Annotated in this window: 47 protein-coding genes, 1 tRNA gene and 2 pseudogenes; 5 read left to right on the forward strand and 45 right to left on the reverse strand. The window is 44.3% G+C overall.

All coding sequences use genetic code 11. The features are described 5' to 3' along the window. Positions 1–1028 precede the first annotated feature (1028 nt). The 6 genes from LKD36_RS14085 to LKD36_RS14110 form a co-directional block, all read right to left on the reverse strand. Entirely contained in the window at positions 1029–2081 is a 1053-nt protein-coding gene (locus LKD36_RS14085; protein ID WP_308459979.1) for a C40 family peptidase, read from the reverse strand. An 82-nt stretch (positions 2082–2163) separates the two neighbouring features. Further along, complete coding sequence (locus LKD36_RS14090; RefSeq protein WP_118771299.1) at positions 2164–2427, reverse strand: metal-sensing transcriptional repressor; 264 nt, start codon at positions 2425–2427, stop codon at positions 2164–2166. Positions 2428–2431: 4 nt separating this feature from the next. After that, the gene (locus LKD36_RS14095) at positions 2432–4990 is read right to left on the reverse strand and encodes a heavy metal translocating P-type ATPase (protein ID WP_308459980.1); all 2559 of its coding nucleotides are present in this window, start codon (positions 4988–4990) and stop codon (positions 2432–2434) included. A gap of 219 nt (positions 4991–5209) precedes the next feature. Continuing rightward, positions 5210–6490: a diaminopimelate decarboxylase gene (locus tag LKD36_RS14100; RefSeq protein WP_308459981.1), complete on the reverse strand. Its 1281-nt coding sequence runs from the start codon at positions 6488–6490 to the stop codon at positions 5210–5212. Positions 6491–6635: 145 nt separating this feature from the next. Further along, positions 6636–6710, reverse strand: a tRNA-Pro gene (locus LKD36_RS14105). A gap of 542 nt (positions 6711–7252) precedes the next feature. Next, on the reverse strand, positions 7253–7825 hold the full coding sequence (locus LKD36_RS14110) for a manganese catalase family protein (RefSeq protein ID WP_308460015.1): 573 nt from the start codon (positions 7823–7825) through the stop codon (positions 7253–7255). 37 nt (positions 7826–7862) lie between these two features. Here LKD36_RS14110 and LKD36_RS14115 point away from each other — a divergent pair, with 37 nt between their 5' ends. Further along, entirely contained in the window at positions 7863–8696 is an 834-nt protein-coding gene (locus LKD36_RS14115) for a recombinase family protein (RefSeq protein ID WP_308459982.1), read from the forward strand. On the opposite strand, the pseudogene LKD36_RS17710 reads toward LKD36_RS14115, so the two are convergent. From LKD36_RS17710 to LKD36_RS14145, 7 genes and pseudogenes are all read right to left on the reverse strand, one after another. Beyond that, positions 8638–8829 (reverse strand): annotated as a pseudogene (locus LKD36_RS17710) (hypothetical protein); the annotation flags it as partial. The gene LKD36_RS14115 and the pseudogene LKD36_RS17710 sit on opposite strands and share 59 nt — an antisense overlap. 2 nt (positions 8830–8831) lie before the next feature. After that, on the reverse strand, positions 8832–10280 hold the full coding sequence (locus LKD36_RS14120) for a TrkH family potassium uptake protein (RefSeq protein WP_308459983.1): 1449 nt from the start codon (positions 10278–10280) through the stop codon (positions 8832–8834). A 10-nt stretch (positions 10281–10290) separates the two neighbouring features. Continuing rightward, positions 10291–11685 carry a Trk system potassium transporter TrkA gene (gene trkA, locus LKD36_RS14125; RefSeq protein ID WP_308459984.1) on the reverse strand — a complete coding sequence of 465 codons (1395 nt, stop codon included), beginning with the start codon at positions 11683–11685 and terminating at the stop codon, positions 10291–10293. Positions 11686–11763: 78 nt separating this feature from the next. Beyond that, positions 11764–11865 (reverse strand): annotated as a pseudogene (locus tag LKD36_RS14130) (manganese catalase family protein); the annotation flags it as partial. Continuing rightward, positions 11866–12135, reverse strand: a complete 270-nt coding sequence (locus tag LKD36_RS14135; RefSeq protein WP_118771366.1) for a spore coat protein CotJB — start codon at positions 12133–12135, stop codon at positions 11866–11868. Further along, positions 12135–12353, reverse strand: a complete 219-nt coding sequence (locus tag LKD36_RS14140; RefSeq protein ID WP_118771367.1) for a spore coat associated protein CotJA — start codon at positions 12351–12353, stop codon at positions 12135–12137. The genes LKD36_RS14135 and LKD36_RS14140 overlap by 1 nt, the downstream gene beginning before the upstream one ends. 79 nt (positions 12354–12432) lie before the next feature. Next, positions 12433–13302, reverse strand: a complete 870-nt coding sequence (locus LKD36_RS14145) for a rhomboid family intramembrane serine protease (RefSeq protein WP_308459985.1) — start codon at positions 13300–13302, stop codon at positions 12433–12435. Positions 13303–13531: 229 nt separating this feature from the next. Between LKD36_RS14145 and LKD36_RS14150 the strand changes: the two genes are divergently transcribed. Continuing rightward, positions 13532–17776 carry an acyl-CoA dehydratase activase-related protein gene (locus LKD36_RS14150; RefSeq protein ID WP_308459986.1) on the forward strand — a complete coding sequence of 1415 codons (4245 nt, stop codon included), beginning with the start codon at positions 13532–13534 and terminating at the stop codon, positions 17774–17776. A 128-nt stretch (positions 17777–17904) separates the two neighbouring features. Here LKD36_RS14150 and LKD36_RS14155 read toward each other — a convergent pair whose 3' ends face one another. The 6 genes from LKD36_RS14155 to cas9 all read right to left on the reverse strand — a co-directional run bounded on the left by LKD36_RS14155 (position 17905) and on the right by cas9 (position 22687). Then, positions 17905–18828: a MetQ/NlpA family ABC transporter substrate-binding protein gene (locus LKD36_RS14155; protein WP_308459987.1), complete on the reverse strand. Its 924-nt coding sequence runs from the start codon at positions 18826–18828 to the stop codon at positions 17905–17907. 52 nt (positions 18829–18880) lie between these two features. Further along, positions 18881–19540, reverse strand: a complete 660-nt coding sequence (locus tag LKD36_RS14160) for a methionine ABC transporter permease (RefSeq protein WP_118771374.1) — start codon at positions 19538–19540, stop codon at positions 18881–18883. After that, positions 19530–20573 carry a methionine ABC transporter ATP-binding protein gene (locus LKD36_RS14165; protein WP_308459988.1) on the reverse strand — a complete coding sequence of 348 codons (1044 nt, stop codon included), beginning with the start codon at positions 20571–20573 and terminating at the stop codon, positions 19530–19532. The genes LKD36_RS14160 and LKD36_RS14165 overlap by 11 nt, the downstream gene beginning before the upstream one ends. A gap of 294 nt (positions 20574–20867) precedes the next feature. After that, complete coding sequence (locus LKD36_RS14170; protein WP_308459989.1) at positions 20868–21779, reverse strand: LysR family transcriptional regulator; 912 nt, start codon at positions 21777–21779, stop codon at positions 20868–20870. A gap of 9 nt (positions 21780–21788) precedes the next feature. Beyond that, a complete protein-coding gene (locus LKD36_RS14175; protein WP_118771377.1) occupies positions 21789–21959 on the reverse strand; it encodes a chorismate--pyruvate lyase in 171 nt (56 codons plus the stop codon). 452 nt (positions 21960–22411) lie between these two features. Beyond that, positions 22412–22687 (reverse strand): type II CRISPR RNA-guided endonuclease Cas9, encoded by a 276-nt coding sequence (gene cas9, locus LKD36_RS14180; protein WP_308459990.1) that lies wholly within the window; start codon positions 22685–22687, stop codon positions 22412–22414. A gap of 318 nt (positions 22688–23005) precedes the next feature. Here cas9 and LKD36_RS14185 point away from each other — a divergent pair, with 318 nt between their 5' ends. Beyond that, positions 23006–24325, forward strand: coding sequence for an MATE family efflux transporter (locus LKD36_RS14185; RefSeq protein WP_308460016.1), 1320 nt, complete (start codon positions 23006–23008; stop codon positions 24323–24325). A 112-nt stretch (positions 24326–24437) separates the two neighbouring features. Here the strand turns inward: LKD36_RS14185 and buk are convergent, their stop codons facing one another. Genes buk through LKD36_RS14230 form a run of 9 tightly spaced genes read right to left on the reverse strand, consistent with a single transcriptional unit; the run spans position 24438 to position 32689 of the window. Continuing rightward, a complete protein-coding gene (buk, locus tag LKD36_RS14190) occupies positions 24438–25532 on the reverse strand; it encodes a butyrate kinase (protein ID WP_308459991.1) in 1095 nt (364 codons plus the stop codon). A 4-nt stretch (positions 25533–25536) separates the two neighbouring features. After that, positions 25537–26664, reverse strand: coding sequence for a YkvI family membrane protein (locus tag LKD36_RS14195; protein ID WP_308459992.1), 1128 nt, complete (start codon positions 26662–26664; stop codon positions 25537–25539). Between the two features lie 20 nt (positions 26665–26684). Continuing rightward, entirely contained in the window at positions 26685–27587 is a 903-nt protein-coding gene (locus LKD36_RS14200) for a carbon-nitrogen hydrolase family protein (RefSeq protein ID WP_308459993.1), read from the reverse strand. Positions 27588–27614: 27 nt separating this feature from the next. After that, positions 27615–28553 (reverse strand): ketopantoate reductase family protein, encoded by a 939-nt coding sequence (locus tag LKD36_RS14205; protein WP_308459994.1) that lies wholly within the window; start codon positions 28551–28553, stop codon positions 27615–27617. 14 nt (positions 28554–28567) lie between these two features. Beyond that, the gene (locus LKD36_RS14210; RefSeq protein WP_308459995.1) at positions 28568–29758 is read right to left on the reverse strand and encodes an MFS transporter; all 1191 of its coding nucleotides are present in this window, start codon (positions 29756–29758) and stop codon (positions 28568–28570) included. 21 nt (positions 29759–29779) lie between these two features. Further along, a complete protein-coding gene (locus LKD36_RS14215; protein ID WP_308459996.1) occupies positions 29780–30679 on the reverse strand; it encodes a thiamine pyrophosphate-dependent enzyme in 900 nt (299 codons plus the stop codon). Between the two features lie 11 nt (positions 30680–30690). Further along, a complete protein-coding gene (locus LKD36_RS14220; protein ID WP_308459997.1) occupies positions 30691–31869 on the reverse strand; it encodes a transketolase C-terminal domain-containing protein in 1179 nt (392 codons plus the stop codon). Further along, positions 31869–32138 carry a 4Fe-4S binding protein gene (locus LKD36_RS14225; RefSeq protein ID WP_308459998.1) on the reverse strand — a complete coding sequence of 90 codons (270 nt, stop codon included), beginning with the start codon at positions 32136–32138 and terminating at the stop codon, positions 31869–31871. The genes LKD36_RS14220 and LKD36_RS14225 overlap by 1 nt, the downstream gene beginning before the upstream one ends. 11 nt (positions 32139–32149) lie before the next feature. Continuing rightward, positions 32150–32689, reverse strand: coding sequence for a 2-oxoacid:acceptor oxidoreductase family protein (locus LKD36_RS14230; RefSeq protein ID WP_308459999.1), 540 nt, complete (start codon positions 32687–32689; stop codon positions 32150–32152). 362 nt (positions 32690–33051) lie between these two features. Between LKD36_RS14230 and LKD36_RS14235 the strand changes: the two genes are divergently transcribed. Next, entirely contained in the window at positions 33052–33816 is a 765-nt protein-coding gene (locus LKD36_RS14235) for an IclR family transcriptional regulator (RefSeq protein WP_308460000.1), read from the forward strand. Positions 33817–33933: 117 nt separating this feature from the next. Further along, positions 33934–34830 carry a bifunctional enoyl-CoA hydratase/phosphate acetyltransferase gene (locus tag LKD36_RS14240; RefSeq protein ID WP_308460001.1) on the forward strand — a complete coding sequence of 299 codons (897 nt, stop codon included), beginning with the start codon at positions 33934–33936 and terminating at the stop codon, positions 34828–34830. 122 nt (positions 34831–34952) lie between these two features. On the opposite strand, the gene LKD36_RS14245 is transcribed toward LKD36_RS14240, so the two are convergent. From LKD36_RS14245 to LKD36_RS14325, 17 genes are all read right to left on the reverse strand, one after another. Beyond that, positions 34953–35516 carry a Fe-S-containing hydro-lyase gene (locus tag LKD36_RS14245; RefSeq protein WP_308460002.1) on the reverse strand — a complete coding sequence of 188 codons (564 nt, stop codon included), beginning with the start codon at positions 35514–35516 and terminating at the stop codon, positions 34953–34955. Then, complete coding sequence (locus LKD36_RS14250; protein ID WP_331465245.1) at positions 35517–36362, reverse strand: fumarate hydratase; 846 nt, start codon at positions 36360–36362, stop codon at positions 35517–35519. Positions 36363–36454: 92 nt separating this feature from the next. Further along, complete coding sequence (locus tag LKD36_RS14255) at positions 36455–38065, reverse strand: FAD-dependent oxidoreductase (RefSeq protein WP_308460003.1); 1611 nt, start codon at positions 38063–38065, stop codon at positions 36455–36457. A gap of 14 nt (positions 38066–38079) precedes the next feature. Then, positions 38080–38754, reverse strand: coding sequence for a 2Fe-2S iron-sulfur cluster-binding protein (locus LKD36_RS14260; protein WP_308460004.1), 675 nt, complete (start codon positions 38752–38754; stop codon positions 38080–38082). Positions 38755–38770: 16 nt separating this feature from the next. Then, positions 38771–39625 carry an FAD/NAD(P)-binding protein gene (locus tag LKD36_RS14265; RefSeq protein ID WP_308460005.1) on the reverse strand — a complete coding sequence of 285 codons (855 nt, stop codon included), beginning with the start codon at positions 39623–39625 and terminating at the stop codon, positions 38771–38773. Then, the gene (locus tag LKD36_RS14270) at positions 39622–40665 is read right to left on the reverse strand and encodes a 4Fe-4S dicluster domain-containing protein (RefSeq protein ID WP_308460006.1); all 1044 of its coding nucleotides are present in this window, start codon (positions 40663–40665) and stop codon (positions 39622–39624) included. Before LKD36_RS14270 ends, LKD36_RS14265 begins: the two co-directional genes overlap by 4 nt. Positions 40666–40668: 3 nt before the next feature. Continuing rightward, on the reverse strand, positions 40669–41643 hold the full coding sequence (locus LKD36_RS14275) for a 4Fe-4S dicluster domain-containing protein (protein ID WP_308460007.1): 975 nt from the start codon (positions 41641–41643) through the stop codon (positions 40669–40671). Further along, positions 41631–42077 carry a hydrogenase iron-sulfur subunit gene (locus LKD36_RS14280; RefSeq protein ID WP_117498309.1) on the reverse strand — a complete coding sequence of 149 codons (447 nt, stop codon included), beginning with the start codon at positions 42075–42077 and terminating at the stop codon, positions 41631–41633. Before LKD36_RS14280 ends, LKD36_RS14275 begins: the two co-directional genes overlap by 13 nt. Beyond that, entirely contained in the window at positions 42068–44056 is a 1989-nt protein-coding gene (locus LKD36_RS14285) for a CoB--CoM heterodisulfide reductase iron-sulfur subunit A family protein (RefSeq protein WP_308460008.1), read from the reverse strand. The genes LKD36_RS14280 and LKD36_RS14285 overlap by 10 nt, the downstream gene beginning before the upstream one ends. A gap of 4 nt (positions 44057–44060) precedes the next feature. Continuing rightward, positions 44061–44450: a 4Fe-4S dicluster domain-containing protein gene (locus LKD36_RS14290; protein ID WP_308460009.1), complete on the reverse strand. Its 390-nt coding sequence runs from the start codon at positions 44448–44450 to the stop codon at positions 44061–44063. Beyond that, positions 44447–45244 carry a CoB--CoM heterodisulfide reductase iron-sulfur subunit B family protein gene (locus tag LKD36_RS14295; protein ID WP_308460010.1) on the reverse strand — a complete coding sequence of 266 codons (798 nt, stop codon included), beginning with the start codon at positions 45242–45244 and terminating at the stop codon, positions 44447–44449. The genes LKD36_RS14290 and LKD36_RS14295 overlap by 4 nt, the downstream gene beginning before the upstream one ends. Before the next feature lie 34 nt (positions 45245–45278). Then, entirely contained in the window at positions 45279–46226 is a 948-nt protein-coding gene (locus tag LKD36_RS14300; protein ID WP_308460011.1) for an L-lactate dehydrogenase, read from the reverse strand. A gap of 213 nt (positions 46227–46439) precedes the next feature. Further along, complete coding sequence (ung, locus tag LKD36_RS14305; protein WP_308460012.1) at positions 46440–47114, reverse strand: uracil-DNA glycosylase; 675 nt, start codon at positions 47112–47114, stop codon at positions 46440–46442. A 28-nt stretch (positions 47115–47142) separates the two neighbouring features. Beyond that, positions 47143–47904: an imidazole glycerol phosphate synthase subunit HisF gene (hisF, locus tag LKD36_RS14310; protein WP_308460013.1), complete on the reverse strand. Its 762-nt coding sequence runs from the start codon at positions 47902–47904 to the stop codon at positions 47143–47145. Between the two features lie 12 nt (positions 47905–47916). Continuing rightward, positions 47917–48525: an imidazole glycerol phosphate synthase subunit HisH gene (gene hisH, locus LKD36_RS14315; RefSeq protein ID WP_308460014.1), complete on the reverse strand. Its 609-nt coding sequence runs from the start codon at positions 48523–48525 to the stop codon at positions 47917–47919. A 24-nt stretch (positions 48526–48549) separates the two neighbouring features. Beyond that, a complete protein-coding gene (locus LKD36_RS14320) occupies positions 48550–49017 on the reverse strand; it encodes a hypothetical protein (RefSeq protein WP_118771391.1) in 468 nt (155 codons plus the stop codon). A 130-nt stretch (positions 49018–49147) separates the two neighbouring features. Then, positions 49148–50509 (reverse strand): SH3 domain-containing protein, encoded by a 1362-nt coding sequence (locus LKD36_RS14325; protein WP_118771392.1) that lies wholly within the window; start codon positions 50507–50509, stop codon positions 49148–49150. Between the last annotated feature and the right edge of the window lie 255 nt (positions 50510–50764).

A 50764-nucleotide genomic window follows, 5' to 3' on the forward strand; every position in this document is an offset into this window, starting at 1 on the left:
GAGCCAGGATCAAACTCTCGATTAAAGTTTGTTCCGTTCAGAACAACACTTGGCTGTTCTATCCGTTACTGTTTTTTTAGGTTGCTTTTGACTTATATAAGTTAAAGCTGTTCGTTTAAATCTTTTTCAAAGCCTGCAAACTTCGTTCGCAGGTGCATAATCATAAAAATGCTAGCAAGCTGCATTTTTATCTCATATGCAAATTTTCGAAGATCTTTAAAGCACTATTTAATTATCAAGGTTCATTGTTTATCTCGTTGCCTCAGCGGCAACTCTGACATATTATCACATTCGCATTTGTTTGTCAACAACTTTTTTAACTTTTTCAAGTTCAGTTTGTTGTTTTCAAACTCACAGTTCATGTGTGCCAGCCGTTCTCACATCCAGCTCAGATATAATACCAAACCATATGACAATTGTCAACAGCTTTTTTACATTTTTTGCAAATTTTATGAGCCTAATTTTTTACATTTTTTGCAGTTCCGGAATCACACTGAAAAGCCATAACAAAACGCAATTCATACTCTGGAACTAACGTATCTAATTGAGCTGTGAAACATTTCCAGAATTGTTCTCTCATATTTTCATGAATGTTTGGACATATAAGAATCTTCTCTCCCGGCACATCCAAACTTCGTATCCGGCAGAATTATTTCTATAATATATTCTCAGGGATTGGATATATAGCCGCAAGCCTTCCCATAACACCCAACAATTCTTCCATTCATGGGTGTCAACAAGCCTCTGACTTTTCTTCTGCCCCTTCACTGCTTTTTCTCCGGAAAATTTATGATTATATCATATTTTTTCGGAGTATTTCGGGTATTTTCACCTGTGAATTTTCTATATGCCCAACCTATCGTATTTTTGCGCAGCTATGCACCAAATGCTCCCGGCAAATTGCCATACAGCACAGGAATCACCGGCTTTTTGTACGGGAAACGTCCGCAGTTCCGGTGTCATTTTTGCCGGACAGAAAAAGCCCGGAAAACAGATCTCTCCATTTTCCGGGTCTCTAACATTTCTTATTAATCTTTGATCACTCTCACTGCTTTTACAGGGCTTCTGTAATAGACATTAGATACGGTAATGCCAACTCTCGGGTTGCTGGCATGTACCACCTGTCCGCCACCTGCGTAGATCGCTACATGGTTGATACCGGAACGGTTGCCGTAGAAGATCAAATCTCCCGGTTTCAGATCAGAGAGGCTAATCTTGGTTCCGCAGTTGGCCTGTGCACGAGAAGAGTGCGGCAGGCTGATTCCATAATTACGGAATACAGAAAGAACAAATCCGGAACAGTCAGCGCCTTTGGTCAGGCTGGTTCCACCCCATACATAGGGATTTCCAATGTACTGCTTTGCAAAGTTGCTCAGTGCCACTCTCACATCTGATACACCGGAACCATACATCAGCTCGGAAATGCTCAGTGCTTCCTCCAGCTTTGCACCTACATTGACATAATCTTTGTAAAGATATCCTTCGTCACCATCCAGATCAATCTTCACCCACTCGTCCAACTCTTCAAGAACATCAAAGCTCTGATCACTTCCTACAATATCCAGAACTTCGCTCTCGGTACTCGGTTCGGTTCTTACTTTCAGACCTTCCGTATTTACATCTGCCACTTTCTTCAGAAGGGAAGATGCCTGATTCAGGGCATCACTTCCAGTTAATACATAGTCAGACTTGATATAACCTTCCACTTTTCCAGATTTCACATGGATCCATTCTCCATCCTCATCCAGAACATCGCATCCTGCGTTGTTTCCGATCTTTCCTACGATCTTTCCCTCAGTAGAAGCACTCTCACGGATATTTACTTTACCCTCTGCAACATTCACAATTCCCAGATTGGAATATCCATCCAGATGAAATGCATTGAGTACCGCATGATTAACTGCGCTTTCCACTGCCTCAGTGCTCTCTGCCTGTGCCAGTTCTCCGGAAATGCCGACCTGTGTACTGATTCCCAGAGCACCGGATGCTTCCACCTGCATCGGTACTGCAGATACTGCCATCATTCCTGCCAGAAGAACTCCAGCTCCATTGATTACTTTCTTATTTAAAAAATTCCACATAGAAACCCCCGTAAATATTACAAAATTGTTACATTTCGAATACAATCTTATAATATTTACAGTAGTTTGTCAATGCCCCGTTTTATTTGGTAATTTTGTCCACGACATTCATGAGTTCATCAATCTTTTCATCTCCGGCCCCTTCCAGAATCGCCGACTTAACGCAGCCTTTCATGTGGGCCCTGATGATCTCGTTATTGACTTTCCGCAAGATAGCATCTGTTGCCATTACCTGCGCGGAAATATCCATGCAATAACGATCCTCTTCCACCATACGGAGAATGCCGTCGATCTGGCCTCTGGCAGTTTTTAACAGCCGTTCTATCTTCTTGTGATCTGCCTGCATATGCTTACTCCTGTGTAATTCCGGTTACTTCATAACCTGCATCCTCTACGGTCTTTCTCAGGAGTTCATCAGATACCTCCCCGGTCAGTGTCACATAAGCTGCTTTGTCTTCCAGGCTTACCTGCGCTTCCACGCCACTAAGACCGTTCAGCGCTTTCTCTACTCTTCCTGTGCAATGTCCACACATCATACCCTCAATACTGATTTTCTTTTTCATTTCTTTCTTCTCCTTTTTTTCTGCTACCGGTTCTGCTGCAATGTGCAGCTCTTCCGGCTCTATTTCCTGCTTTCCTTTTTTGAAGGAAGGCTTGAAACCTTTTAAACGAAGTGCGTTGGTAACTACAAATACAGAACTGAAACTCATGGCTGCACTTCCGAACATAGGACTTAACTGCCAGCCAAGCAACGGGTAAAATACTCCTGCCGCCAGCGGAATACCGATGGCATTATAGCAGAAGGCCCAGAACAGGTTCTCCTTAATATTTTTAATCACTGCACGGCTTAACTGAATGGCAGATACCGCATCCAGCAGATCACTCTTCATCAGCACAATATCTGCGGACTCAATGGCTACGTCGGTTCCTGCACCGATGGCAATCCCCACATCGGCTCTTGCCAGCGCCGGTGCGTCGTTGATACCGTCGCCTACCATGGCAACTTTATGTCCCTCTGCCTGCAGTCTTCTGACTTCTTTTTCCTTATCCTGCGGAAGCACTTCTGCTACCACACGCTCAATGCCAAGTTCTCTCTGAATAGCTTTTGCTGTCTTCTCATGGTCACCGGTCAGCATCACAACGGAAAGTCCCATCTTCTGCATTTCACGGATGGCCTGGGTGCTGGTCTTCTTCACCGTATCAGCCACTGCCAGCAGTCCTAATATCTGCTGATCTGCTGCAATATAGAGAACGGTGCGTCCCCGGTCGGCCAGTTCTTCTGCCTTTGTCTCCAGTCCCGCTGTGGCTATGTTCTGTGCCTGCATCATCCGTAAGTTGCCTGCCAGCACCGTCTTGCCTGCAACGATTCCCAGAACGCCCTGTCCTTCCACTGCTTTGAAATCTACAGCTTTTTCCAGAGAAATTCTTTCTTTTTCCGCCTTTTCCACAATGGCCTCAGCCAGCGGATGCTCGGATGCCTGCTCCAGCGAAGCGGCCAGTTTCAGGAGTTCTTTTATATTTCTGCCATCTGCCAGTACCACATCCGTTACTTCCGGATGACCTGCCGTGATGGTTCCGGTCTTATCAAGTACCACCGTATCCACCAGATGAGCGGTCTCCAGGCTTTCACCGGATTTGATCAGGATTCCCTGCTCGGCTCCTCTTCCAGTTCCTACCATAATGGCCGTCGGTGTTGCCAATCCCAGTGCACAGGGACAGGAAATAACAAGTACAGCGATACCGGATGCCAGTGCAAAGCTGAAGGTCTGTCCCAGAAGCAGCCATACCACAATCGTAATCAGAGCAATGGTAATGACCACCGGTACAAAAACACCGCTGACTTTATCGGCCAGTTTGGCAATAGGCGCTTTGGAGCCACCTGCCTCCTCTACCAGACGGATAATCTGGGAAAGAGTAGTATCCTCGCCGATGCGGTCTGCTTTCATCTGGAAATAACCTGCACGGTTGACAGTCGCCCCGGTCACCCGGTCGCCTTTCTTCTTCTCCACCGGAATACTCTCACCGGTGATGGCGGATTCATCCACGGTTCCGGTTCCTTCGGTCAGAACACCATCCACCGGAATGCTCTGTCCCGGTTTTACAATGACGGTCTCACCGACCTGGACCTGCTCTACCGGAATCTCTACTTCCTGTCCATCCCGTAAGACCAGTGCCGTCTTCGGTGCCAGACCGATGAGCTTGGTAATGGCATCAGAGGTGTGGCTTTTGGAACGGCTTTCCATGTATTTTCCAATGGTAACCAACGTCAGTATCATGGCGGCCGCTTCAAAATACAGGTTCATGCCAGCCATATGGGCCATGTCAATATCGCCGCGTCCCAGAGCATACCCCATGACAAACAGACGGCTGACGCTGTAACCTGCAGCTGCTGTGGATCCCATGGCCACCAGGGTATCCATATTCGGAGCGCCGTGGAACAGGGAGCGGAAACCATTTTCATAATATTTCCGGTTCAGATACATCACCGGCAGAGTCAGGAACAGCTGGGTCAACGCCATGATCATCATGTTCTCATGTCCCAACAAAATCCCCGGGAGAGGCCATCCTAGCATATGTCCCATGGAAATGTACATGAGGACTGCCAGAAAACCAATGGAAAGTCCCAGACGGGTCTTCATTTTCCGTGCTTCCTCCTCAGCCTTTTTCTGAACCGCATTGGGTTCTTCTGCCTTTTCCTCTCCTTTTACAGAAGCACCGTATCCACCTTCTTCCACTGCACGAATGATCGCCTGATCATTCGTCGCAGCTTCATCATAGTCTACCACCATGGAGTTCTGCAGTAAATTTACCTGTACACTGTTCACTCCCGGCACTTTACTCACTGCTTTTTCCACATGAGCGCTGCACGCACTGCAGCTCATGCCTGTCACATTATATTTCTGTTTCATCCGTGATGTCATCCTTTCTCTCGTCTCATACACCCCACTGGGGTGTCCTGTTGATTTTGTTATATCACGGAAGGCCAGAACTGTCAATCAAATTTTTCATTTGTGATAATTTTGTATGAGATTCTTTATTTGTGATAATTTTGATAAAAAAATGCCCTGAAAAAATCAGGGCAAATATTTTAATTATTTCAGAATATTTTCATTTATATTTGACAGAAATTATTTTACAAGTTCTTTCAGTTTTTTTCCAATTTCAAAACAGTCAAACGTTGCAAAGTAATCGTTCAGTGTCTCTGCTCTGCGGATCAGCTGTACAGATCCGTCTTCTTTCAAAAGCAGTTCCGCTGAACGCAGTTTGCCGTTGTAATTATATCCCATAGAATGTCCATGTGCGCCTGCATCATGAATGAACAGATAATCACCTTTGTCAATTCTCGGAAGTTTGCGATCTACAGCAAATTTATCACAATTTTCACAGAGAGACCCGGTTACATCGTAAATATGATCACAAGGCGCATTCTCTTTGCCAAGAACGGTAATATGATGATAAGCGCCATAGATAGCCGGACGCATGAGGTTTGCTGCGCAGGCATCCACACCAATGTACTCTTTGTGGGTGTGTTTCTCATGAATGGCCTGAGTCACCAGTCCTCCATACGGTCCCATCATGTATCTTCCCAGCTCTGTGCACAGGGATACATCACCCATGCCAGCCGGTACCAGCACCTCTTCGTATACTTTACGCACTCCTTCGCCAATGACCATAATATCATTCGGTTCCTGGTCCGGTTGATACGGGATACCGATTCCACCGGACAGATTGATGAACGTAATATGTGCTCCAGTCTCTTTCTTCAGACGTACCGCCAGCTCGAATAATACTTTTGCAAGCATCGGATAATACTCATTGGTTACGGTGTTGCTTGCCAGGAATGCATGAATTCCGAAGTTTTCAACACCTTTTGATTTCATGATCTTGTAAGCCTCGATTATCTGTTCCTCGGTCATACCATATTTAGCATCCCCAGGGTTGTCCATGATGCCGTTGCTCATTTTGAAATATCCGCCTGGATTGTAACGACAACTCATGGTTTTCGGCAGATAGCCAACGGATTTTTCCACTGCCTCAATATGTGTAATATCATCCAGATTGATGATTCCGCCAAGTTTCTCGCAGTATGCGAACTCCTCCAACGGTGTATCATTGGAAGAAAACATAATATCAGATCCAGTAATTCCTACAGCCTCTGACAGAACCAGCTCTGCCTTGGAAGAGCAGTCACTTCCACAGCCATATTCACTTAAAATCTGCATCAGAAATGGATTCGGCGTTGCCTTCACTGCAAAATATTCTTTATATCCCGGATTCCAGGAAAATGCTTCATAAAGACGTTTCACATTTTCGCGGATTCCCTTTTCATCATAAATATGGAACGGTGTCGGATAAATTTTTGCAATACCTTCGATCTGATCCTTGGTAACAAATGGTACTTTCTTCATCTGTCTCTTGCTCCTCTTCGTAGTATATGTAATGTGTTTGCGAATACAATAAAACATACATACCAGTTCTGCTCAAAAAAAAGGGGGAGTCCGATTTTTCGGACTCCCCCTTCGGAGTGTGCCGCTTCAGGCAGCCCCTGGTAAATCGGGGTAACAGGATTCGAACCTGCGACCTCACGGCCCCCAGCCGTGCGCTCTAGCCAAACTGAGCCATACCCCGACAACGGATTAATTATACCGTATGGTTTTGAAAAATGCAACTATTATTTTTCTGCTTTTCCACCTGTTTCGATTCGCAATTTCTCTTAAATTTTACGTAAATTTTACCAGTTGTTACATATAAGTTTTACATGACCGTTTTATACTTGCATCAGAAATGGAGGAATACATCATGAAATCATTCATTTTAAGACATACAAAAATTTATATGCTGCTCTGCTGGCTGGTACTGTGGAACATCGATTCACTGCTTGGTCTCCCAGTAGCAGTGAATACACTTTTAGTACTGATAGTCGGATATCTGGCAAATGTAATCTGGCTCATGCGATTAACAAGTAAGGCCTCACCTCAGTCAGAGAAAACATGCCTCGGTAAAAAAACTTATTCTTGTACAATCGTTGAATCATAACCCGCCTCTTTCAGTTTTTTTTCATATGTTCTGCATTGCTCTTTTGAGTGTAGGCGCCTACCTGCACTCGGTGTTGGGATTCACGGTGTATCCTACAGCCTGATAGGTACACCGTGAATTCCCTGAGCAATCAGTTATCCATTTTTCTCACAGCATTTTCCTTTAATTCCCGTATCGAATTCCGGATTCATAATATAGAAATTTTTCGCATCCAGATTTTCCTGTACAATGCGTAAAGTTTCACCAAAGCGTTGGAAGTGAACAACCTCTCTTGCTCTTAAAAAGCGAAGCGGATCTGCCACTTCAGGATCTTTGACCAGTCGAAGCAGATTGTCATACGTCGTCCGAGCTTTCTGTTCCGCAGCAAGGTCCTCCGTAAGATCGGTAATTGCATCTCCCTTGGACTGGAACTCGCAGGCATTAAACGGAATGCCGCCTGCTGCCTGTGGCCACAGCGCTGTAGTATGATCTACATAATATTTGTCAAAACCGGATGCTTTTAATTCTTCCATGGTCATATTCTTTGTCAACTGATATACAATGGCGCATATCATTTCCAGATGAGCCAGCTCCTCCGTTCCAATATCCGTCAGTGTCGCCATACACTCCCGGTACGGCATGGTATAACGTTGTGCCAGATACCGCATGCTGGCGCTCAGTTCACCATCGGGACCGCCCAATGGTATGTTAGCCAGGCAATCCGGCATAAAATATAGTAACCACACTTTTTCAGGAGTTCTTTTCATGAATGCTGCTGCCTACATCCGTGTTTCTACCGATGACCAGATTGAATTTTCCCCTGCAAGCCAGCTGAACCAGATACACATTTATGCTGAAAACCATCAGCTTCTGCTCCTGGATTCCCACATCTATATGGATGAAGGAATCAGCGGGCGTACTGCCGCAAGACGCCCTGCTTTTCTAAAAATGATCTCAGCTGCCAGAGAGACTCCCCGTCCCTTCGACGTGATTCTTGTCTGGAAATATTCCCGCTTTGCCCGCAGCCGTCAGGACAGTATTTTCTACAAATCCCTGCTTCGCCGTGAATGCGGTATAAATGTCATTTCTATTACTGAACCCCTGTCAGATGACCCCACTTCCATCCTTATGGAAGCCCTCCTTGAAGCCATGGATGAATATTACTCTGTCAACCTGGGGCAAGAAGTTCGCCGGGGTATGCAGGAAAAATTCAAACGCGGTGGCGTCGTCTCCATTCCTCCCTTTGGCTATCAGGTCGTGGAAGGCCATTTTATTCCAGACCAAGCAAAAGCCCCCTATGTGTCCATGATCTATCAGCAATTTCTAGCTGGAAGCACCTGTCCGGAAATTGCCCGTATGCTTAATACACGCGGCATCTGCACCTCCCGCGGAAACCCATTTGACAGCCGGGCAATCCGCTACATTCTCAGCAACCCATTCTATATCGGAATTCTGCGGAGGCAGGCTCATCCCTCTTCTGCTCACGACCATTTTTATGAAACTGTAGAAATGACTTACGCACAGGGAACCCAGCCGCTTCTCATATCTCCCGTTCTCTTTGAACAGGTCCAAATAAAACTAAAAAACCCCGCAGGCTGACATCAGCCTGTAGGGTCATCCTAAACACGTATCCTTCGTGGAATGCTTTCAGATAGATTTCTTTGATCTCTGACATCAGCGGATATCTCGGATTGGCACCGGTACACTGATCGTTGAAGGCATTCTTTACAACAATTATCGCAGCTGTTTTTTTCGCAACAGATAGACCGCTGGTACCAGCATTGGGAATATTTCCAGACGTCCTGCCAGCATATCAAAAACCAGCACCAGTTTGGCAAAATTTGAATACATAGAAAAATTGCAGGTTGGTCCAACCAAGGAAAGTCCCGGTCCGATATTGTTAAGTGTCGCCGCCACAGCTGTAAAATTGGTGATCCCATCCAGATTGTCCAGAGAAATCAGCAGCACAGATGCCACAAAAATTCCCAGATAAGAAATCATGAACACATTAATGGAACGCTGTACTTCATGTTCCACCGCCTTTCCTTCAAAACGAATTTTCCGGATATTGCGGGGATGCATGATGTAAGCCACCTCTTTCATGACAGATTTCGCCATAATGCAGATTCTGGATACTTTGATACCACCTCCGGTACTTCCCGCACAGGCGCCAATAAACATAAGCAGCACCATAATGCATTTGGAGAATTCAGGCCACTGATCAAAATCTGCACTTCCAAATCCGGTGGTCGTAATAATGGAAGCAACCTGAAATGCCGCCTGACGCACTGTCAGTTCCACATTTCTCACCAGATGATAAATGTTAAAGGAAATGAGTGCCACTGATCCAAGGATAATACCTAAATAAGCTCTCGCTTCCTCACATCGAAGTCCATCTTTCCATTTCTTTACATAAAACAGAAAATAAACATTAAAATTGACCCCAAACAGGATCATGAAAATGGTTAAAATCCACTGAGTCGCCGCATTGTAGTCTGCTGCACTGCTGTTCAGTACCGCAAATCCTCCGGTTCCTGCTGTTGCAAAAGCGAGATTAATAGAATCAAAGACCGGACAGCCAGAAATCACCAGCAATATCATCAGGACAATCGTCAGGAAAGAATAAATCTCATAAAGAATTTTTGCCGTACTGCGTACTTTCGGCACTAGCTTACCAACAGATGGACCTGGGCTCTCCGCCCTCATCAAATGCATACTGGAAGCGCCTCCCATAGGGAGAAGCGCCAACATGAAAACCAGAACCCCCATACCTCCTACCCAGTGGGAAAAGCTTCTCCATATAAGTACAGCCCGATGAACAGACTCTACATCCAATAATACGGACGATCCTGTTGTGGTAAATCCGGATACAATTTCAAACAATGCATCCACCGGATTTGGGAAGGAACCACTGAAATACAACGGGATTGCTCCACAAAGACTAAGAGCCACCCAGCAGAATGCAACGCTCACATAACCTTCTGCAGAAAATATCGTTGTATTTTCCGGTTTTTTTCCCCGCAGCAGAGCACCTGCTGCCAGGCAGAATACTGCTGATCCCAAAAATACCAGAATACAGTGGAGCTCCTGATAAATCACTGCTGTCAGAGCAGGAAGCATTAAAAACACTGCTTCCAGCATAATAATACTTCCTACTATATATCGAATCATTTTCTTATTCATTATGTTATTCTCACCTCTGACCAGACAGTCCTGCGGTCGCTGCTGTTTTTTTCAGAATATCCCGGACATCTTTAAATGCTCCGCAATTTGTCGTAATAATGACGACAGAATCCCCCACCTGAATACGATCCTGACCTTTCGGAATGATGATCCGGCCTTTTCGATTAATTGCGCAAACCAGCGTATTCGCTTTGATATCCAGCTCCTGCAGCGGAATGTCCGTCACTTCACTTTCGCCGCGAATAATAAACTCCAATGCCTCTGCATTTCCATCTACCAGACGATACAACGTCTCCACATTACTTCCGATAGAATTCTGCATGGCACGCACATACTGTAAAATAGTCTCAGAAGTGATATGTTTCGGATAAATCAGACTCCCGATTCCAAGAGAACCAATAATCGTATCAAATGTATTTCGATTGATCTTTGTAATCTTTTTTGCCTTGCTCATGCTCTTTGCATAGAGGGACAGCATGACATTTTCCTCGTCCATATTGGTCAAAGCTGCAAATCCTTCTGCACTGGCCAACCCTTCTTCTGCCAGAAGATCCCGATCTGTTCCATCTCCGTTGATAATCATAGCCTTCGGCAGCTGCTCGCAGAGACGCTCACAGGCTGCACGGTCTTTCTCGACAATTTTTACCTGAATTCCCATCTCCAGCAGACGTTTTGCCAGATAAAAAGAAATCTTTCCACCACCGATAATCATAGTGTTTCTTACCTGATTAGTCTCAATACCGATGGTTCTGAAAAAACGGCTGGCATTCAGTGGTGAAGCCACCACAGAAATCATATCTCCATTTTCCAGCACAAATTCTCCACCTGGAATCCGTACTTCGTTTCCACGCTCTACGATGCAGACCAGCACTTCGCATTTTGACAATGTATCCAGATCACGGATCTTGTGGCCACACAGTGGGTTTTTGTCATCCAGCTGGAATCGGAGGAGTTCTATTCTTCCGTTTGCAAAAGTATCAATGTCAATGGCTGACGGGAACCGTAGCAGACGCGCCATTTCCATGGCTGCTGCCCATTCCGGATTAATGACCATGGACAATCCCAGTTCATCTTTGATATGGTGAATCTCGTGATGATAAACTGGGTTACGTACTCTGGCAATGGTCTGGCATCCTCCTGCTTTTTTTGCAATCAGACAGCAAAGTAGGTTTACCTCATCCGCATTGGTCACGGCAATCATCAGATCTGCCTTATCCACCCCGGCATCCATCTGGATATCATAGCTTGCGCCGTTTCCCACTACACCGCGTACATCCGCTGCATTGGTTACCAGCTGGATACTCTCCGGTTTCAGGTCAATAACCGTAATATCATGTTTTTCTTTGCTGAGCTGCTCTGCAAGTGCCCGTCCAACCTTACCACAGCCTGCAATAATAATGTTCATAGTGTACCTTAATCCTCCCGCATTATATCTAACTGTCAATAATATAACACCCTGCAGCAAAAACTGCAATCATCTCCTGCCATTGGGTCCGCCGAACTGCGAAATAATCAGCTGTGCCAATTTCGGATTCGGATTCGAAATATTTACCGGATACTGAAGTCTTTTCTCATAATTCCACATTTAACAAGTTCCTCCTTCCCATGGCCATGGCTGCTGAATCCAATCCCACTTTCCTCGAGATCCTATCGCCAGATCAACGGTAAGCGGTCCGTACATGGCGGCATAATCCTGAAGTGCCTGTTTTCTAAGCTGCGTATATTCCTGAAAATACTGCAGCGCAGCCGGGTCTGATGGATGTGTATCAAGATAAAGATTTGCCTCGTGAGCAGAGAAACTGACCATATCCACCCATTTTAGCATCTGTTGCCTGGTCGGTGCATTCATTGCCATTATCTGCATCCTCCTCTCACTCCAAGAAACGGCTTATTTAAATCCGGAAATATAGTTCCGCATTCCAGTCCTTTTTCCGGATCATATAACGTTCCCCAGCGCTGCCATGGTACATAGGCCATTGCTACCGGGTAGTCTTCCCCTTTCAGGAATCTCTGCGTATTCCAGTTTTCGGAATATCTCTGATAATTTTCCAATGATTTTAGATCCTTTCTCATTCCTTTATGCTCTATCCTATGTCCGGATACAAAAAAAGGTGATAGAAATGAATCTATCACCTTCTAATGACATATACTGTTATTTTCTGTGTTCATGTGTGAACAGATGATCCTGACAATATTCATAATTGCCTTTACATTTGGAACAGAAACGGAATTCCAGATTCTCATCATCTTTCTCCGTTCGTCCGCAAATTGCGCAGCGATGATGTGTATTATTTTGAGATGCCACATGTACTTTTTTCTGATATATCGTCCGTCTTCTGGCCTGCTTCGGTGAAAATCGGTTCCGGTTGCTTCCAAGGAAGAAAATAATAAAGTTCAGAAGCGATAACAACGCTGAAATACTGTTAGCCGGAAGCGCCATAATACCTGCCTGCAAAAGGGAAAACCACAAAGTGCTCCCTACCGGGACAATAAATCCTGCCGCAATAGTAATGGCAAAATAAGCCCCTTCAATAATTCCTAACCATTTTGCTTTGATCGGAATAATGAAAAAAAGTAAAAACTCCGCATCGGGAAACAATGCCACATACACAAAGAACAGGGACATATTCAAATAGAAAGAACCCATCTGAAAATTCATTCCAAAAACCAAATAAATCAACAGACATGCAATCACATGAAGCAACATACCGGAAAAGAAATACAGATTAAACCGAAATGCTCCCCACATATATTCCAACGTCTTTCCAATCATATAATACAAATACAATGCAAACAGGATAAAAAAGTAACTGCTGTTCGGCGGCTGAATAATAAAAGTAAAAATTCTCCAGATCTGACCATGAAGAATTGCCTGCGCATCCAGAGCCAGATATTCCGTATACAGTTCTGGAGCCACAATATTAATTACAAAGCCCACAATATACAGTATAATCACATAATACATCAGATTGGGAATGGCATATTTCCCATATTTTCGTTCCAGCTTATCCAGCCATTTCATACAGTGAGTTCCTCCATACTGGTTTTTATTGAATGTGATAAAAACTATTATAGTTTTCACCGTGGCTTTTGTCAACGCTGCGATAAATGCTTCCTATTATAAAGGATTAAGAAATCTTTACAGAATCTTTATGGACTTTACCAAATCCTTTCCATATAATGTAGCATGTTTCGAACTAAGGAAAAATATAGAATTCATGCGGTTTTCCGCTACAGACAGGAATGATAAGATGAACAAATGTTACAGACTTGGAATTGATATTGGATCCACGACCGTGAAGATTGCGGTACTGGATGACGAGAACAAATTTTTATTTTCAGATTATGAACGGCATTTTGCCAATATTCAGGAGACACTCGCAGATCTTCTGGAAAAAGCAGTAAACACTTTAGGACCCTTCCATATGTATCCGGTAATCACCGGATCCGGCGGGCTTACCCTGGCTCAGTATCTGGACGTACCTTTTGTGCAGGAAGTGGTTGCCGTTGCTGAGGCACTGCAGACTTATGCGCCAAAAACTGATGTTGCCATCGAACTGGGCGGTGAGGATGCAAAAATCATTTATTTTGAAGGCGGTAATGTGGAACAGCGTATGAACGGTATCTGTGCCGGAGGTACCGGTTCCTTCATCGATCAGATGGCATCTCTTCTTCAAACTGATGCCACAGGTCTGAATGAATATGCAAAACATTATCATTCTCTCTATTCAATTGCTGCCCGCTGCGGTGTATTTGCAAAGACGGATATTCAGCCGCTCATTAACGAAGGTGCAACAAAAGAGGATCTGTCTGCCTCTATTTTTCAGGCAGTTGTCAACCAGACCATCAGTGGACTTGCCTGTGGTAAGCCAATCCGCGGTCATGTTGCATTCTTAGGAGGACCTCTTCACTTTCTCTCTGAGCTGCGTGAATGCTTTATCCGTACCCTGAAATTGGATGAGGAGCACACCATTATCCCCCAGTTTTCCCATCTGTTCGCAGCTTCCGGATCTGCCCTTCTCTCCAAGAAAGAAAAAGCAGTCTCCGTGGAGGACATGATCAAGCGCCTGCAATCTAAGATTCAGATTGCCTTTGAGGTGCAGCGTCTGGATCCGCTGTTCCACGATCAGAAAGAATTCGACGAGTTCAGTGAGCGTCATGCTCAGGCAAAAGTAGTGAAAAAGGATCTGTCCACCTACGAAGGAAACTGTTTTCTTGGTATTGATGCCGGTTCTACTACTACAAAAATTGCTCTGGTAGGTGAAGACGGATCTCTTCTGTACTCTTTCTACCACAATAATAACGGAAGCACTTTACATATCACCCTGGAAGCCCTGAAGGATCTCTTCTCCAAGCTTCCAAAAAAAGCACACATTGTCCGTTCCTGCTCAACCGGATACGGCGAGGCATTGGTGAAGGCAGCGCTCATGCTTGATGAAGGCGAAGTAGAGACCATCTCCCACTACTACGCTGCTCAGTTCTTCGATCCAAATGTAGACTGCATTCTGGATATCGGCGGACAGGATATGAAATGTATCCGTATTAAAAATCATACGGTTGACAATGTACAGCTGAATGAGGCATGTTCCTCCGGCTGTGGTTCCTTCATTGAGACTTTTGCAAAATCCTTGAATCTTTCTATTCAGGATTTTGCTCAGGCTGCTCTTTTTGCAAAGAACCCCATCGACCTGGGAACCCGCTGTACGGTATTTATGAACTCCCGTGTAAAACAGGCACAGAAGGAAGGGGCTGGTGTAGACGATATCTCCGCCGGACTTGCTTACTCGGTTATCAAAAACGCTCTTTTCAAAGTAATCAAAGTATCCGATGCTTCTTCCCTTGGAAAGAATATCGTCGTACAGGGCGGTACTTTTTATAATAATGCAGTTCTGCGAAGTCTGGAGAAAATCGCAGACTGTCAGGTTACCCGTCCGGATATTGCCGGCATCATGGGTGCATTCGGTGCTGCCCTGATCGCAAGAGAGCGTTACGAAGGTCAGGAAACCACCATGCTCACCAAAGAGCAGATGGAAGAACTGCAGTATTCCACCTCCATGACCAAATGTCACGGATGTACCAACAACTGCCGTCTGACCATCAACAAATTCTCCGACGGCCGCCGCTATATTTCCGGTAACCGCTGTGAGCGTGGTCTGGGCAAAGAGAAAAAGAAAAATCCGGCTCCAAACCTGTTCGCTTACAAAAATGAGCGGCTCTTCTCCTATGAGCCGCTCAGTGATACTGACGCCACCCGTGGATTGGTCGGCATCCCGCGTGTGTTGAACATGTATGAGAACTATCCGTTCTGGTTTACTTTCTTCACAAAATTAAAGTACCGGGTTGTTCTTTCCCCCATGTCCACCCACGAGCTTTATGAACAGGGAATTGAATCCATCCCCAGTGAGTCCGAGTGTTATCCGGCTAAATTGGCTCACGGACATGTAAAATGGCTTCTGCAGCACAACATTCCATTTATTTTCTATCCTTGCGTTCCTTATGAACGTTCCGAGTTCAAGGATGCCAACAATCATTACAACTGCCCGATTGTTACTTCCTATGCGGAAAATATTAAAAATAACATGGAAGAACTGAAATCCGACCGTTACGATTTCCGGAATCCCTTCTTAAGCTTTGAAAGCCTGGAGATCATGACCAGTCGTCTGGTAGAAGAATTCTCCGGAGAAAAAGGCATGACTGCTCAGGAGATCACCGATGCTGCCAAAGCTGCATGGGAAGAGCTCCGTCAGGCAAGACTTGATATCTGCCAGAAAGGGGAGGAAACCCTTAAATGGATGGAAGAACACCATGCACATGGTATTGTTCTGGCAGGCCGTCCGTATCACGTAGATAATGAGATCAATCACGGTATTCCGGAACTGATCAACAACTATGGCATGGCCGTGCTCACCGAGGACAGCGTCTCCCACATTCATGAAGAAGACCGCCCACTTCGAGTGATGGACCAGTGGATGTACCATTCCCGTCTGTATGCAGCTGCTGATTTTGTAAAGACCAGAGAGGATCTGGATCTCATCCAGCTTAACTCCTTCGGTTGCGGTCTGGACGCCGTTACCACCGATCAGGTCAACGAGATCCTTACTAATTCAGGTAAGATCTACACCTGCCTAAAGATTGATGAAGTCAACAACCTGGGTGCTGCACGTATCCGTGTCCGTTCCCTGCTGGCTGCCATCCGTGTCCGTGAAAAAAATAAAGAAAAGAGAACCATCGTATCTTCTGCTTATAAGCGTGTAGTATTTACCGAGGAAATGAGAAAAGAATATACCATTCTCTGCCCGGATATGTCACCGATTCATTTCAATCTGCTGGAAGCTGCATTTCGTTCCTGTGGATATAAGATCGACGTACTGCCCCGTGCAGACCGCACTGCAGTAGACCTCGGATTAAAATATGTAAATAATGACGCCTGCTATCCGTCCCTCTTAGTGATCGGACAGATTATGGAAGCGGTTTTATCCGGAAAATATGACCTGACCAAAACGGCGATCCTCATTTCCCAGACTGGAGGTGGCTGCCGTGCATCCAACTACATCGGTTTTATCCGCCGTGCGCTGGAAAAAGCAGGATATCCGAATATTCCGGTTATCTCCATCAACTTAAGCGGCCTGGAGAAAAACCCGGGATTCAAATATACACCGGAAATGCTGTTCAAGGGACTATATGCACTGGTATTTGGTGACCTCTTCATGAAAGTTGTCTACCATACCCGCCCTTATGAGCTGGTTCCGGGCGAGACCAACAAGACCTACGAACGTCTCAATGGACGCTGCAAGGCATTTCTCATGAAAAAACATCCGTCATGGAGTGGCTTTAAACAGCTGTGTAATCAGATTGTAGATGAATTTGACCATATCCTTGTTACAGAAGAACAGAAGCCTCGTGTCGGTATTGTCGGCGAGATTCTCGTTAAGTTCTCTCCGTCCGCCAACAATGGACTGGTAGAACTGCTGGAGTCTGAAGGTGCCGAAGCTGTTGTCCCGGATCTGATGGACTTCCTGCTCTACTGCTTCAAGAACACCGAGTTCAAGGCACAGTACCTGGGTAAGAAGAAAATGACTGCCCGCATGGGACGCCTTGGTATCAAAGCACTGGAATTCTTCCGGAGTCCGGCAGACAAGGCACTCCGAAAGAGCACTCACTTCTCTCCGGCTTCCAATATTGACCATATGGCTGATATGGCATCTGAGATCGTATCTCTTGGAAACCAGACCGGTGAGGGATGGTTCCTGACCGCAGAGATGCTGGAGCTCATCGAAAATGATACGCCGAACATCGTCTGCACCCAGCCCTTTGCCTGCCTGCCGAACCACATTGTAGGTAAGGGAGTTATTAAAGAACTGCGGCACCGTCATCCGGATTCCAATATCGTAGCAATTGATTACGATCCGGGTGCCAGTGAAGTCAACCAGCTGAACCGTATCAAACTGATGCTCAGTACCGCTTATAAAAATCTGAAACGTGAAAAAGAAGCATAGATGGCCGTCAGGAGCGCCACTGTATATAAGGCTCATATGAAGCATATCGGATCATCATGTCAAAAAAACGGCCAGAGCGAACACCTTTGTGTTCGCTCTGGTCGGATTCTTTTTGGAACTATCGCAATTTACTCCTCGAACGGGATAACTGCTCCGTCATATTTCTCATTGATAAAGTTCTTGATCTCATCAGATTTCAGAACATCTACCAGTGCTTTCACACCTTCGTTATTCTCATTTCCTTCTTTCACAACAACTACATTTACATAAGTCTTTGCTGCTTCGGAATCAGATTTCTCATAAGCAAGTGCATCTTTTCCTACAGAGAAGCCTGCCTGCAGTGCGTAGTTTCCGTTCAGGACTACGTAAGCAACTTCGTCTACAACTCTGGCTACAGATTCTGCTGCCAGTTCTTCGATCTTGATGTTATGCGGGTTCTCAGCGATGTCATTAACGGTTGCTTCCAGACCTGCGCCATCTTTCAGAGTGATGATGCCGTTATCCTGCAGAAGCAGAAGAGCACGTGCCTCGTTGGTAGTATCGTTCGGTACTGCGATAGTGTCACCGTCTGCAATGTCATCAAGACTTGCTTTGGTTCCCGGATAAATTCCGAACGGCTCGTAGTGGATTTTACCAACCTCTACCAGATGAGTTCCTTTTTCTGCATTGAAGCTGTCCAGATACGGTACATGCTGGAAATAGTTTGCATCCATCTCGCCGCTCTCTACTACCTCATTCGGAAGTACATAATCATCGAACTCAGTAACTTCCAGATCCCATCCCTGCTCAGCCAGGATCGGTTTTGCTGCCGCCAGAATCTCAGCATGCGGGGTAGCGGAAGCTGCTACGGTAATGGTTCCCTTTGTCTCAGTTGCTGCTGCGTCAGCGCTGTCGTCTGCTGCATCCGTTTCCTCTGCTGCTGCATCGTCGGTGGTTTCTTCCGTAGCCTCAGAAGCTGCTGCGTTTTCCTCCGTTTTGCTGCTGCCGCATCCAGTCAGCACACCAATCGCGAGCACACCTGCAAGAACACTTGCTAAAACTTTTCTTTTCATAATTTTTTCCTCACTTTCTATCTGGAACTGCTTATTGCAGTTTCATTCCTATTTATTTTCTGTGGTCAAATTTATCGGCAGTCTTCATTCCAATGGTCTGGAAAATCTGGAACAGAACTACCAGCAGCACAACTGTTACAATCATGATATCCGTCTGCCATCTGGTATAACCATATCGAATGGCGATAGCTCCCAGGCCTCCGCCTCCGACAGCTCCTGACATAGCAGAATATCCAAGAATCGTTCCAAGGGAAATAGTTGCTCCTACCAGAAGGGAAGTTCTCGCCTCCACCAGCAACACTTTTGTTACAATATCAAAATCTGAAGCTCCCATAGATCTGGCTGCCTCGATGACTCCTGCATCTACTTCTTTTAAAGAAGACTCCACCATACGTGCAATATATGGTGCGGCTGCCACTACCAACGGTACGATGGTTGCAGTGGAACCATAGCTCTTTCCTACCAGAAACCTGGTAAATGGAATGAGCAGAACCAGTAAAATAATGAACGGAATACTTCGCACGATATTCACGATCACATCTAAAATCTTGTAAATGAACGAATTCGGCCGGATGCCGTCTTTATCGGAAACGGTAAGAACAATTCCCATGGGAAGTCCGATAATGTAACCGGCAATCGTGGATACCAACGTCATATAAAGGGTTTCGCCGATTCCGGCAATAATCATATTCGTTACTTCGCTACTCCACATCACCTGTCACCTCCTCGATCTCCAGTCCATGCTCTTTTAAATATTCTTCCATATCAATCTGCAGATGTCTGTCATCCGGCAGTCCAAGGATCATTTCTCCCTTGGCAACACCGCCAACATTTTTTGTATCCGCCCGCAAAATATTAACCGGAGTACCAAACTTCAGGATCATATTGGCAATCACCGGTTCAAAAGCTGAGTTCTCGGAAAATACAATTCGCAGTTTCCGGTCACTCTGAATTCGCTCCATCTGAACAGCCACAGCTCCTTCCGTTCTCACATCACTCTCAGGCAGATCCTTAAGAATCAGCTCCTTGGCTGCCTTGGACTTTGGATGGCTGAAAATCTCTTCCACCAAACCATTTTCCACCAGTTCACCATGCTCAATAATGGCTACCCGATTACAGATTTCCCGGATAACGGACATCTGATGGGTAATGATAACAATGGTAATTCCAAACTGCTCATTAATCTGCTTTAACAGCTCCAGAATAGAAGCCGTTGTCTGCGGATCCAGCGCACTGGTTGCCTCATCGCAGAGCAGAATCTTCGGATTGGATGCCAGTGCTCTCGCAATAGCTACCCTCTGCTTCTGTCCACCTGACAACTGTGCCGGAAATGCTTTTTCCTTCTCTTCTAGTCCCACAGTCTTCAAAAGTTCCTTTGCCCTGACCTTTGCATCCTTCTTCTTCACACCCTGAATCAGCAGCGGGAAACAAATATTATCAATGACATTTTTCTGCATCAGCAGATTAAAATGCTGGAAAATCATTGCAATGTCACTGCGCTGTTTTCTCAGTTCTTTTTCATTTAATGCACCCAGGTCTCTGCCTTCAATCAATACCTGACCGTCCGTAGGCCGCTCCAGGAAATTCAGACATCGTACCAGAGTACTCTTTCCTGCACCGGACATTCCGATAATTCCGTAAATATCTCCCTTCTCAATCGTAAGGTTGATATCCCGCAGCGCATCCACATGCATGCCTTTTTGCTCGAAGGTCTTCGACAAATGTTTTACTTCTATCTCCGTCATAACGTTCCTCTCTTTACTCCACAAAAAAGGAACCATCTGCGTGATGATTCCTTGTTGATCTATTCTTTATCTTGCAAAATCAAACCGAAGCATCCGACGCAGCTTTTCTTTTTTTCATAACAAAACACATGTCCATGGATTTACACATGCACATTTTTCCGGTCATCATACAAGTCTTCATTGTGCTGGTCTTCATTATTTCGGTTCTCCTTTCTCGTTTTTATAACGCATATTATAACAAAGTTTTCCAGAAAGTGTTAATATGAGAAACCTTGGATTCGTTATAGGGTGATCCTATAACAAAATATCTTTTTTCTTATACTTCTTCAACTCTTCAATGTAAATTTCCCCGATAGGACTGATCTTCACTCCTTTTCGTTTCAGATAGCCAATCCGCATTTTTTCCGTCTCTTTCAGAGGGATCGCCATATAATCATCCCCGTTCAAGTCCTCGCAAATGATGCCGGAACACAGGGTGTAGGCATTCAGGCCTCTCATTAGGTTCAGAAGCGTGGCACGGTCATTGGCCTTAATGAGACGACGATAATCATAGGTACTCTTCATCTCTTCCGCCAGATAAAGGGAATTATTCTTTCCCTGGTCAAATGACAGGCAGGGATACTCGTCCAGTTCTTCCATGCTGATCACCTGCTGCCCCGCCAGCGGATGTCCGGACCAGAGGTACACGAAAGTATCACTCTGAAACAGTTCCACAAATTCCAGTCCATTTTCCCGGAACATTTTATTCAGTACTTTCTCGTTAAAATCATTCTGATAGAGAACGCCAATCTCACTTTTAAAATTCTTTACATTTTCAATGACACTGGTGGTCGTCGTCTCGTGGACCGCAAACTCATACTGCTCCATGCCAGTCTTTTTCACGGTCTCCACAAATGCCTGCACTGCAAAGGTATAGTGCTGGGTAGATACACTGAATTTCTCTTTTGTTTTTTTGTCAATGTATTTAGATTTCAGAAGTCCGAACTGCTCCGTCACCTGCCGGGCGTATCCCAGAAATTCCTCACCTTCCGGTGTGATCACAATTCCCCGGTTGGAACGTAGGAAAATATCAAATCCAAGCTCCGTCTCCAGCTCCCGAATCGTCTCCGACAGACTCGGCTGAGAAATAAAAAGCTGCTTGGATGCCTCATTGATAGAATTGCAGTCCGCAATCGTCAGGGCGTATTTTAACTGTTGAAGAGTCATAGTTTTCTCCTAAATCAATGTATATTGCATCCATTCATAATGCAGCATGGAACCTTCTATAATTTCCGGTGGTAGTAGATCTCTTGCCACTACTTTCAGTTCCTCTTCCAGTTCATCGGTTCTTCTTAAATGAGCGTAATCGCCGTCGATACGCTCTACGATATAATCACAAACTAACATACGCTTAGCCCTCCTTATTTATAATGTCAGTGTCTGTCTGCTGCCTGTACAAATTGTTCATGCGTCGTAATGATTGCCTCTTTCTGTTTTGCTTCTATTTTTAGTTGTATTTTATATAATTATTTGCTATATTATAGACGGTACTACCAAAAAACGGTAGGCGGTTAGTCCTTTTTACAGAGGACTGTGACCTCTGATGATATAGAAATCCAGCTGGAAATCTTTGATGCGGAGGACTTGCTCATGCTGACCATTGATAACCTCATTGGCATTATTTGCCTTTGTGCGACTTTTTATAGTCTTGGTTATTCACGTGGCTTGCGTGATTCCAAGACATAAAAATAACCGCCCGGTCCTGAGAAAACTTGGCGGTTATTTTTATAACTAACATATTTCAGGACTAACCGTCTATCGGTAGTACCTTTTAATATTATACTAACATTCAACCGCTCTTATGTCAAATGTATTCTGATCAGATTTAAATTGGGATCCACTTTTGCAAGTTCATCATGAAAATAATCCTTCAATAGACCGATTCTTGCCACTTCTCTCTGTCTTCGTCTTCTACTGACACGAAATGTACGCCTGGCTTCTGCAGTCTCTGCTTCATCAAATTCACGAATACCCCACATATCTTTTCCGTGTTTTTTCATCAGATGATAATTTTCATCCGTTACTGCCCAGCCGACTGAAGATGTTCCAAGATCCAGTCCTATGTAATATGCCATATTTGTTGCTCCTTTTCTCCTTGCATATTTTTATTTTGTCTATTGATTTTTCTTTAAAGCATTGATAAAATATAACCAAACTTACAAGACGAGTGCAAATAAGGTTAATCCGAATCCGTCGTAAGACTCTACATGGTGTAGAACCAAAAAGATCTGGCAACAGGTCTTTTTTGTTTGTTAGTACAATAACTCTATCACCATATTTTTACTATATTTTATCATATATTTCTTTGAATATATAGCATTTTTCACAAACAAGAAATCGAGGTGTTTTATTTGACTGAAAATACAACTACACAACACGACCAGTACTATGAGATGGCCAACGCCCCGGTCAATCGGATCATTCCGAAACTGGCAGTTCCTACTATCATCAGCATGCTGGTGACTTCTATTTACAACATGGCCGATACGTTTTTCGTAAGCCAGCTGGGAACCAGTGCTTCTGGTGCCATAGGCATTGTCTTCTCTGCCATGGCAATTATCCAGGCGCTGTCCTTCATGGTAGGCATGGGAAGCGGCAACTTCATAGCCCGATCTATCGGTGCCGGAAAGCGGGAACTGGCAGAACAAGTTGCATCTGTAGCTTTTTTTACCGGGTTAATCATCGGACTTCTGATTGCAGTTTTCGGTAACCTGAGCCTCAGAAATATTGTGTACTTTCTGGGGGCTACCGAGACCATTGCTCCTTTCGCGGAAGATTACGCTCGTTACATTTTCATGGCTGCACCTTTTATGGTATGTTCTTTTATCATGAACAATCTGCTGCGTTTCCAGGGAAAAGCGTTATTCTCCATGATCGGAATTACAACCGGTGGTATTTTAAATATTTTTCTGGATCCCATCTTTATCTTCGGTCTTGGACTTGGAACTTCCGGTGCGGCACTGGCTACTGCGTTATCCCAGATAATCAGTTTCTGTATCCTGTTTTTTATGTGTAATACAAAAAAAGAATGCATTACCATTCTTCCACAAAACTTCCGTCCAACGATAAATATTTACCAGAATATTATTTATGGTGGAATTCCTTCTCTGGGACGTCAGGGAATCGCCAGCGTGGCAACTATCATCATGAACATCATGGCTCATCCCTACGGAGACGCAGCGATCGCTGCCATGTCTATTGTCAGTCGTTTTATGATGTTCATCAATTCGGCCATCATCGGATTCGGCCAGGGATTTCAGCCAGTCTGCAGCTTTTGCTTTGGTGCAAAGATGTATGCCCGTGTCAAAGAAGCCTGCTGGTTCTGTATCAAAGTCAGCACTGCAATCCTGCTGGTTTTCTGCGTTACCGGTTTTACTTTCTCCGGACATATCATTGAACTATTTCGAAAGGGAGACGCTGATGTTATCCGCATTGGTACGTTAGCTTTGAGATTGCAGCTTATGACACTTCCGTTACAAGGTGTGATTATTATGGGAAATATGATGCCCCAGTCTATCGGCTACGGCATCCGTGCCACACTGGTTTCCACCGGCCGCCAGGGACTCTTCCTGATCCCGGCACTCCTGATCCTGACGCCGGTCATGGGGCTTCTGGGCATTCAGATTGCTCAACCCATTGCTGATATCTGCACCTTCTTCCTTGCAGCCTTCGTCATGAACGGAATCTTCAAAGAAATGGATGCCGCAAAATAAAGCCTGGGAAGCACATACAGATACAACCTCGAAAAAGCCCAGGGAGTGCATATCTTCATGCGCTCCCCGGGCTTTTCACCAGATTCCTTATCTCATGCACTTCTCAGGCTTCTCACCCAGCCTTTTGATCCGGTTCAAATTCCAGCATAGGGATTTCACCTTTCAAAGCTTTATATGATCCCTCTGCCAACGCTTCCATCTCACGTTCTCCTGGCATAATCACAACAGGAGCAATAAACTCTACCCTTTTGCGGATATGTTCACAGATGAATGGCACATTTGCCATACCGCCAATCAGAAGGATTGCATCCACTTTTCCTTCAAGAACTGTCGCCATCGCCCCGATTTCTTTGGCCGTCTGATAGCACATGGCTTCCATGACTTCTTCTGCATAACGGTCACCAGCCTCGATGCGCTTCATGATTGCACGAATATCTGTAGTTCCAAGGTAAGCCATTAATCCGGCCTCACCATTAATATGGCGGATCATCTGCTCCAGTGTGTACTGACCGGAATAACACAATTTCACCAGCTTTCCAACCGGAACCGTGCAGCATCTGTTATTTGAAAACGGGCCTTCACCTTCCAGTCCATCCGGCGCATCTATCATTTTTCCATCCCGCAGAGCACAGACACCGATCCCACCTCCAAGCATAACCGTAACTGTCCGTACTTCTTCGAACTTCTTTCCATGTGTCTCTGCATAGTACCTAGTCATTGCTTTTACGTTTAACGCCTGCACACAGGAAACTCTTTCTATCTCCTTCAGACCACTGTATCTGGCAATTGGATCCATTTCATCCGTAGTCGGAGTATCTGTCGTAAGCGGAACTGCATGAGCACTCTCTTTACACAGATCATATGCAACCAGTACTCCTACACCACATACATGATGTCCATACTCTCCAGACCGAACCTGCTCAACCATCTCTTCATTGATACGATAGGTTCCTCCAACGATTCTTTCCGTCTGGCCACCACGTGTCGTAACAGAATCCAATTCATCCAGATTTAAGTTATGTTCTTTCATGAAATCAAGAATAGCTTCTTTTCTGAAGGCATACTGATCGTTTACAGATTTACATTCTTTAATTTTATCAACCGGATGGGTCAGACTGTCCCGAATCTTGCACTCCTGATCCTCATAGTAAGCAATTTTTGTGGATGTCGAGCCAAAATTAATAACTAATATTTTTATTGGATTCATATCTTCATTCTCCTGACTCTTCTGATTTTTTTCTTATTTTCTTTATCCCCACAAATAATGTTGGCAAAATTACAAACGGAATCCCCAGATATCCTACTGCGGTATATCCTTTTTTTACGATTGCCAGTAAACCAAACTGTGCAATTCCAAAACAGATCAGGATCAGCAAAGAGCTATATAATGCACGTCTTGCCGTTATATTCGGAAGTTTTTTCTCTCCAAAACCTTCCACTCGTTTCAGAATCGCCCCGATACAGGTAATTGCAGTCGTCATAAACGCAAGAAAAACCATGATGGAATATACAATCTCCAATGATGGAATATGAAGCTGTGAAACAGCTGCAAGTACCGGCAATTGTTCATGATTAATATCCGGGTAATAACATAACAACATGTAAGTCAGTACAACCATCATTGCGCCATTCATCAGTAAACCAAAAACAGAAGCAATTTTTGTTTCTTCTTCTGTTGCAATCTCTCCTGACAAGTTGGTCGTTGCCCCCAGAATAATACATTGAAAACTGCCATAAAGAATTCCTGAAAAAATTGCCTGTCCAAGTGTCCCTTCTGTCTTCCATTCAGACACAACAGTAATAAACTGTCCACTGTTCTGTTTCATACATATTCCACATACGACAACGATGACCACAATTAAAATCACAGAAAGCACTGACGATGCCGCAACCAATACCTTTGAACCAAACATGTTCAGCAATACTACAAGGATCATAACAGCAATCACAGACGGTTCATACGGAAAACCAAACAGATCACTGATCAACTGTCCCGCCCCGGCAAAAACAGAACTTACTCCCATCACCATAATCGTAATGAATAATATTTCATAAATCGGTGCAAAAATTTTATCATATGGACTAAATAGTTTATTCGCATAGGAGCGATAATCATAGGTATGATTTTGTCTGCAAAACTCCCATTGAACATATGCGACCAATGCCATAATTACTACAGATATGACCGGCAGAAATAATGCATATGCACCATAACTGGTCCAAAATGAAACGCCCTGTGCACCCGTTGCAAAACCACTGCCGCAATGTGTTCCGAACCATGCGGATGCAACACTGAAGCAGATTCCCCAATTTATATTTGTTTTCCTCTTTTTCTCCATACACACATCCTATATTTTAATTACCCTTTAAATGCCTCCTCTGATGCTGTAAATATTTTTGCGTACAAATCTCCACGCCAATCTCTCTTTCCCTCTGCATTTTTCGCAAACACCGGGATCTGTCCATAAATATCTGGAAGGATAAGATCAATTGTGCCAAAACGCATACCTGCTCTGTCGCATCCGCTTTCAGGATATGGAATTCCCAGATAAGTCTCTACTTCTCCACCATTTTTTGATGGGCCAATCACGGCACTTCCACCATGGAAAAATGCTCCATGTTCCGGACCTGCAATATTGGATGTTGCAATATACATATAATTAATAAAAGCCAGCGCCGGAAGGGCAATTCTATAGGATCCTGACGTACACGGTGCATCCGGACATGCCGTCACATTCAATGACATTCTAGCCCCCATGGAACGATAATAGCGTGTCAGCTCCGGGAAACAATAGGTATCATAACAAATGGAAATTCCAATCGGCCCCCACGGTGTATCAATCAGCACCGGTTTATCACCAGGTACAGCCCACTCACATTCATCAAATGGCAAATGAAGTTTTCTGTACTTGTCCGTCTTACCATCCGGATAAATAATTGCCGCAGAATTATAAACTTTCCCATCATCTCCCAGTTCTGCCATGCCCAAGACAATATACATTTTATACTTTTGGGCGTATTCCGCCAGTGCGTTTGTTGCCGGCCCCGGAATTGGTTCCGCAAGCTTTACATGCATTTTATCTTTCCACTCTTTTCCCGCATCATTTCCATATCCGGTCAATGCTGTTTCCGGAAATACGATCATATCAGCTCCACGTTTTCCCGCTTCCTCACAATAATCGGAAATTCTTTCGAGATTCGCTTTTTTGTCTCCCCAGACAGTCTGATAATTTACCAGTGCAAGATTCATAATATTTTTCATAGATTTTCCCCTATCTTGGCAAATGTTTTAAAATCCCTGCATTTCGTATGTCTCTTCAATTGTTCTTAACAGGCAATAAACCGCTTCTGTATACGGAACCTGCAGTCCCTTTTCTTTTGCTTTTGCTACAATTCCTCCGTTAATAAACCGAGCTTCTGTTTTTCTCTTATTTTTCAGATCCTGTGCCATGGAAGTATAGTGATCCTTATGAACCTCATATGTATTCTCCAGGCTATGAATAATATCTTCTGCTTTTACATTTACACCATGAGCCTGCCCAACCATTGCGGTCTCTTCCGCAATTTTAGCCGCCAGAAAGCGTCCTTCTTCCACTGCTCCGATTGCTCCACAGGGTGCATGTACAATTGCTGTCGTTGCATTAATGGCAGCATTGAATCCAACCTTTTCCCAGATTGCCACATATACATCTTTTGTGATGGATGCATGGAATCCTGCTTCCACCAATGCCTCATGTGTTTTCTGCAGCATGGCTGACTCTTTCAGGCTTGCTGTGTAAATTTTTACATAACTTCCCTGACCTCCGCCTGTAGATATTTTTCCAGGGCCTTTTACATCAGATGCATAATTGGTAACCCCTACCAGTATCTGTTCCAGATCTACGAACTCATTGATCAGTTCAATATTTCCAAGTCCGTTCTGAAGTGTCAGGACATAAGTATCTTTACCGATCAGTGTCTTTACTGCATTTTCCAGTGCCGATCTGGAATATAAAGTCTTTGTAAAAAGAATGGCCAGATCAACAGCTTCTTTCGCATCTTCCGATTTGATAGCACGAACCGGAATTTTATGCATTCCTGATTCATCCTCCAACTCTATTCCATCTTTATTGATGGTATCAAGAACCACAGGAACAACATCTACCATTGTAACTTCATTTCCCGCCATCGCAAGTTTTCCACCAAATAAAGTTCCCATTGCGCCTGCTCCAATGACTGCAATTTTCATATCGAAGCCTCCTGTTAATTTAACTTTTTATTTAATAGTACAGCAATTCCTCCAATAAGTGCAATTGGTGCCATAATTCTAAAACTCATGCTCCATCCAAATGAATCCAACAGAGCTCCAAAAATCATGGTAGATAAAAATGCACCGACCCACTGAGCCGTATTCATAAATGCAGATGCCAGTCCACTTTCTTCACTCCGAACAACAATGGTAACGGCTGTAAAACTCAAGCCCGCTTCTGCCATTGCCAGGACACCATATAAAATAATGTACAGAACGAACGCAGAGCCACTGAATATCGGTGTGCAGAAAATCAATAAAGCAAACAGGATCATCATTATCGCCAGAGGTTTCTTGATGGATCCCCATTTATCTGCCAGCATCCCTCCGAGAATTCCAACTGGTATTCCAATCAGACTTGCTACACTCGTCAATGTTCCCGCATAAGTTGCAGACATACCTGCCACTTCTGTTAAATAGGTAGGAAGATAATTAAATACTCCCATATGAACGATCATGTAGCAGACAAATTCGATACAAACCAACCAGACACTTCCATTTTTCATCACATCCCATATACTCGGATTCTGTTCTGCATTTTCCGATACACTGCCCAAATCAGAAGTCTGATTATCAAATCCCTTAATAAAAATAACCCATAACACAAGTGCCACAATTCCGACAGCTGCATTCATCCACCAGAAATTCTTCCAACTACTGATAGTTGCAAAAACAGGTGCAATATTTAATGCAAGAATCTGACCAAAAGACATATAGCACATTAAAATTCCCATGGCAACACCACGTTTTCTATCAGAATAGGACTGGGCCACAGCAGCCGGTCCAATGGTTCCGAGGAACATCAGTCCAATGCCTTCAATAACACGACTTACCAGCATCATATTATAGTCTGTTGCCACCGCTCCCAGTATACAACCGGCAATAATTGCAAGCAGAGATCCTAAACCTGTTTTAAATGTTCCAAATTTTGTAACCAGCACGCCCATTGGAATAGATAGAAAGATTCCTGCCAATGTAAATACAGACATCAATAATCCTGCTCTGGCACTACTGGAAATCTGAAGATCTGACATAATATTGGTTAATACAGGAGCCACCTTATTCATACAAATTGCTCCTGATGTCATGGAGATCAACATAATAACGAGAATAAGCGTTGGTGATACTTTTTTCTTCTGTTTCATCACAACCTCCTTTACTCTGGGTTACTGTGCCATTTTCTTTAACAATGCATATCTTGCATCCGCTGCCTGCTGGATACTTTCGATCTGCTCTTCTGTAAGATTCTTGAATTTCCCGATTCCTTTCACAAACTCTGCAACTGTAATCGGTTTTTTGATTTCATTCAAATGATACCCATCATGATCCATCTCCCAGAGCGGGAATACATTACACTGTACCGCCTTTCTTGCAACTTCAATCGCCTTCTCCGGCTTATATGCCCATCCTGTCGGACAGGGTGAAAATACATGCAGATATGCAAATCCATGTTTTGAAGCTGCCAGTCCTTTCTGGATCTTAGCCACCAGATCTGCCATGTTAGACGGAGATCCCGTTGCACAATATTCAATTCCATGCATGCTCATAATAAGCGGCAGGTACTTCTGCTGCTGTTGTTTACCATTGATCACAGATCCTACCGGCGTTGTAGAAGTTTTAGAACCTAATGTTGTTGTGGAGCTTCTCTGATAACCGGTATTCATATATCCTTCATTGTCATAGCACACATACAGCATCTTTTCATTTCTCTCAGCAGCAGCGGAAAGACTCTGGAAGCCGCAGTCTGCGGTTGCACCATCCCCGGCTACAGCCACAATATTCACATCTGTTCTTCCTTTTCTTTCATACATCTGACTTAATCCGGTAAGAAAAGAAGCCGTGTTATCCAGAAGCGGAATATGTACCGGTATTTTCAAACCGTTTGAATAGTTCCATCCTACAACACCGGCACCAGCCATACATCCAGGCGGGATTCCAATAATTGTATTTTTTCCTGATACCTGAAGCACCGTTCTCAAGATCAGTTCTCCTCCGCATCCCTGACAAGCAGACATGCCCGGAGTCACCATATCTTCTGCTTCTCTAAGAACATCTATATAACTCATATTTTTCCCTCCTAGTCAACCATGTACCACTGTGTATCTTTCTGTCCTGGTTCCTCTTTTACTACATTCAGTTTTCTGATTGTACTTAAAATCATATCCAGAGAAATATCTGCTCCTCCTAATCCACCGATTACGGAAAAATGAGCAAACTTTTCATCCGCATCTACTAATGCAGCTCTGGTTTCCATATACATAGGTCCTGTAGACCATCCAAAAGATACAGATCTGTCAATCACCGCAAATGCTTTCTTTCCCTCCATTGCTTTCGCAATTCGTTTTGCTGGAAACGGTCTGGTAAAGCGGAGCTTAATTAAACCAGCCTTAATTCCTTCTTCTCTTGCAAGATCCACCGCATCCATTCCGGTTCCGGTCATTCCGCCGATCGTAACGATCACTACATCTGCATCTTCTGTTTTATATTCAGAAATAGCACCTCCATAATAACGGCCAAACTGATCACCAAATTCTTTGTCGATTTTTTCGATTTCATCAAGTGCTGCTTCCATGGCGTCCAGATGGCTCTTTCTGTATTTCAGCATCAACGGCCCCGGAGTCAGCGGATCCAGTGCAAACGGATTCTCAGGATCCAGTACGCAATGATTGATATGAACAGGCGGTAAGAACTGATCTACTTCCTCCTGTAACGGCAGATCTACACCTTCTGTTAAATGTGAACTGTAGAATCCGTCATAACAGACATTCACCGGAAGAAGTACTTTCTTATTTTCCGCAAGTTTATATCCCTGAATGATCATATCCACAATTTCCTGATTGCTGTCGCAGAAACACTGAATCCAGCCAGATTCCCTTACACACATAGCATCCTGCTGACCACTCCATACCGTTTCCGGAGATGTCATTTCTCTGGTTGCTAATGCCATTACCATGGGAAATCTCAAAGTTGACATACGTGTGTATGGTTCAAACATCAATGCCAGTCCCTGTGCTGATGTAGCTGTAAATACACGTCCTCCTCCGGCAATAGCTCCCTGTACTACGGAACATGCGGAATGTTCTGACTCCACCTGTACCAGGTTAGAATCTAATTTTCCATTGTGAACCATACCTGCCAGATACTCTACAACTGAAGACTGCGGGGTAATCGGATAAGCTGCAATAAGATCCGGTCTACAGAGAGCTGCCGCTTCTGATGCCGAATAATTACCTGTTAAAACGACTTTCTTTCCCATTATTTCGCGCCTCCTTCCAGAACCATTTCAATTGCACCTTTCTTACACTCGTTGGCACAAATTCCGCATCCTTTGCAATAGTCATATGTAATTTCAAACTTTTTGTCTTCAGTACCGATAATGGCGTTTACCGGACAATACGCAAGACACATTCCACAATTTACACATTTTTCTTTATCCATAACCGGCCGGAACACACGCCAGCTGGCGGTATCCAGACAATAAATCCCATCATTTCCTATTGGAGTGATATGTAAATGTTCAGCCATTTTTTACCTCCCTATAATGTAATTATTTTTGTCTCTTCATAGGCACGTTCTGCTGCCTGACGGTTCACAGCTCCGAATGCCTTCTCAATCTCTGCAAATAAGAACTCTTCATTTACCAGACCTGACGCTTTTTCAAACGCTCCAAGCATTGCCGTATTCGGAATGTTTCTTCCAATCAGCTCTTCTGCAATTCCAGTTGCATCCACAATGGCAACCTGTCCGGCATTCTTCGGAATCTGAAGTTCCTCCGGTGTCTTCACCGAATTAACCACTACAAGTCCCCCGTCTTTCAATCCTGCGTACGTTGCAGGAAGCCCTACCAGTGAATCATCCATGATCACCAGGATCTCCGGCTCATATACCTGCATTTTCCGACGGATCTCTTCCTCTGAAATCCTCAGATATCCGAATACTGGTGATCCTTTTCGCTCTACACCAAAAAACGGAATAAACTGACCATTTTTGCCACCGGCTACTGCCGCACGTACTACAATCTGGGATGCTTTTACAACTCCCTGGCCCCCACGCCCGTGTAAACGAATCTCTTTCATTTCCTTTCTTTTCTCCTTTTTTGTTTCTTATTTTAAAACGTTGTTTCTTATACTGAACTTTTATATTTCACATATTACACTCCCGTTTTACTATTAGTCAAGTTTAACCAAAGTATAAAAACTACTGAATCTTTCTCTGCATTTTTGTCGAATATCCCCTTTTTTTCATCCTTTGTTTTTCTATGCAAAACACACCTTTTCTTTTTTTCATTTATTCTGAAAATCTAACTATATTAAACAAATTTTCTCGTCTGAATTCGGCAATATTTAAACAGTAATTATTATTTCAAAACAATATTGACATATTTTTAAACTATTGTTACGGTATAAGAAACAAAAATATTATATAAAAGGAGAATTTCATGAGCGATAATCCAAATACTAAATATATACTTCACTCCGTAGCATCTGCTTTATCTGTTCTGGATCTATTTTTCACTTATGAAGAACTCAGTCCCACAGATGCTGCCAAATGTCTGGGAATCAACCGAAGCACTGCCTTTCGATTTCTTGTAACCCTGGAACAAAGCGGATATATCACCAAAACATCCGATTCCCGTTATCGGCTTAGCGTAAAAATATCCACGCTGGGCCAGATTGCACATAACCGAATGGCCCTTATCAATTTAATTCATCCTTATTTATGCAAAATATCAGAAGAAAATGGGGAATCTACCCATCTGGTTATTATGGATACTCCTACTCATGTAACTTTTATTGATAAATGTGTGGGCACTCTCTGGCTTAAGATGGATATTATGCTCGGATATACGCAATATGCACATCTGACAGGAACCGGAAAAGCGATCCTTGCCTATGAATCTGATCAGTTTATTTATGAATACATCCGAAATGTTACATTTGAGCCTTCCACTTCACACTCTATTAAAGATGCCCGTGAAATGCTCAATACTCTAAATCAGATACGTGAACAGGGATATGCCTGCGATCATGAAGAAGTAGAAATCGGACTCAGCTGCTATGCGGTTCCTATTTTATCTCTGTCAGGACGGCCAATTGCTGCAATCAGCTGCTCCGGTCCTACCACACGAATGGAACTGAATCGTCAAAAACATCTGAGTGCTCTTTTTTCTGCTACAGAACAGATTCAAAAGGGTCTTCAATAATTTTTTATTGACGAAATCTATTTTGTGTGATATGTTCATTATATAAAACAACGTTTCTTATATTAAACTTTTGAAAAATCTTGAAAACAAACACCAGACGCAACGGAGGTCTGCATCGTGTATCAAAATTTTGAAAAAGTACTAAAAAGCATTCGTGAAAAAAAAGAGAAAAAAAGAATTGCCATAGCTGCAGCCCATGACATGGAGGTCATGGAATGCGCGGTCATGGCACATAAAGAGCAGATTGCTGATTTTACATTAATTGGAAAGAAGGGCGAAATCGAATCTATTCTTAGAACCTTTGGAGAAAATCCTTCATCGTGGGATATCATAGACGAACCTTCTGACCCCAAAGCAGCCGAACTGGCGGTTTCTATGGCATCAGAGAAAAAAGCCGATGCCATTATGAAAGGACAATTACATACGGCAATATTTCTTCGGGCAATTTTTTCAAAAGAGTATAACCTTGTACCGCCGAAAACGCTAGTCAGCCAGATTACCGTAACGGAATACCCGGCTCAGAACCGGCTGCTCCTTATTACCGACTGTGCTGTCAATGTAACTCCGACTTATGCAGAAAAAGCTGTTATCATAGCAAATGCCGTATCCCTTGCCAAAAGGTTAGGAATCGACTGTCCTAAAGTTGCATGCCTTGCACCTGTCGAGGTGGTTAATGAAAAAATGCCGGAAACCATTGATGCCGCTATGCTAAGTAAAGCAAACGAACGGGGACAGATCAAAGATTGTATTATTGACGGTCCGCTTGCAATGGATAATGCCATTTCTCCTGAGGCTGCTCAATGCAAAAAAATTACCAGTCCTGTAGCCGGTCAGGCAGATATTCTTTTAATGCCCAACCTTTGTACCGGCAACGCGATTGATAAAGCTTTACGCTACTTTGCAGGTTTAAAAACAGGAAGTGCGGTCATTGGTGCAAATGTTCCAATCGTCATGACTTCCCGTTCTGACTCTGCACTCAACAAACTCCATGCAATCGCATTGAGTGTTCTGTAACTATTTATTATTCCTTCTTACATATGTTTATTGCCATAGAGAAGGCAGCATCGAAAACGATGCTGCCTTCTCTTTACATTTACTTCTATAAATAACCTCAAAAAGTCTATGTGTTATGATGATTAATTTTGATGCTCCTTTAGATACGCTTTTCTTCCATCATCATAAAGGTTATTACCCTCACTGTCAATAATAACAACCAACGGCATATCTTCCACATACAACTTCCGAAGTGCTTCTGCACCCAGATCCTCATATGCGATCAGTTCGCATTTCTTGATACATTTTGCCAGCAGTGCTCCGGCTCCACCAATGGCTCCAAAATATACGCCGCTATATTTTTTCATGGCATCCACTACTTCCGGAAGTCTTGCTCCTTTTCCGATCATACCGCGGGCACCTACCGACATCATGGTTGGTGCATAGGCATCCATACGTCCGCTGGTGGTCGGTCCTGCACTTCCAATGACCTGTCCTGGTTTCGCCGGTGTAGGACCTACATAATAAATCGTCGCATCCGTAGGATCAAAGGGAAGTTTCTCGCCTCTTGCAAGAGCTTCGCACATTCTCTTATGTCCTGCATCACGGGACGTATAGATAGTGCCGGTCAGGAGGACACTGTCACCTGCATGCAGGGTCTTTGCCAGTTCTTCCGTCAATGGTAATGTAATCTTTCTTGCTGCCATCTAAATCACCTCCGTCTTATGGCGTGTCACATGACAGTTAATATTGACTGCACAGGGCATACCTGCAATATGGGTCGGTAAAGTCTCAATATTCAGACCAATGGCTGTTGTCTTACCACCAAAGCCCTGGGGTCCGATACCAAGCTTATTGATCTTCTCCAGCATCTCTTTTTCCAGATCTGCATAGAAGGGATCCGGATTTTCAGAATCCAGCGGACGCATCAAAGCTTTCTTAGCCAAAAGCGCACATTTATCAAAGGTTCCTCCAATGCCAACACCAACCACCATAGGCGGGCAGGGATTCGGGCCTGCGGTTTCTACGACTTCCAGGATAAAATCCTTGATTCCCTGTAATCCTGCAGACGGCTTGAACATACGGATCATGCTCATGTTTTCGCTGCCAAAGCCCTTCGGACCGACAGTCACTTTGATCTGATCTCCCGGTACGATCTCTGTATAAAGCATAGCCGGCGTATTGTCTCCGGTATTGCCTCTGCGTACCGGATCTTTTACTACGGATTTTCGTAAATATCCTTTATCATAACCTCTGCGTACGCCTTCATCAATTGCTTCTGCAAGATCTCCGCCTGTCAGATGTACATCCTGCCCAATCTCCAGGAACACACAGGCCATTCCTGTATCCTGACAGATCGGTACATTTTCGGCATCCGCAATCTTATAATTTTCAATGATATTATCGAGTACCCCCTGGGCAATCTCCCCGTCCTCACAGGCGCGGCAATGTTCAATGGCACATTTCACATCGGATGGAAGATGCTCATTTGCCTCGATGCACAGTCTCTCGACCACATCCGTGAGCTGACTGACATTTACTTCACGTATCATGACAAACCTCCTCTTATGGAACTTTTTATCTATTGTAACACGGACAGACACAGGATACAAATCCCCGATGTCTGTCCGTTCTATATTAATTCTTACCGCTCATGTCTCGCATAATTCGGCAGAAGCATTGGTGACATTTTTCCTGTATGAATGTCTGCCTGCTCCAATTCATTTTCATAATGATAAATATGATCCAGATTCAGCTTGCCAAGCTCGACATCCTTGCATTTTGCTGCTGCTTTTTTACCCGCATTACGGCCAAATACGATCACATCCAGCAAAGAGTTGCCCATCAGTCGGTTGGTTCCATGAATTCCGCCTGCTGCCTCTCCTGCAACTAAAAGGTTCGGGATCTCTTTGGTAAATCCATCTCCATTGATCTCAAGTCCTCCATTCTGGTAGTGAAGGGTCGGATAGATCACGATCGGCACTTTTCTCATATCAATTCCGTAATTCATATACATACGGAACATGGCCGGAATTCTTTTTTCAATCGTTCCTTCTCCTCCAAGGATCTCAATCATCGGAGTATCCAGCCATACACCTTTGAGTCCGCCCGGAACTTCTACACCACGGCCTTCTCTGCATTCACGGATGACACCGGAAGCATTGACGTCACGGGTTTCTAGCGGATGGATATAAGCCTCGCCCTCAGCATTGACCAGCTGTGCACCGACAGAACGCACTTTTTCTGTTACCAGTGCACCAAGGATCTGAGAAGGATACACAGCTCCCGTCGGGTGATACTGGATGGAATCCTGATACAGCAATGCTGCACCGGCACGGTATCCTAACACAAGACCATCCGCTGTTGCTCCATAGTGGTTAGAGGTCGGAAAGCCCTGGTAATGCATTCTTCCTGCACCGCCGGTTGCGATCACAACTGTTTTGGCTCTTGCCACCAGATAATCACCGGTCTCCATATTCTGGAGAACAGCTCCTGCAACCTGACCTTTTTCATCTTTCAGAAGCTCTACAGCAGAGGTGAACTCAACCACCGGAATTCCCAGGTTCAGAACTTCATCTCTGATGGTACGCATGATCTCTGATCCAGAATAATCCTTTGCTGCGTGCATTCTCTTTCTGGAAGTTCCGCCACCGTGGGTGGTGATCATGGTTCCATCTGGCTCTTTATCAAACTCAACACCCAGTTCATTGAGCCATTTGATCGCATCCGGGGCTTCCATAACCAGTCTCTTTACCAGCTCTGGTTTTGCCGCAAAATGTCCGCCGCCAAAACAATCCAGATAGTGCTGTACCGGAGAGTCATTCTCCTTGTCTGCTGCCTGGATTCCGCCTTCTGCCATCATTGTATTGGCATCGCCGATTCTGAGTTTGGTTACGATCATAACGTCTGCGCCTGCGTTATGTGCTTCAATAGCACAGGAAGAACCTGCTCCACCGCCGCCGATTACAAGCACATCCACATCATAATCAATTTTTGTAAGGTCAATCTTTTCATGAATCAGCCGACTCGTGGAATGCAGCATCTCTGCCAGTTCCAACGGCGCTTTCTGACCTTTGTTCGGTCCGACCTTAATTTCTGCAAATGCATTGGGATTATAGTCTGGATGGAATTGTTTCAGAAGAGCATCTTTTTCATCTGCTGTCAGACGTCTCGGCTCAGTTGCCATACGCTCTGCTCTTGTAGCTTCTACCTTTTTGATAGACTCCATCATATTTTCTGGATATGGTGCGTACATCTTTCATGCCCTCCTTATTTCTCGATATCTCTATTGTTATAAAGTTCCTGCATCTCTGTGAGCGGCTTCTGCATAATCTGCTCAATCAGATCATCATATGCTCCTTCATGAATTTCTTCCACACGTTTCGTCAGATGCTTTGCTTCCGGAGCAATGTATTTGCCGGTCAGACGTCTCGCAAGAAGTGCCACCATCGGATGAGAGATCTCTGCTGGACAACGTACAGAACAGCAGCCACAGCTTACACAGTCAAAGGACTCTTCTGCACATTTCTCCAGTTCGCCTCTCTGTGCATAAGCAATATACTGCATGACATTAAGACTCTGGGTACAGGCTTTGGTACAGGCATTACAGCCGATACAGCTGTAAATCTCCGGATAAAGTTCCATCATCACCTGCTGGCCAGGCTTCAGATCATTGATATCATAAGTTCGTTTATCTGTCGGGAAGAAGGGAATACTTGCCACATACATTCCTTCCTGTACCTGTGTCTGACAGGCCAGACAGGTCTTCAGCTCATTCTTTCCCTTGATTCTGTAAATGGTTGCACAGGCACCGCAGAAACCGTGGCGGCAGCCGCATCCTCTCTTTAATGTATATCCGGCATATTCCATGGCAGTCATAATGGTCAGATCTGCAGGAACACTGTATTTCTTACCGAAGAAATAGACATTTACCATATTTTCCATTTTCGTCATCCTTTCTCTAGTACTCCGCAGGCATCTCATCCAGTTCATCACAGCGGAATACCGGACCGTCTTTGCACACGTATTTGGTTCCAATATTGCAGCGGCCGCATTTACCAACACCGCATTTCATCCGAAGCTCCAGTGTGGTGTAAACCTGGTCTCTTGAAAATCCAAGTTCTTCCAGTCCTGCAAGTACGAACTTGATCATAATAGGCGGCCCACATACAAGAGCTGTCTTGTCCGTATCAAATCCAATCTCTTTTAAATAGGTCGGAACAAACCCTACATGACCGTCCCAGCCTTCCTGCTCCCGGTCAATCGTCAGATACACATTAACATTCTCCGCTTTCATCCAGACTTTCTGTATTTCCTTTAACTGTACCAGATCATCTGCAGAACGGGATCCATATAAAATATCAACGGTTCCGTAATCTGCCCGGTTGTCCAGCACATAATTGATCACAGAACGAAGTGGTGCAAGTCCGATACCTCCGGCAATAAACAGCAGATTTTTACCTTTCAATTGATCCTCCACCGGAAAATGGTTTCCATAGGGTCCGCGGACGGTAATCTCATCGCCTACTTCCAGGCTGTGCAGCGTCTCTGTCAGGCTTCCGCATTTCTTGATACTAAACTCCTGATATTCTTTATTTGTCGGAGAGGAAGTAATAGAAAACATTCCCTCACTGACTCCTGGTACACACAACATGGCACACTGTCCAGGCATATGTTCAAATAATTTTCCACCCTCCGGAGCATTGACCCGGAACGTCTTTACATCCGGTGTCTCCTGGCGGATATCTGTGATCACTCCAACCTGAGGGATCAGCACATCTTCTGTATAATTTTTATGACAAGTACATTCGCTCATGCCTTTTCTCCCCCTTCTTTTTCAAATGCTTTGATCACTTTTACAATATTCAGGGCAGACGGACATTTCTCCACGCAACGGCCACAGCCAACACAGGAATACATGCCGTTATTATTTGCAGGGAAATACACCAGCTTATGCATAAAACGCTGACGAAATCTCTGCATCTGACTGGTACGATTATTGCCGTGTGCCATCATGGTGAAATCTGAATACATGCAGGAATCCCAGCAGCGGAACCGTTTTACCCCATGTCCCGTATCATAATCTTTGATATCATAGCACTGGCAGGTCGGGCATACAAAAGTGCAGGTACCACAAGCCAGACAAGGCTTATAAAGCTCCTCCCACAGCGGAGAGTCAAATCGTTTCTCTGTGGCATTTCCATCCCAGCCTTCCAGCGAAAGATGCGTATATGGAAGCTTTTCCACGATTTCGCGGATGTTATTCTTTTCCTGCTCAATCTTCTGTTCCTCTGATGCATCTGCTTCCGTGAGCAGCACTTTCACCTGTTTTGTGAGCAGCTCCCCTTTTTCCGTCAAAGCCTTCCAGTACAATTCTTCTCCGGCGAACCAGGCCGCCACATCTGCCGCCGGTTCTGCACAGTCAATACCAAATACCTTGCAAAAACAGCTTTCCTCCGGCTCGTGACAGGCAATTGCCACCATAGTTCCATGTTTTCTTCTCGCTGCATAGAAACTATCCACCGGATCTGCTAAAAATACTTGATCCAGTACCTTCACACCCTGTACATCACAAGCTCTCATGCCAAATACGGTAAATTTCTGCTCTTTTAACGCTTCCGGCTCTACTTTCAGCTTTCTGCCTTCCCGCTCACAGGTGTAGAGATTTTCACTCTGGGGGAAGAAAATATCTTTCGGAGACTTTACGCTTTTTAATGTATCTATATCTACCTCGGCATCCTCAGACCAAGGGCCAAAATTTACTTTTCCAGCGGTTTTCACCGGCACATACAGTTCCTGCTCTGCGGCAATGGCACGGAATAATGCCGTCAGATCTTCTTTTTTAATCTTGTACATCCATTATCCCCTTTCTCCCACAATGCTGGGTTCCACATCATCAAATGTATAGTTCGTCAGCGGGCCTTTGCTGTCGGTATCTTCACCGGCCTGGTATTCGCCGTAAAACTGATCAATATCTTTGATAAATTTCCGATTGAACAGGTGCAGCGGAATTCCCTGCGGACAGACACGGCTGCACTCTCCACAATCTGTACACCGGCCTGCTACATGGAAGGCACGGATAATGTGAAACATCTTTTCTTCAAAAGAATCACTGTTTGCTTTCTGAGCACTGTCAAATTTTGTGCTGTCAAACACACATTTTCTGCAGCTGCAGGCCGGGCAGACATTTCGGCATGCATTGCAGCGGATACATTTGCTCAGTTCTTTCTGGAAAAATGCAAATCTCTCTTCCGGGCTCATAGCCTCGATCATCTCTACCTCTGCAAAACGGTCTGCATCCTTGGTCTCTCTGGATTCACCGATCAGTTCATCGTAGATCTTGTGCTCTTTTCCCTTGCACACATAACAGCGGGATAACATGGCATCCTTATATTCTACTGTTTTCTCTCCATACAGGGTTTCAACCGTCAGTGTGTCTGCCTCATTTTCAATCTGGGCACCTTTGATATCTGTGATACCCTTGATGCCTGTCTCGCGGATCTTTTCGATATCAAGCTTACCTCTGCAGCCCACACCAATAATATATGCTTTTTCACGATCTACTCTGTGTTCTTTTATCAACTGGTTAAAACTATAGGTATCGCACGGCTTCAGGCAGACCAGTGTCTTTCCATCCAGTTTAGAAGCCTCGATCATATATTTACTTAAATTCGCTCCGCAGAATCCGTCGTATACAAACTCTTTCAGACTTTCTTCGGTCTCAAAATATGCCGGTTCCGGATTCCAGGGCATATCTCCGGCTTTCCAGCCAAGCACTCTTGCCACGGTTCCATCAGCAAGCAGCTCTTTTGCCCTCTTTATCAGTTCCTGCATCGTAAATCCTCCAATCTCACATTTCTGCCAAGAGATGTGATCTTCTCTACAAATTCATTCATAGTCTGTGAGAATTTTACACCCTCTGCTGCAGATACCCATTCTACACGGGTACGGCCATTTTCCACTCCGATGAAATCCAGCATGGAAAACAGTAATGTCATACGGCGTCTTGCATAGAAGTTACCAGTTGAATAATGACAGTCTCCTGGATGACAGCCGCACAGGATCACTCCGTCTGCTCCTTTTTCGAAAGCACGGAGAATAAACATCGGATTTACACGGCAGGAACAGGGAACGCGGATGATCTTCACATCTGCCGGATAGGAAAGTCTGCTGCTTCCTGCCAGATCAGCTCCTGCATAACTGCACCAGTTACAGCAGAAAGCAACGATCTTAGGTCTGAATGTTGTTTCGTTGTTTTCTATCGACATATTGCATCTACCTCCGCGATAATCTGTCTGTTGGAGAATCCCTTCAGATCCATGGCTCCGGACGGACATGCAACCGTACATGCACCACAGCCCTGACAAAGTGCTCCATTTACCACTGCCACTCTTCGGGTCTCACGGATACCATGATCGTTGACCTGATGATCCTCATAGGAAATAGCTCCATACGGGCATACATTGGCGCAGGTCGAACATCCATTACATAAGAGTTCATCGGACTGTGCCGTACACGGATTGGTGGTCAGTTTATCTTTCGCAAGCAATCCGATGACTTTGACTGCGGCGGCACCTGCCTGTGCGACGGTCTCCGGAATATCCTTTGGTCCCTGACACACACCGGACAGGAAGATTCCTGCGGTCGGTGACTCTACCGGACGAAGCTTGGCATGGGCTTCTGTCAGAAAATTATTGGTATCAATGCTGGCGGTCAGCATGGTTGCAATCTTTCTTACATCCCGATTTGGTTCTATGGCAGCTGCCAGAACGACCATATCAGCTTCTTTTTTGATCTGCTTATTGTCCAGAAGGTCCACGCCCTGCACCAGAAGCTTTCCATCCGGCTGCGGAATTACTTTTCCTACCTGTCCTTTGATATAATTCACACCATACTGCTCTACCGCTCTCCTGTAGAACTCATCAAAATTCTTACCAGGTGTACGTACATCAATGTAAAATACCGTCACATTGACATCCGGATATTTATCACGGATCAGCATGGCATGCTTAGCGGTATACATACAACAGATCTTGGAGCAGTAGCTCTTTCCTCTGTCGTCTGCACAACGGCTTCCAACACACTGGATGAATACCATCTCTTTCGGTGCCTTTCCGTCAGACAAACGTTCCAGATGTCCTTTGGTCGGTCCTGCCGCATTCATAATACGCTCCAGTTCCAGAGAGGTGATAACGTCTTTACTCTGGCTGTATGCATATTCATCATAATTGTCAAGCTTGATCACATCAAAACCGGTAGCAACTACAATTGCGCCGTATTTCTGCGTAATGATCTCATCCTGCTGGTCATAGTCAATGGCTCCGGCCTGACATACTTTTGAACAGACACCACATTTTCCGGTTTTAAATTTGATACAGTTTTCACGATCAATGACCGGCACATTAGGGATTGCCTGTGCAAATGGAGTGTAGATCGCTGTACGGTTTCCCAGACCTCTGTTAAATTCACTCGGGATCTTCTTGGACGGACACTTTTCCTGACAGACACCACATCCGGTACACTTGTCCATATCCACGCTTCTTGCTTTTTTACGGATATCTACTGTAAAATCACCAACAAATCCACTGACTTTTTCTACTTCACTATATGTATAGATCGTGATCTTTTCATTGGATGCTGCATCTACCATCTTCGGAGTGAGAATACATGCAGAACAGTCCAGTGTCGGGAATGTCTTGTCAAGCTGTGACATTCTTCCTCCGATACTCGGTGTCTTCTCCACAATATCCACCTCATAACCTGCATCTGCAATGTCAAGGGCTGTCTGGATACCGGCGATACCGCCACCAATGACCAGCGCTCTCTTGGTCACCTGGCTTTCACCCGGTGTCAGTGGTGCATTCAAATTGACTTTTGCAATGGCAGCACGCGCCAGGATCACTGCCTTCTTGGTTGCCTCTTCCATGTCCTTATGGATCCAGGAACAATGCTCTCGAATGTTGGCAATCTCTACCATATACGGGTTTAAGCCCGCTTTCTTTGCTGCATTTCTGAAAGTAGTCTCATGCATACGGGGTGAGCAGGAACAGACCACCATACCCGTCAGATTTTTTTCCTTAATCGCTGCTGCAATCTTTGCCTGACCAGCTTCAGAACACATATACTGATAGTCCTCTGCATGAACCACTCCCGGCTCCTGAAGCACCATCTCTACCACTTTTTTCACATCTACCGTTGCAGCGATATTACTGCCACAATGACAGACAAATACTCCGATTCTCTGCATCGGGTCACCTCCTGTATCTTCTGAATGCACTGACCAGAAGCTGCTGCGGCAGTTCTTCATCCAGCAATTCCGGAATCTCATCTGCAGTCAGATAATTCTGTCCACGCTGACGAACCACCAACTGTCTTGCCGCATCAATCAGCTTTCCAGGTTTCACATCTCTTGGACAACGCTCCACACACGCAAAACAGGAAAGACATTTCCACAGAGATTCAGACTGTACCAATGCTTCAATATTTTCATTCTGCACATAGGACACAAACTGATGCGGTTTGATATCCATCTCGTCAAATGCCGGGCAGGATGCTGAACATTTTCCGCATTTCATACACTTCAGCGGATTCACACCACTGATTTCCTTGATCTTTTCAGCCTGTGAGCTCACTGTATTCATGCGTTGTCCACCTCCTCTTTCACACCTAATGCCTCTGCCAGAAGCTCAGTAAAATAATAAACAGGAAGATTGCCCACTGTATTCTTTTTCAAATTGTACATACACAGCGGACAGGCGGTGATCAGCATATCTGCACCGAAACCATCTGCACTTTCCACAATCTTATTGCACATATTCTTTGCCATCTCTTTTTCTTTCAGTGAGATATAGCCACCACAGCACTCGTTCCGATAAGGATAGATGACCGGCTCCGCTCCAATAGCCCGAATAAAATCTTCCATAATCTTCGGATTTTCCGGGTTATCAAACTCCAATATTTTTCCTGGCCGGAGCAGAAGACATCCATAATAGGCACCTACTTTCTTTCCGGTCAGCGGATGGGTCACTTTTTCTTTGATTCCATCAAATCCGACCCTGTCACGAAGTACCTCAAGATAATGCAGCACATTCGTTTCTCCCAAATAGGGCTCCTCCAGCTTCAGATAGTTGTTCGCTCTGGTGCAAATATCTTCCACATGTTTCATATCATCATTGACTCTTTTTAAGACATGATGACAGGCGGAACAGACAGTGATCAACTCCTGTCCTTTTTCTTTGGCTGACTGAAGTGCCCGGATAGATGCCAGTTTAGTGGCGATCTCATCACTTCCCAGCGGATATACTCCGCCGCAGCACTGCCAGTCCTCGATCTCTTCCAGCTCAAATCCAAGTGCCTTTGCAGAGGCCCTCGCATAAGCGTCAAGATCTCTGGCTTTATTCTTTAATGTACAGCCAGGATAATAACTGTATTTCATAGCCTGATGATCCTTTCTATTTCCTTAAAACTTTTTACAGGTCAATCTGTGCAATTACTGCTTTCAGTGCATCTGCACTGGCTTTCAGTTTTTCTGTTTCCCCTTTGTTCATTCTCATAGGAAGCTTACCACTGATACCTTCCGGACCAACCAGAGTCAATGTACTTAAGCAGACATCCTCTATGCCATATTCTCCGTGCATCATAGAAGATACTGTTACAACAGATTCAGAAGAAGCCATTAATGTTTTGCACAGCTGACATACCGATCTCGATACAGCGTAAAAAGTTGCACCTTTTTTTGCAATTACTACTCCACCGGATTTACGGACATATTCAATCATTGCATCTTTATTAATCGGTTTTACGTCTTTTCCCATCCGCTGTGCTGCTTCCACATATTCATCTACATGTACACCGGATACATAAGCTCCTGTCCACGGAATGAAAGAAGTATCTCCATGCTCTCCAAACACATATGCATGAATATTTTTTTGTGCTACCTGAAGCTGCTCTGATAATCCACAGCGAAGTCTTGCTGTATCCAGAATCGTACCAGAACCGATGATCTGACGCTCAGGCAAACCGGAAATCTTCGTGAATACATAAGTCATGATATCTACCGGGTTGCTCACAATCACATACAGTGCATTCGGCGCCTCTTTTACGATCTGCGGTGTAATGCTCTTCAGAATGTTCACATTGGTCTGGGCCAGATCAATACGGGTCTGACCCGGTTTTCTCGCAATTCCAGAAGTAATAATTACGATATCAGAATCTTTTGCATCTGGGTAATCACCCGCTATGATAGATATGGACTCTCTGAAACAGGTGCCCTGTTCAATATCCATCACTTCCCCTTCTGCTTTGTCTTTGTTAATATCAATCATTACAATTTCTGACGCAAGTTCCTCCTGCGATAAAGAGTATGCAATGGTAGAACCAACACTTCCTGCTCCAATGATAGTAATTTTTCTGCTCATGTAGTCTCCTTTCACTTCGGAAAACATTTTTGTTTGTTATTCTTTTAACAAGCATGCTCAAAAAAAAGTTCGCCGCGTCCGGCTCACTTTATTTAAAATATCATAATGTGAAATTTTTATCAATAAGTTTTTTCATTTCTCTATATTCCTATTTGTTATGTTCTGTACAAAAAATCCCATTTGAATTGAAATTCAGATGGGATTAACTTCTCTTTATCGATTTTCTATCTGCCAGTCAATAGGCGTAAGTCCATTTGCTTTTAAGAATTCATTTGCTTTGCTGAAGTGCTTACATCCGAAAAATCCACGGTAAGCAGATAATGGGCTTGGATGTGGTGCCTCCAGAATCAGATGTTTCGGGTTATTGAGCATAGATTTTTTCATCTGTGCCGGTCGTCCCCAAAGCATGAAAACCATAGGTCTGTCCTGATCATTCAACACCCGGATTGCGGCATCCGTAAATTCTTCCCATCCGATTCCTCTGTGGGAATTTGCCTGATGAGCACGCACAGTCAGTACAGTATTCAGCAACATCACGCCTTCTCTTGCCCATTTTTCCAGATAGCCATTATTGGGAATATAGCATCCACAGTCATCTTGTAATTCCTTGTAAATATTAACCAGCGAAGGCGGAATCTCCACATCCGGCTTTACAGAAAAGCAAAGTCCATGGGCCTGTCCATTTCCATGATATGGATCCTGCCCAAGAATCACAACCTTCACATCTTTCAATGGTGTAAACGCAAATGCATTGAAAATATCATCTGCGGGCGGAAAGATTTGATGAGTGCTATACTCCTCCTTCACAGTCTTATATAGTTTCGCATAGTATGGCTTTTTAAATTCCGGGCTCAGCGGTTCCAGCCAGTCATTAGATATGGCAGACATATTTTTCCTCCAGATTCTTGTAACTATTTTATAAACGTACCGGAAGTCCAGCATCCTGTAAATATTCTTTCACCTGACGGATTTCCAGTTCTTTATAGTGGAACAGAGATGCGGCCAGCGCTGCATCTGCCTTTCCATCGGTCAAAGCTTCCTTAAAATGCTCCAACGTACCTGCTCCGCCCGATGCAATCACCGGCACCGGCACATTTTCTGCAATGGTTCGAGTTAATTCAATATCGTATCCTGCTTTCGTTCCATCACAGTCCATACTGGTCAACAGAATCTCTCCGGCTCCCAGTTCACAGACTTTCATGGCCCACTCTACAGCGTCGATTTCAACATCCACTCTGCCGCCATTTTTGTATATATTCCATCCGCTTCCGTCTTCTCTTCTCTTGGCATCAATCGCCACAACAACACACTGACTTCCAAATTTATCTGCAGCTTCACTGATTAATTCCGGTCTTGCAATCGCTGCGGAATTAACAGAAATCTTATCTGCTCCCTCTCTTAACAGTGCCCGAAAATCCTCAACAGTGCGGATACCGCCGCCTACCGTAAAAGGAATAAATACATTTTCAGCTACTCGGCGAACCATATCTACTACCGTATTTCTATGATCAGAAGAAGCCGTAATATCCAGAAAAACCACTTCATCTGCTCCGGCTTTATCATAAGCCGCCGCAACTGCCACTGGATCTCCGGCATCTCTCAAATTAACGAAATTCACGCCCTTTACTACACGTCCGTTATTTACATCCAGACAGGGAATAATTCTCTTTGTTAACATGGGGCATTCCTCCTATGAAAGCTCTGCGAAATTTTTCAGTATCTGAAGTCCAAGATCACCACTCTTTTCCGGATGGAACTGACAAGCAAATACATTGTCCTTTTCCACGGATGCATGAATATTAACACTATACTCCGTTGTTGCCTTTACGGTCTCCTCTTCTCCGGCTTTCAGATAGTAAGAATGTACAAAATAAACATACGGATTTTGTTCAATTCCACGAAACAGTCTGCCGTCATTCTGTAAATGAAGGGAATTCCAACCCATATGCGGGATTTTTAAATCTTTCTGCTCTGGGATTTTTAAAATCTTTCCTTTCAGAATACCGAGTCCCTCCACGCCAGGAGTCTCTTCACTGGACTCATACAGAAGCTGCAGTCCCAGACAGATTCCAAGAAATGGCTTTTTTTCCGCTACCACGTCCTTGATAACCTCTACCAGATTATACTCCCGAAGATGTGCCATGGCATCGCCAAAAGATCCAACTCCGGGCAGAATCACCTTATCTGCATTCATAATCCGCTCCCGGTCTCTGGTAATCCATACTTCCTGTCCGAGTTTTGCCATTGCCTTTTCCACACTTCGGATATTTCCCGCGTCGTAGTCAATAATCGCAATCATCGTGTGTCCTCCTCATCTGTCATTTTATTTTACAAATAATGCTACTGGATCTTCTTTTACTGTCTCTCCGCGATCTGCAATCTCCGCAGAAAGCTGTGGAAATTTTTCACTGACACGGATATAACGTGCTTTCTTGTTAAAATAGACCGTCTTTTCAAACGGAAATCGAATCAGGTTCGGATGTGCAAAACCGACTCCCAGTTCCAGTACACACAGTTTCTGATTTAATGTAAAAGAAAGCCAATGCAGATACTGATCCCAGCTTTCCTGGTTATCCGGTTCTTCCACTGGTGCTGTGATTTGGTCTTTCTGAAGTCCTGCTTTCTCCAAGCCTTCCCGGTCTTTCAGGGTTACAATAAAATAGTCTTTATTTTTCAAAAGTTCTGCCAGCTCTTTATAAAAACCGCTCAGTTCTCCTGTCAGTTCCTCGCCAAGTCCAACCAATACCAGACTGGCATCTTTTATTTCTTCTTTAATCTTTTCGTATGTCACGATCCCATTTGTCTCCTGTAAATACATTTATTTTTAAGTATAACACGTACAGACTTGCTTGACCACTTGATTTTACGCAAAAAAAGAGTCCCGGGAACTATGTTCTCGAAACTCTTTACACTCTTACAATTTAATTAAGCAGATCTGAACGGATATAACCTGTTGCAGAGTTTCCGTTATAGGTAAAAGAAATCTTACTCCATTTCTTTCCATCTGCACCTGTATTTTCCGATACAACGCTTACCTGCGTTCCGGACGGAAGTTTTGCCGCAATGCCAGAAGTTGTTGTTGCCGCTGTTCTGACATTTGCCACACCTGGACGCACCTTCATAGTCTTTCCAGAATTCTGTGCGTTATTATTTGATGTCTGTGAAGTTGAAGTCTGGTCAGAGGAAGTCTTACTCTTGGACAATGTATCTGAATGAACATATCCGTGAACTCTTTCACCGTTCATTTCAAAAGAGATCTTCGTCCACTGTTTTCCGTCATCGCCTTTTTTCTCTTTTTTGTACTTAACTTTGTCTCCCTGCAAAAGATTGCCGACTATATTGGCAGAATCTGAAGCTGTATTCCGTACTCTGACAGCGGACACGCTGATATAACGATATTCGTCATCAGATGTATTTGTATTACTGTTTCCAGCTGCTGAACTGTCTTTCGTCAAATACTGGGCACTTACATATCCCTGATATTTCGTTTCATTGATAGTAAAAGAAATCTTGATCCAGTTTTTTCCATCATCACCCTTTTTCTCCTTGATGTAAGTTCCCTTATCTCCCTGCAGAAGATTTGCAACTACGGTTTCAGAAGTAGATGGCTGTCTGCGCACGCGAACTGCACTGGCAGTCACATAAAGCGTATCTCCATCTTTATAGGAAGCGGAAGAAGCACTGTTATTCGCTGTATTATCTGTCACTGTTCCTGCCGGCTGTTCCTTCGTCAAAAGATCAGAACGAATATACCCCTGTACTTTTTCTCCTTTAAAAATGCAGGAAACTTTAATCCACTCTTTCCCATCATCACCAGTCTTTGATTTCTTCGGTGATACTTCACTTCCTTTGGTCAGACCTGCCACCACTTCTCCATTGAGGGATGCACGGTCTCTCACCCGTACGGAAGATCCTTTTACATATAATTTATCTGCATCTGCCAGATTGGATGTACTGCTGCTGGAAGATGAACTTGCCGTATCTCCAGATGCAGTTACCAGATCTGCACGAACATAACCTTTCTTACTCACCCCTTTGGAAGTGCAGCTGATCTCATACCATTTCATTCCATCCGTACCTTTGGTGTCTGACTGGATCGTTACTTTATCTCCCTTTGACAGTTTACATACGATTGATGAAGAGGTGGAAGCCTTTTCTCTCACATTTAGCGCACGATTCTTCACTGTCCCTGTTCCAGCAGCCGCACTCTGAAATACCGGCAATATCAACAGCATGCAGCAAAGTCCCAGCACCGCAAATCCTCTCATTATTTTTTTTCCCATAACGTTTCCCTCCGTTAGCTTTCTATCAGTACTCTAAGGATAGAACATATCTTCGATTCGGGCAAGCATTTTTCGAAAAATTAAGAAATATTCAGAAATACAAAAGCAAAAAAAAAAATCATCACTTTCGTGATGATCTCTTACGTTTGTGCCTTCAAAACTGCATACAGTCAATACTTTTTTCTTTCCAAAACCTTTACCCTAAACCTCTTGGTTAAGCCCTCGACCTATTAGTAACAGTCAGCTTCACGCATT

It is taken from the genome of Hominiventricola filiformis, assembly GCF_020686965.1.
In the GTDB taxonomy this organism is placed as follows: Bacteria; Bacillota; Clostridia; order Lachnospirales; family Lachnospiraceae; genus Hominiventricola; species Hominiventricola filiformis.

Coding starts and splice junctions, on each gene's coding strand:
- LKD36_RS14085 (WP_308459979.1), bottom strand. CDS start 2,081: ATGTGGAATTTTTTAAATAAGAAAGTAATCAATGGAGCTGGAGTTCTT.
- LKD36_RS14090 (WP_118771299.1), bottom strand. CDS start 2,427: ATGCAGGCAGATCACAAGAAGATAGAACGGCTGTTAAAAACTGCCAGA.
- LKD36_RS14095 (WP_308459980.1), bottom strand. CDS start 4,990: ATGAAACAGAAATATAATGTGACAGGCATGAGCTGCAGTGCGTGCAGC.
- LKD36_RS14100 (WP_308459981.1), bottom strand. CDS start 6,490: ATGAAGAAAGTACCATTTGTTACCAAGGATCAGATCGAAGGTATTGCA.
- LKD36_RS14110 (WP_308460015.1), bottom strand. CDS start 7,825: ATGCCGGATTGCCTGGCTAACATACCATTGGGCGGTCCCGATGGTGAA.
- LKD36_RS14115 (WP_308459982.1), top strand. CDS start 7,863: ATGAATGCTGCTGCCTACATCCGTGTTTCTACCGATGACCAGATTGAA.
- LKD36_RS14120 (WP_308459983.1), bottom strand. CDS start 10,280: ATGAATAAGAAAATGATTCGATATATAGTAGGAAGTATTATTATGCTG.
- trkA (WP_308459984.1), bottom strand. CDS start 11,685: ATGAACATTATTATTGCAGGCTGTGGTAAGGTTGGACGGGCACTTGCA.
- LKD36_RS14135 (WP_118771366.1), bottom strand. CDS start 12,135: ATGGCAATGAATGCACCGACCAGGCAACAGATGCTAAAATGGGTGGAT.
- LKD36_RS14140 (WP_118771367.1), bottom strand. CDS start 12,353: ATGAGAAAGGATCTAAAATCATTGGAAAATTATCAGAGATATTCCGAA.
- LKD36_RS14145 (WP_308459985.1), bottom strand. CDS start 13,302: ATGAAATGGCTGGATAAGCTGGAACGAAAATATGGGAAATATGCCATT.
- LKD36_RS14150 (WP_308459986.1), top strand. CDS start 13,532: ATGAACAAATGTTACAGACTTGGAATTGATATTGGATCCACGACCGTG.
- LKD36_RS14155 (WP_308459987.1), bottom strand. CDS start 18,828: ATGAAAAGAAAAGTTTTAGCAAGTGTTCTTGCAGGTGTGCTCGCGATT.
- LKD36_RS14160 (WP_118771374.1), bottom strand. CDS start 19,540: ATGTGGAGTAGCGAAGTAACGAATATGATTATTGCCGGAATCGGCGAA.
- LKD36_RS14165 (WP_308459988.1), bottom strand. CDS start 20,573: ATGACGGAGATAGAAGTAAAACATTTGTCGAAGACCTTCGAGCAAAAA.
- LKD36_RS14170 (WP_308459989.1), bottom strand. CDS start 21,779: ATGACTCTTCAACAGTTAAAATACGCCCTGACGATTGCGGACTGCAAT.
- LKD36_RS14175 (WP_118771377.1), bottom strand. CDS start 21,959: ATGTTAGTTTGTGATTATATCGTAGAGCGTATCGACGGCGATTACGCT.
- cas9 (WP_308459990.1), bottom strand. CDS start 22,687: ATGGCATATTACATAGGACTGGATCTTGGAACATCTTCAGTCGGCTGG.
- LKD36_RS14185 (WP_308460016.1), top strand. CDS start 23,006: ATGGCCAACGCCCCGGTCAATCGGATCATTCCGAAACTGGCAGTTCCT.
- buk (WP_308459991.1), bottom strand. CDS start 25,532: ATGAATCCAATAAAAATATTAGTTATTAATTTTGGCTCGACATCCACA.
- LKD36_RS14195 (WP_308459992.1), bottom strand. CDS start 26,664: ATGGAGAAAAAGAGGAAAACAAATATAAATTGGGGAATCTGCTTCAGT.
- LKD36_RS14200 (WP_308459993.1), bottom strand. CDS start 27,587: ATGAAAAATATTATGAATCTTGCACTGGTAAATTATCAGACTGTCTGG.
- LKD36_RS14205 (WP_308459994.1), bottom strand. CDS start 28,553: ATGAAAATTGCAGTCATTGGAGCAGGCGCAATGGGAACTTTATTTGGT.
- LKD36_RS14210 (WP_308459995.1), bottom strand. CDS start 29,758: ATGAAACAGAAGAAAAAAGTATCACCAACGCTTATTCTCGTTATTATG.
- LKD36_RS14215 (WP_308459996.1), bottom strand. CDS start 30,679: ATGAGTTATATAGATGTTCTTAGAGAAGCAGAAGATATGGTGACTCCG.
- LKD36_RS14220 (WP_308459997.1), bottom strand. CDS start 31,869: ATGGGAAAGAAAGTCGTTTTAACAGGTAATTATTCGGCATCAGAAGCG.
- LKD36_RS14225 (WP_308459998.1), bottom strand. CDS start 32,138: ATGGCTGAACATTTACATATCACTCCAATAGGAAATGATGGGATTTAT.
- LKD36_RS14230 (WP_308459999.1), bottom strand. CDS start 32,689: ATGAAAGAGATTCGTTTACACGGGCGTGGGGGCCAGGGAGTTGTAAAA.
- LKD36_RS14235 (WP_308460000.1), top strand. CDS start 33,052: ATGAGCGATAATCCAAATACTAAATATATACTTCACTCCGTAGCATCT.
- LKD36_RS14245 (WP_308460002.1), bottom strand. CDS start 35,516: ATGGCAGCAAGAAAGATTACATTACCATTGACGGAAGAACTGGCAAAG.
- LKD36_RS14250 (WP_331465245.1), bottom strand. CDS start 36,362: ATGATACGTGAAGTAAATGTCAGTCAGCTCACGGATGTGGTCGAGAGA.
- LKD36_RS14255 (WP_308460003.1), bottom strand. CDS start 38,065: ATGTACGCACCATATCCAGAAAATATGATGGAGTCTATCAAAAAGGTA.
- LKD36_RS14260 (WP_308460004.1), bottom strand. CDS start 38,754: ATGGAAAATATGGTAAATGTCTATTTCTTCGGTAAGAAATACAGTGTT.
- LKD36_RS14265 (WP_308460005.1), bottom strand. CDS start 39,625: ATGAGCGAATGTACTTGTCATAAAAATTATACAGAAGATGTGCTGATC.
- LKD36_RS14270 (WP_308460006.1), bottom strand. CDS start 40,665: ATGTACAAGATTAAAAAAGAAGATCTGACGGCATTATTCCGTGCCATT.
- LKD36_RS14275 (WP_308460007.1), bottom strand. CDS start 41,643: ATGCAGGAACTGATAAAGAGGGCAAAAGAGCTGCTTGCTGATGGAACC.
- LKD36_RS14280 (WP_117498309.1), bottom strand. CDS start 42,077: ATGTCGATAGAAAACAACGAAACAACATTCAGACCTAAGATCGTTGCT.
- LKD36_RS14285 (WP_308460008.1), bottom strand. CDS start 44,056: ATGCAGAGAATCGGAGTATTTGTCTGTCATTGTGGCAGTAATATCGCT.
- LKD36_RS14290 (WP_308460009.1), bottom strand. CDS start 44,450: ATGAATACAGTGAGCTCACAGGCTGAAAAGATCAAGGAAATCAGTGGT.
- LKD36_RS14295 (WP_308460010.1), bottom strand. CDS start 45,244: ATGAAATACAGTTATTATCCTGGCTGTACATTAAAGAATAAAGCCAGA.
- LKD36_RS14300 (WP_308460011.1), bottom strand. CDS start 46,226: ATGAGCAGAAAAATTACTATCATTGGAGCAGGAAGTGTTGGTTCTACC.
- ung (WP_308460012.1), bottom strand. CDS start 47,114: ATGTCTGCCATATCTAATGACTGGCTGGAACCGCTGAGCCCGGAATTT.
- hisF (WP_308460013.1), bottom strand. CDS start 47,904: ATGTTAACAAAGAGAATTATTCCCTGTCTGGATGTAAATAACGGACGT.
- hisH (WP_308460014.1), bottom strand. CDS start 48,525: ATGATTGCGATTATTGACTACGACGCGGGAAATATCCGAAGTGTGGAA.
- LKD36_RS14325 (WP_118771392.1), bottom strand. CDS start 50,509: ATGGGAAAAAAAATAATGAGAGGATTTGCGGTGCTGGGACTTTGCTGC.